General features: G+C 67.0%; 32 protein-coding genes. 10 read left to right on the plus strand and 22 right to left on the minus strand.

The genetic code is table 11. The annotated features are described in order from the left end of the window. The coding region (locus AC1RWI_RS27625; RefSeq protein ID WP_492869898.1) for a uroporphyrinogen-III synthase at positions 1-923 on the minus strand (923 nt) is incomplete at its 3' end. 9 nt (positions 924-932) lie between these two features. Then, entirely contained in the window at positions 933-1934 is a 1002-nt protein-coding gene (hemC, locus tag AC1RWI_RS27630; RefSeq protein ID WP_492869899.1) for a hydroxymethylbilane synthase, read from the minus strand. 79 nt (positions 1935-2013) lie between these two features. Between hemC and ppc the strand changes: the two genes are divergently transcribed. Further along, entirely contained in the window at positions 2014-5028 is a 3015-nt protein-coding gene (ppc, locus tag AC1RWI_RS27635) for a phosphoenolpyruvate carboxylase (RefSeq protein ID WP_492869900.1), read from the plus strand. Positions 5029-5153: 125 nt separating this feature from the next. On the opposite strand, the gene AC1RWI_RS27640 is transcribed toward ppc, so the two are convergent. Next, positions 5154-5789 carry a ferritin-like domain-containing protein gene (locus AC1RWI_RS27640; protein ID WP_043348737.1) on the minus strand — a complete coding sequence of 212 codons (636 nt, stop codon included), beginning with the start codon at positions 5787-5789 and terminating at the stop codon, positions 5154-5156. A 195-nt stretch (positions 5790-5984) separates the two neighbouring features. Here AC1RWI_RS27640 and AC1RWI_RS27645 point away from each other — a divergent pair, with 195 nt between their 5' ends. The 5 genes from AC1RWI_RS27645 (at position 5985) to AC1RWI_RS27665 (ending at position 11381) form a co-directional block, all read left to right on the plus strand. After that, entirely contained in the window at positions 5985-6590 is a 606-nt protein-coding gene (locus tag AC1RWI_RS27645; protein ID WP_492869901.1) for an RNA polymerase sigma factor, read from the plus strand. Further along, on the plus strand, positions 6587-7333 hold the full coding sequence (locus AC1RWI_RS27650; RefSeq protein WP_043348743.1) for an anti-sigma factor: 747 nt from the start codon (positions 6587-6589) through the stop codon (positions 7331-7333). Before AC1RWI_RS27645 ends, AC1RWI_RS27650 begins: the two co-directional genes overlap by 4 nt. Before the next feature lie 136 nt (positions 7334-7469). After that, a complete protein-coding gene (gene argH, locus AC1RWI_RS27655) occupies positions 7470-8879 on the plus strand; it encodes an argininosuccinate lyase (RefSeq protein WP_006160535.1) in 1410 nt (469 codons plus the stop codon). Between the two features lie 214 nt (positions 8880-9093). Beyond that, positions 9094-9636, plus strand: coding sequence for a TRAP transporter small permease subunit (locus tag AC1RWI_RS27660; protein ID WP_043348748.1), 543 nt, complete (start codon positions 9094-9096; stop codon positions 9634-9636). Then, positions 9633-11381, plus strand: a complete 1749-nt coding sequence (locus AC1RWI_RS27665; RefSeq protein ID WP_492869902.1) for a TRAP transporter large permease — start codon at positions 9633-9635, stop codon at positions 11379-11381. Before AC1RWI_RS27660 ends, AC1RWI_RS27665 begins: the two co-directional genes overlap by 4 nt. A gap of 126 nt (positions 11382-11507) precedes the next feature. Here AC1RWI_RS27665 and AC1RWI_RS27670 read toward each other — a convergent pair whose 3' ends face one another. The 16 genes from AC1RWI_RS27670 to apbC form a co-directional block, all read right to left on the minus strand. Beyond that, positions 11508-12488, minus strand: a complete 981-nt coding sequence (locus AC1RWI_RS27670) for a quinone oxidoreductase family protein (RefSeq protein ID WP_492869903.1) — start codon at positions 12486-12488, stop codon at positions 11508-11510. A gap of 142 nt (positions 12489-12630) precedes the next feature. After that, positions 12631-14895, minus strand: coding sequence for an arginine/lysine/ornithine decarboxylase (locus tag AC1RWI_RS27675; protein WP_043348756.1), 2265 nt, complete (start codon positions 14893-14895; stop codon positions 12631-12633). 143 nt (positions 14896-15038) lie between these two features. Then, positions 15039-15605, minus strand: a complete 567-nt coding sequence (dcd, locus tag AC1RWI_RS27680) for a dCTP deaminase (protein WP_017230746.1) — start codon at positions 15603-15605, stop codon at positions 15039-15041. Positions 15606-15797: 192 nt separating this feature from the next. Then, entirely contained in the window at positions 15798-16628 is an 831-nt protein-coding gene (locus AC1RWI_RS27685) for a formate dehydrogenase accessory sulfurtransferase FdhD (protein WP_492869904.1), read from the minus strand. A 69-nt stretch (positions 16629-16697) separates the two neighbouring features. After that, positions 16698-17237 (minus strand): superoxide dismutase family protein, encoded by a 540-nt coding sequence (locus tag AC1RWI_RS27690; protein WP_492869905.1) that lies wholly within the window; start codon positions 17235-17237, stop codon positions 16698-16700. Between the two features lie 13 nt (positions 17238-17250). Next, complete coding sequence (locus tag AC1RWI_RS27695; protein WP_492869906.1) at positions 17251-17652, minus strand: hypothetical protein; 402 nt, start codon at positions 17650-17652, stop codon at positions 17251-17253. 36 nt (positions 17653-17688) lie between these two features. Beyond that, positions 17689-18900: a formate dehydrogenase subunit gamma gene (locus AC1RWI_RS27700; RefSeq protein ID WP_492869907.1), complete on the minus strand. Its 1212-nt coding sequence runs from the start codon at positions 18898-18900 to the stop codon at positions 17689-17691. A gap of 52 nt (positions 18901-18952) precedes the next feature. Beyond that, positions 18953-19186, minus strand: coding sequence for a hypothetical protein (locus AC1RWI_RS27705; RefSeq protein WP_492869908.1), 234 nt, complete (start codon positions 19184-19186; stop codon positions 18953-18955). Further along, entirely contained in the window at positions 19183-19848 is a 666-nt protein-coding gene (fdh3B, locus tag AC1RWI_RS27710) for a formate dehydrogenase FDH3 subunit beta (RefSeq protein WP_492869909.1), read from the minus strand. The genes AC1RWI_RS27705 and fdh3B overlap by 4 nt, the downstream gene beginning before the upstream one ends. Before the next feature lie 103 nt (positions 19849-19951). Further along, a complete protein-coding gene (locus AC1RWI_RS27715; protein ID WP_043348780.1) occupies positions 19952-22975 on the minus strand; it encodes a molybdopterin-dependent oxidoreductase in 3024 nt (1007 codons plus the stop codon). A 55-nt stretch (positions 22976-23030) separates the two neighbouring features. Then, positions 23031-23249 carry a formate dehydrogenase gene (locus AC1RWI_RS27720; protein WP_043348783.1) on the minus strand — a complete coding sequence of 73 codons (219 nt, stop codon included), beginning with the start codon at positions 23247-23249 and terminating at the stop codon, positions 23031-23033. Between the two features lie 135 nt (positions 23250-23384). Then, on the minus strand, positions 23385-24023 hold the full coding sequence (locus AC1RWI_RS27725; RefSeq protein WP_043348785.1) for a TorD/DmsD family molecular chaperone: 639 nt from the start codon (positions 24021-24023) through the stop codon (positions 23385-23387). Between the two features lie 32 nt (positions 24024-24055). Continuing rightward, a complete protein-coding gene (locus AC1RWI_RS27730) occupies positions 24056-26230 on the minus strand; it encodes a 4Fe-4S binding protein (RefSeq protein WP_492869910.1) in 2175 nt (724 codons plus the stop codon). 100 nt (positions 26231-26330) lie between these two features. Further along, positions 26331-26954 (minus strand): DUF3306 domain-containing protein, encoded by a 624-nt coding sequence (locus AC1RWI_RS27735; RefSeq protein WP_082054915.1) that lies wholly within the window; start codon positions 26952-26954, stop codon positions 26331-26333. A 16-nt stretch (positions 26955-26970) separates the two neighbouring features. Further along, positions 26971-27543, minus strand: a complete 573-nt coding sequence (locus AC1RWI_RS27740; protein ID WP_043348792.1) for a DUF3305 domain-containing protein — start codon at positions 27541-27543, stop codon at positions 26971-26973. A 5-nt stretch (positions 27544-27548) separates the two neighbouring features. Beyond that, positions 27549-28637 (minus strand): iron-sulfur cluster carrier protein ApbC, encoded by a 1089-nt coding sequence (gene apbC, locus AC1RWI_RS27745; protein ID WP_043348796.1) that lies wholly within the window; start codon positions 28635-28637, stop codon positions 27549-27551. Positions 28638-28961: 324 nt separating this feature from the next. Here apbC and AC1RWI_RS27750 point away from each other — a divergent pair, with 324 nt between their 5' ends. From AC1RWI_RS27750 to AC1RWI_RS27760, 3 genes are all read left to right on the plus strand, one after another. Then, the gene (locus AC1RWI_RS27750; protein ID WP_492869911.1) at positions 28962-29594 is read left to right on the plus strand and encodes a YiaD family glycine zipper/OmpA-like lipoprotein; all 633 of its coding nucleotides are present in this window, start codon (positions 28962-28964) and stop codon (positions 29592-29594) included. Positions 29595-29917: 323 nt separating this feature from the next. Then, positions 29918-31987, plus strand: a complete 2070-nt coding sequence (metG, locus tag AC1RWI_RS27755) for a methionine--tRNA ligase (RefSeq protein ID WP_043348804.1) — start codon at positions 29918-29920, stop codon at positions 31985-31987. A 131-nt stretch (positions 31988-32118) separates the two neighbouring features. Next, the gene (locus tag AC1RWI_RS27760; protein WP_082054916.1) at positions 32119-33981 is read left to right on the plus strand and encodes a SulP family inorganic anion transporter; all 1863 of its coding nucleotides are present in this window, start codon (positions 32119-32121) and stop codon (positions 33979-33981) included. Here AC1RWI_RS27760 and bamE read toward each other — a convergent pair. The 3 genes from bamE to AC1RWI_RS27775 form a co-directional block, all read right to left on the minus strand. Further along, entirely contained in the window at positions 33978-34520 is a 543-nt protein-coding gene (bamE, locus tag AC1RWI_RS27765) for an outer membrane protein assembly factor BamE domain-containing protein (RefSeq protein ID WP_043352217.1), read from the minus strand. The genes AC1RWI_RS27760 and bamE overlap by 4 nt on opposite strands. 67 nt (positions 34521-34587) lie before the next feature. Further along, positions 34588-38676, minus strand: a complete 4089-nt coding sequence (locus AC1RWI_RS27770; protein WP_492869912.1) for a translocation/assembly module TamB domain-containing protein — start codon at positions 38674-38676, stop codon at positions 34588-34590. 79 nt (positions 38677-38755) lie between these two features. After that, a complete protein-coding gene (locus AC1RWI_RS27775) occupies positions 38756-40612 on the minus strand; it encodes an autotransporter assembly complex protein TamA (RefSeq protein WP_492869913.1) in 1857 nt (618 codons plus the stop codon). A 267-nt stretch (positions 40613-40879) separates the two neighbouring features. On the opposite strand from AC1RWI_RS27775, the gene AC1RWI_RS27780 reads away from it, so the two are divergent. Then, on the plus strand, positions 40880-41068 hold the full coding sequence (locus tag AC1RWI_RS27780; RefSeq protein WP_043348812.1) for a DUF3460 family protein: 189 nt from the start codon (positions 40880-40882) through the stop codon (positions 41066-41068). Positions 41069-41101: the final 33 nt, after the last annotated feature.

A 41101-nucleotide genomic window follows, 5' to 3' on the forward strand; every position in this document is an offset into this window, starting at 1 on the left:
GCCGCCGGCGCCGCGACCGGCATCGGCGCCGGCGGGCCGGCATGCGCCTGCGCCCACTGGCGGCAAGCCGCCAGCAAGCCTTCGTCTCCGGGTGCGGCGCGCAGCAGGTGCGAGAACCCGAGGGCCAAGGCCTGTTCGGCGATTCTCGCATGCGGCGCGATGCACTGCACCTGGCGCAGGCAGGCGAGCTCTTGCGGGCTCAGGGCCTGGCGCGCCATCTCATCGAGATTGCGCACGGCTTCGGAACTGGTCAGCAGCCAGGCCTGCGGTGCCGCGCCCGGCTTGAGCGCGTCGCGCACGGCTTGCCATTGCATGCTGCCGGGCGTGGGGACCGAGCGCTGATAGGCCTCGACCGGCTGCACCTCGGCGCCGGCGGCGCGCAGGCGCTCGGCCAGCCAGTCACGCCCGCCATTGCCACGGATGATCAGGACCTTACGTCCGGCAAGCGCCCCGGCGCCGAGCTGGGCTTCAAGCTGTTGCCACAGGGCCTCGGAATCGAAGCGCGCCGCGGCGCCGTCACCACCGTTGGCGGCATCGCCGTTGTCTGCCTCATGGCCGGTCGTGCAACCGGCCGGGGCAATCACGCGGTAGTCGGGCGCGGCAATCCCGCGCTCGGCCAGCGCAGCCACGCTGGCGGGGCCAACCACGGCTACCGCTACGGATGACGGCCACTGCGGCACGGGCTTGTCCTGCACCAGGGCCAGCGCATCGAGTGCGAAGGCCACGGCATTGGGACTGACGAAGACCACCAGCGTGAAGTCCGCCAGTTGCGCCAGCGCCGCGCGCAAGGGGGCATCGTCGGCCACGGGGCCGATCGCCAGCAGGGGAAAGCCAAGCACGTCCAGGCCGGCGGCCGACAAGGCCTCGGTGAGTTGCCGGGACTGCCCGGCGGGTCGTGTTACAACGACGGTCGGGCGGGGCATGGGCCGGTCTCAGGCAGGGGCTTGGGGAGACGCCGGATCCGCCAGCGCCGCGAGAATATCAGCCGCGCCCTGGCCCAACAGGTCCTGGGCAACGGCCTTGCCAAGTGCTTCGGCCTGGCCGGATGCATTGGCGCCTGCCACCACGGCCGCGGACTGGGCCCGCACGCAGCGGCTGCCGTCGGGCAACGCCACGAAGGCGTCGATGTGCAGTTTCGTGCCCTCCCAACGCGCATGCGCGGCAAGCGGCACCTGGCACGAACCGCCCAGCATGCGCGACACGGCACGCTCGGCGGTCACGGCAAGCGCGCTGGGCGCATGATTCAGCGGCGCCAGCCACGCGGCCAGCTCGGGGCGGCCGGACGGGATCTCGATGCCCAGCGCACCTTGCCCGGCTGCCGGCAGCGAGCTGACGGGATCCAGCACGGCACGGATACGGTCGGCCAGGCCGAGGCGCTTGAGGCCGGCGGCGGCCAGGATGATGGCACCGTAGTCACCACGGTCGAGCTTGGCCAGGCGGGTATCCAGGTTGCCGCGCAGCGGCTGGATCACCAGATGGGGGTAGCGGGTGCGCAACGCGGCTTCGCGGCGCAGGCTGGAGGTGCCGACCACGGTGCCAGCGGGCATCTCGTCCAGCGAGGCGAAGCGGCTTGAGACCAGCGCATCGCGCGGATCCTCGCGCTCCATGATCGCGGTCAGGGCAAACCCTTCAGGTAACTCCATCGGCACATCCTTGAGGGAGTGCACGGCGAGGTCGGCGCGGCCTTCGGCCATCGCGATCTCGAGTTCCTTGACGAACAGGCCCTTGCCGCCAACCTTGGACAAAGTACGGTCTAGAATCTGATCTCCGCGCGTCGTCATGCCGAGAATGGACACATCGCACGCGGGATAGTATTGTTGCAATGCAGCACGCACATGCTCGGCCTGCCACATAGCCAGACGGCTTTCACGGGAGGCGATGACTAGCTTGCGCGGCGCAGCGCTGGAGGAAGACGGGGAGACGGATGCTTGCATCCGCGAATGTTAGCACGCACCCCAAGCCGCCCCGGGCCAACAGACAACACGCAATAGATAAGAAACGACAGGAGATTGCATGACGCAGCAAGCTGCGCGCCCCGCAGGCCGGCGCAAGCCAACCGCCAGCCGGGCAGACGCCCCCGACACCGCATTGGCTTCCGCCTCGATTCCCGCGACCGCCCCATCTGCCCCATCCGCCAAGACCGCCCGCACCAGGCGCGCCAGCGCCGCGAAGCCTGAGGCCGCGCCCGCCGCGACCCCGGCCCGCCGCGCCAGTGACAAGGACGTGCCCCTGCGCGAAGACATCCGCTTCCTGGGCCGGCTGCTGGGCGATTGCGTGCGCGAGCAGGAAGGCGAATCGGCCTTCGAGCTGGTCGAGACCATCCGCCAGACCGCCGTGCGCTTTCGCCGCGAGAACGACCGCGCCGCCGGCGCGGAGCTGGATCGCCTGCTCAAGCGCCTGTCGCGCGACCAGACCAACTCGGTGGTGCGCGCCTTCAGCTATTTCTCGCACCTGGCCAATATCGCCGAGGACCAGCACCACAACCGCCGCCGGCGCGTGCATGCGCTGGCCGGATCGCCGCCGCAGCCGGGCAGCCTGGCGCACGCGCTGCAGGCCATCGACGCGGCTGGCGTGACCGGCAAGGCACTACGCAAGTTCTTCGACGAAGCGCTGATCGTGCCGGTGCTGACCGCGCACCCAACAGAAGTCCAGCGCAAGAGCATTCTCGACGCCGAGCGCGAGATCGCCCGCCTGCTGGCCGAGCGCGACCTGCCCATGACCGCGCGTGAGCGCGATCACAACACCGCGCTGTTGCGCGCGCGCGTCACCACGCTGTGGCAGACCCGCATGCTGCGCAATACGCGGCTGATGGTGGTGGACGAAATCGAGAATGCGCTGTCCTACTACCGCACCTGCTTCCTGCGCGGCATCCCGCAACTGATGAGCGAGCTGGAAGAAGACATCGCCGCGGTGTTTCCCGCCGCGCGCAAGAGCAAGGCTGCGCCGGCGGCCTCTACCCAGCTCGCGCCCTTCTTCCAGATGGGCTCCTGGATCGGCGGCGACCGCGACGGCAACCCCAATGTCACCGCCGACACGCTGCAACACGCCGCGAGCCAGCAATCGTCGCTGATCCTGGAGTGGTACCTGGACGAAGTCCACGCGCTGGGCGCCGAACTGTCGATGTCGAGCCTGATGGTAGAGGCCAGCCCGGAACTGCTGGCGCTGGCCGAAGCCTCGCCCGACCACTCCGAGCATCGCGCCGACGAGCCGTACCGCCGCGCACTGATCGGCATCTATGCGCGCCTGGCGGCAACCTGCCAAGCCGTCACCGGGCAGGCCGCGCCACGCCATCCGGTGGCCGACTCCGCGCCCTATGCCGACGCGCAATCCTTTGCCGCCGACGTGCAGGTCGTGATCGACTCGCTGCGCGCGCACCACGGCGAGGCGCTGGCGCGCACCCGCATCGACGCGCTGGCCAAGGCCATCGCCGTGTTCGGCTTCCACCTGGCCTCGATCGACATGCGCCAGGTGTCCGACGTGCACGAGGCGGTGATCGCGGAACTGTTCGCCGCAGCCGGGGTTGAAGCCAACTATGCCGGCCTGACGGAAGCCCGCAAGCAGGAACTGCTGCTGGCCGAGCTGCGCCAGCCGCGCCTGCTGACGCTGCCCTGGCATGCCTATTCCGAGCAGACCCGCAGCGAGCTGGCCATCCTGAACATGGCGCGCGAACTGCGCGGCCGCTACGGCGCACGCGTGGCCCGCAACTACATCATCTCGCACACCGAGACGCTGTCCGACCTGGTCGAAGTGCTGCTGCTGCAGAAGGAAACCGGCATGCTGCACGGCACGCTGGGCAGCAAGACCAACCCAGCGCGCCCGGAACTGATGGTGATCCCGCTGTTCGAGACCATCGAGGACTTGCGCAACGCCGCCGGCATCATGCAATCGCTGCTGGAGCTGCCGGGCTTTGCCTCGGTGATCGCCCACCATGGCGGCGAGCAGGAAGTGATGCTGGGCTACTCCGACTCCAACAAGGACGGCGGCTTCCTCACCTCCAACTGGGAGCTGTACAAGGCCGAGCTGGCACTGGTGCAGGTGTTCGAGGCGCGCCGCGTGAAGCTGCGTCTGTTCCACGGCCGCGGCGGCACCGTTGGCCGCGGCGGCGGCCCGACCTACCAGGCCATCCTGTCGCAGCCACCGGGCACGGTCAACGGGCAGATCCGCCTGACCGAGCAGGGCGAGATCATCAACAGCAAGTTCGCCAACGCCGAGATCGGCCGGCGCAACCTGGAAACGGTGATCGCCGCCACGCTGGAAGCCTCGCTGCTGCCGACGCAGAACGCGCCGAAGGACCTGGCGACGTTCGAGGCCGTGATGCAGCAACTCTCGGATCGCGCGTTCACGTCGTATCGCCACCTGGTGTACGACACGCCCGGCTTCAAGGACTACTTCTTCGCCACCACGCCGATCACCGAGATCGCCGACCTCAACCTGGGTTCGCGCCCGGCCTCGCGCAAGCTGATGGACAAGAAGCAGCGCCGCATCGAAGACCTGCGCGCGATTCCCTGGGGCTTTTCCTGGGGCCAGTGCCGCCTGCTGCTGCCGGGCTGGTACGGCTTTGGCAGCGCGGTCAAGGCACTGCTGGACGAAGCGCCGGACGAGCGTGCGCACAAGGCCGCCGTGGCCACGCTGCGCCGCATGGTCAAGACCTGGCCGTTCTTCACCACGCTGCTGTCCAATATGGATATGGTGCTGGCCAAGACCGACCTGGCCGTGGCCTCGCGCTACGCGCAGCTGTGCGAAGACGCCGTGCTGCGCAAGACGGTGTTCGCGCGCATCAGCGCCGAGTGGCACCTGACGTGCGAGATGCTGGCCCTGATCACCGGCCGCCAGGAGCGCCTCGCCGACAATCCGCTGCTGGCGCGTTCCATCAAGAACCGCTTCGCCTACCTGGATCCGCTCAACCACTTGCAGGTGGAATTGCTCAAGCGCTACCGCTCGGGCAAGGACGGTGACGACATCCGCGTGCGGCGCGGCATCCACCTGACCATCAACGGGGTGGCCGCGGGCCTGCGCAACAGCGGCTGAGGCGAGGCTGCGCGCACTGCGCAAAAAGACCGCCATGGTGGCTGGCACCATGGCGGGGAACCCGTCCGGCCAGCAGGCCGGACGGCGCAGAGTGTGGCTCGCCAACCGATATTGGCGGCCAGGCCTCAGCCGACGAACGCGCCCGGCACCGGGTCTTCGCCGAGCACCGAGAGCAGGATGGCCCAATGCATCGCTTCGTCACCCAGGATGCTGCCGGCGGCCTTGGTCAGCTCGCGATTGTGGAAGTTCGGCAATACGCCCAGGTAGGCCGCGGTGGCACCCTTCTCCAGGCCGGCGGCAAAGCGCAGCACATCGGCCTGGGTCTTCAGCTGGTCGGTCGGGAAACCGTATTCACCCGGCTTTTTGGTCATCACGGGGCTGCCGCCCATCTTGGACACCGTGCCCGCCAGCACCTGTGCATGTGCCTTGTGGTGCGTCTGGAACTTGACTGCGGTTTCCAGCACGGGCTTTTGCAGCAAACCGCTCTCGGCGCCAACCTGATAGGCTGCGATGGCCTGGTATTCCAGCCCGAGGGCGACATTGAGAATGGCGATATCGTCCTTGGTGCTGCCGGACTGAACTTGCGCCCAGGCTGGCATCGACTCGCCCAGGCTCATCACCGCCAGCGATCCCAGCGCGAATAGGCCGGGGACTTTCAGCAAGCCGCGCCGGCGCGCATCCGGCGCAACAAGGATGCGGCTGTCCGTGTCCTCGCCGGCCTGGCGTTCGTGCTGCGCGGTGCTCGACTGCATGCGTTCCATGGTGTTCTCCTGTCTAGGGGTGGATGGCGCCTTCATGGGGTCGCATGCGCTCGGATGCGGCTTGCATCGCGGCGGCAACGGCGGCGCCTGTTTCTTCTACGCGCGCCATTGGCAATCGGATGCAGCGATCCTTCGCATGCCGCACGCAAGCCGTGCCTATAATCCGGGAACGTCACTTGCTGATATCCGCCCCCGGTGCCCTCCTCCCCCGCCGATTCCTCATTTGCCCCCAGGCCGGCCGACGCCGACCTGCTTGCCGCATTGCTGCAAGGCGCGGCCATGGGAGACCGGCACGCCTTGCGGCAGCTCTACGACCAGACCGCGACGAAACTGTTTGGCCTCGCGCTGCGTATAACCAACAGACACGATTGGGCGGAGGATGTGGTGCAAGAGAGTTTCGTCAGCATCTGGCATCACGCCGGCGACTACCGGCCGCACCTGGCTGCACCGATGACCTGGATGACAGCCATCGTGCGCAACCGGGCGCTGGATTGCCTGCGCCGCCAGGCTGCTGCCCGCACCAGCCAGACCGTGGAGCTGGACGACAACCTTGGCGAGTGGCTGGCCGACGAAGCGGCCGGCCCGGCGGAACTTGCGCTCGCCAGCCAGCAAGCACGGGCGTTGAACCAGTGCCTGCAGCGGCTGGAACAGTCGCAGCGGCAGGCTATCTCGCTGGCCTACCTGAAGGACATGAGCCATAGCGAGTTGTCCGAACAATTGCAGGTGCCGCTTGGCACCATCAAGTCATGGATACGGCGCGGCCTGGAGCGCCTGCGCACGTGCCTGGAAAGCCTGTCATGAACCTCAGCCGTCATCCCGACCTGATCGACCGCCTTGCCGCGCAGTACGCGCTGGGTGTGTTGCGCGGGGGCGCGCGCCGCCGGCTGGAGACGCTCGCCCGCGAGGAACCCGCGATCCGCGCCGCCATCGGCCACTGGCAGTCCAGGCTGTCAGGCCTTGCCGAACTCCAGCCTGCCTCGGCACCGGTGGATAAGGTGTGGTGCGGGATCGAACAACGGCTGGGCTGGCAAGCCATGAAGGCGCCCGGCGCGGCCGGCCCAGCCGGTGCGCCACCCGTAGCCTGGTGGCAACGGCTGTGGGCCGCCCCCGGCTTCTGGCGCGGCGCCACCATGGCGACCGCCGCGCTGGCCGCCGTGGCCATCGGCCTCAACGTGCGGATGGCCCGCCAGCTGGACACTGCACCACTGGTCAACGCGGTGGCCGTGCTCAACGACGATCGGGCCCAGGCCGCTGTGCTTGTGACCTGGGATGCACGTTCGCAAGCGCTTACCCTGCGCCGCCTGGATCACCTGCCACTGAACGATGCGCAGGCCCTGCAGCTTTGGGCCCTCCCGGCAGGCGGCAAGCCGCAGTCGCTCGGCGTGATCGGGCACCAGCGCCAGCTGCGCCTGGCGCTCGCCCAGGCGCTGGGCAAGGTGCCGGCGCTGGCCATCAGCGTGGAGCCGCGCGGCGGCTCGCCCGACCCCAACGGCCCCACCGGGCCGGTGGTGTTCAAGGGCCAGGTCATCGACAACACCTTGTAGGGCGGGCCCGGAGGCCCTCCCGGACCCGCTACCGTCTGCGTGGGGCCCGGCAGCGATATAATCGTGGTTTCCCCGAATTCTCTCGTTCGCCCCGCGGCCCGCCGCCGGCTTGCGAGCTAACCCAGCCTTACCGCCCATGACCTCCCAACTTGCCAAGAAAGGCGAAGCCTGGTCCGCCCGCTTCTCCGAACCGATGTCCGACCTGGTGAAGCGCTACACCGCTTCGGTGTTCTTCGACAAGCGCCTGGCTCTGTTCGACATCCAGGGTTCGCTGGCGCACGCCGCCATGCTGGCCAAGCAGGGAATCATCGCCGAGGCCGACCGCGCCGAGATCGAGCGCGGCATGACGCAGATCCGTGGCGAGATCGAGGCCGGCGGCTTCGAGTGGAAGCTCGACCTGGAAGACGTCCACCTGAATATCGAAGCGCGCCTGACCGCGCTGGTCGGCGACGCCGGCAAGCGCCTGCACACCGGCCGCTCGCGTAACGACCAGGTCGCTACCGATATCCGCCTGTGGCTGCGCAGCGAGATCGACACCATCATCGGCCTGCTGGGCGCGCTGCGCGGCGCGCTGCTGGACCTGGCCGAAAAGAACGCCGACACCATCCTGCCGGGCTTCACCCACCTGCAGGTGGCCCAGCCGGTCACCTTCGGCCACCACCTGCTGGCCTACGTGGAAATGTTCACGCGCGACGCCGAGCGCATGGCCGACTGCCGCCGCCGCGTTAACCGCCTGCCGCTGGGCGCCGCCGCGCTGGCCGGCACCAGCTACCCGATCGACCGTGAGTTCGTCGCGCAGCAACTGGGCTTCGACGGCGTGTGCCGCAACTCGCTGGACGCCGTCTCCGATCGCGACTTCGCCATCGAATTCTGCGCCGCCGCCGCGCTGGTGATGACCCACATCTCGCGCTTCTCCGAGGAACTGGTGATCTGGATGAGCCCGCGCGTGGGCTTTATCGATATCGCCGACCGCTTCTGCACCGGTAGCTCGATCATGCCGCAGAAGAAGAACCCGGACGTGCCCGAACTGGCGCGTGGCAAGACCGGCCGCGTCAACGGCCACCTGATCGGCCTGTTGACCCTGATGAAGGGCCAGCCCCTGGCGTACAACAAGGACAACCAGGAAGACAAGGAGCCGCTGTTCGACACGGTCGACACCGTGGCCGACACGCTGCGCATCTTCGCCGACATGGTGCCGGGCATCTCGGTCAAGCCGGACGCCATGCGCGCCGCCGCGCTGCAAGGCTACGCCACCGCCACCGACCTGGCCGACTACCTGGTCAAGCACGGCCTGCCCTTCCGCGATGCCCACGAAGCCGTGGCCCACGCGGTGCGCGCCTGCGACGACCGCCGCTGCGACCTGGCCGACCTGACCGTGGCCGAGCTGCGCGAAGTCACCGGCCTGGGCGACAAGGCCGCGCTGATCGGCGATGACGTGCATGCGGTGCTGACGCTGGAAGGCTCGGTCGCGGCGCGTAACCATATCGGCGGCACCGCGCCGGCGCAGGTGCGCGCGGCCATTGCCGCGGCGCGCGCCACGCTTTAAACGCAAACTGCGGATTAAATGCAGCGCAGCGTGCCAACGTAAGTTTCACGTAAGTTTTGTTCTGAAAGAAAGCCGCCAGGGCAGGCCCCTGGCGGCTTTTTTTATTGTCTTCCGGCGCTTCTGATTTTTGCGCGATGCGGTAGGTATTAGCCCCAAGCGCCGAAGCATTTTGTTACAGATAAACTAATCGCCGCAAAAACAGGGGAGACAACCCATGTATTACTTGCTTGGTCTGTCACGACAGATCGACAGGTTGAATCAGCACACGGGCAGGCTTGCAAACATCATGATCCTGCTGTCGTGCCTGATCAGCGCAGGCAACGCCCTGCTGCGTTACGGCTTCAACCTCAGCGACAATTGGCCGCTCGAGCTGCAGTGGTACATGTTTGCCATCGCGGTGATGTTCGGCGCCTCCTACACCTTCCAGCGCAACGAACACGTGCGCGTCGACCTGATCTACGGCAACGTATCGGAACGCGCCCAACACTGGATCGACATCTTCGGGATCATCTTCTTCCTGCTGCCTTCGTGCGTGCTGTTTGCCTGGCTGTCGTGGGAATCGCTGTTCCTGCCCTCGTGGCGCATCCTCGAGCAATCCGGTAACTCCGGCGGCCTGCCGCGTTACCCGATCAAGCTGGTGGTGCCCCTCGGCTTCGCCCTGCTTGCCTTGCAGGGCGTGTCCGAGCTGATCAAGCGCATCGCCGCCCTCAAGGGCCTCGTGCGCATCGAATCGAAATACGAGAGGCCGGTGCAATGATTCCATTGGAATATATGCCGCCGCTGATGTTCGGCGGCCTGGTGGTATTCATGCTGATCGGCTTCCCGGTCGCATTTTCGCTGTCGGCGGTGGGTCTTGCCTTCGGTATCCTGGCCATTCAGTTCGGCTACTTCCCGGTCAGTTTCCTGCAAGCGGTGCCCAGTCGCGTGTTCGGCAGCGTGCTGGCCAACGAGTTGCTGCTCGCCATCCCGTTCTTCACCTTCATGGGGGCGATACTGGAGAAGTGCGGGCTGGCCGAGGACATGCTGGACTCCATGGGCCAGTTGTTCGGCCCGGTGCGCGGCGGCCTGGGCTACTCGGTCATCATCGTGGGCTTCATCCTCGGCGCCATCACCGGCACCGTGGCGGCCCAGGTGATCGCCATGGCGATGATCTCGCTACCGGTCATGATGCGCTACCGCTACAACATGAAGTACGCCACGGGCGTGCTGGCGGCGTCGGGCACCATCACGCAGCTGGTGCCGCCGTCGCTGGTGCTGGTAGTGCTGGCCGACCAGCTCAAGACGCCGATGGGCAGCGCCGACGTGGGCAGCATGTACCTGGGCGCCTGGGGCCCGTCGGTGATCCAGATCGCGCTGTTCGCGCTTTATACCTTCGTGCTGACGCGCATCAAGCCTCACTGGCTGCCGCCGGTGCCAGTGGAAGAACGCACGTTGCGCGGCTGGCCGCTGTGGCGCAAATGCCTGCGCGGCATCATTCCCTGCGCAGTGCTGATCTTCCTGGTGCTGGGCACGATCATGCTGGGCATCGCCACGCCGACCGAATCCGGCGCCATGGGCGCGGTCGGCGCGCTGGTACTGGCGGTGCTGCGCGACCCCGGCTTCGGCAAGCTCGACCGCAATATCTATCGTATCGGCCTTGCCGCCACCGGCGTGGCCATCATCGCCGGCACCGTCGCGTTCGGCTCGCATGCCTTCCGCATTCCGCTGGCAGTGGTCTACCTCGTGATCACGTGGCTACTGCTGCGCGCCGGGCAACTGACCGCGCTGCGCGGGCTGATCATCGAGGCTTACCAGTCCACGGCGCGCATCACCGCCATGGTGGTGTTCATCCTGATCGGTTCCACCTGCTTCTCGGTGGTGTTCCAGGGCGTGGATGGCGGTGCCTGGGTGGAGCATATGTTCACCTCGCTGCCGGGCGGCTGGATCGGCTTCCTGCTGGTGGTCAACCTGTTCATCTTCTTCCTGGCCTTCTTCCTGGACTTCTTCGAGATCGCCTTCATCGTGGTGCCGATGCTGGCGCCCGTTGCGGTCAAGGTGCTGGCGCCGGTGGTCGCAGATTCGATGGGCGGCAACCCGGAGGCGGCAGCCACCGCGGCGCTGGTGTGGTTCGGCGTGATGCTGTGCGTGAACATGCAGACCTCCTTCATGCACCCGCCCTTCGGCTTCGCGCTGTTCTACCTGCGCGGCATTGCGCCCAAGGAAGTGAAGAGCTCCGACATCTACTGGGGCGCGCTGCCATGGGTCGGCCTGCAGATGATCATGGTTGTGCTGGTGATGTTCTGGCCCGGCCTGGTGACGATGTTCCTGGACAAGGGATCGTTGCACCATAGCAATGCGGCAGAGGTCACGATTCCGCTGGGGGGCGAGAGCCCGGGCGGTGCGGCCTCGGTGCCGGCGCCTGTGCCGGGCGGCCGTAGCGAGCCTGGCACGCTGGAGTTGCCGGCGGCGCCGGCCGACAGCGAGCCCGCCACGCCGCAGTTCGAGTTCGACAAGAAGAAGTAGCAGTAGCAAGAGAAAGCGCCGGCGGATTCGGTCGCCGGCATGGACAAAGGCCTCGGGTTCCGTTCAAACCCGAGGCCTTTTTTGATTTCCGGGGTTGCCCCCCGCATCTTGTCCGCTTAGTTCAGGTCACGGCAGCAGCAGGATAGCGCCCGTGGTCGCGCGCGCCTCGGCCACCCGATGCGCCTCGGCCACCTGCTCAAGCGGGAAGCGCGCGCCAATCGCGGCCCGGATCGCGCCCTGCCCGATCGCCTGGAACACATCCGCCGCGTTGGCACGGAACGTCTGCGCATCGGCGTTGTGCGGGAACACCGATGGCCGTGTCAGGAACAGGCAGCCCTTCTTGCTGAGCAGTTCCGGCTCGAACGCCGGCACGGGCCCCGAGGCGGCGCCGTAGAGCGCCACCAGCCCGAATGGCGCCGCGCAGTCCAGCGAGCCCATAAAAGTATGCTTACCCACCGAGTCATAGACCACGCGCGCCTTGCGCCCGCCGGTGGCGGCAACCACCTGCTCCACCCAGTCCGCCTGCGAATAGTTGATGGCGACGTCGCACCCGGCCGCGCGGGCCACTTCGCACTTCTCGGCCGAGCCGGCGGTGCCGATCACGGTGGCGCCGAGCGCCTTGGCCCAGCTGCTGAGGATCTGCCCTACGCCGCCCGCGGCGGCATGCACCAGCACGATGTCGCCGGATTGCACGGGATGAGTCTTGCGCACGAGGTATTGCGCGGTCATGGCCTTGAAGAAGATCGCCGCCGCGGTGAAGTCGTCGATGCTGTCGGGCAGCTTGACCAACTTGTCGGCGGGCACGTTGCGCCGGCTGGCGTAGGCGCCGATGCCAGCGTGCATGTAGACCACGCGGTCGCCTTCGCGCAGGGCGGTCACGCCCTCGCCTACCGCTTCGACCACGCCGGCGGCTTCATGGCCCAGCCCGGTCGGCGACGGCAGCGGGTACTTGCCCGAGCGCTGGTAGACGTCGATGTAGTTGAAGCCGATGGCGGTCTGGCGCAACCGCACCTGGCCGGCCGCCGGCGCGGGCAACCCGGCATTCACCAGGCGCATCACTTCGGGGCCGCCGAACTCCGTCAATTCCACCACGCGTGCTGATGTCATTTCCACTCCGTCGAGGTTGCATGGATTTGTGAGCGCCACTCTATCGCAATCTCGCGCGACGCGTCGGCCGTGCGCAAGGCATGGGCGCACCAGAAAAAAGGCCTCGCACGCGCGAGGCCCTCTTCCTTGACGCCAGCCTGCGTTACTTCACGCAGTCGACGAAATACGCCTTGCCACCACCTTCGACCTCTTCCTCGACCAGGCCGTGGATGTCGGTCTCGAAGCCGGGGAACAGCTTGTTGAACTCGCGTGCGAACTTCAGGTACTGCACGATGATGCGGTTGAAGCGCTCGCCCGGGATCAGCAGCGGAATGCCCGGGGGGTAAGGCGTGAGCAGGATGGCGGTGACGCGGCCTTCCAGTTCGTCGACGGCCACGCGCTCGATCTCGCGGTGCGCCATCATGGCCCACGCGTCCGACGGCTTCATCGCCGGTTCCATGTCCGACAGGTACATCTCGGTGGTCACGCGGGCCACGTCATTGGCCTTGTAGACGCTGTGGATCGCGTCGCACAGGTCGCGCAGGCCGAGCTTTTCGTACTGAGGATGCTTGCCGACGAATTCCGGCAGCACGCGCCACAGCGGCTGGTTCTGGTCGTAGTCGTCCTTGAACTGCTGCAACTCGGTCACCAGCGAGTTCCAGCGGCCCTTGGTGATGCCGATGGTGAACATGATGAAGAACGAGTACAGCCCGGTCTTCTCGATGATGATGCCGTGCTCGGCCAGGTATTTGGTGACGATGGCCGCGGGGATGCCGCGGTCGCTGAACTCGCCGTCCACGTCCAGGCCCGGGGTGATGATGGTGGCCTTGATCGGGTCGAGCAGGTTGAATCCGTCGGCCAGGTCGCCGAAGCCGTGCCAGCGTTCGTTGGCCTTGAGCATCCACTCTTCGCGGTCGCCGATGTCGTCCTCGGCCAATGCCTCGGGACCCCACACCTTGAACCACCAGTCGCCGTTGTTGCCGGCATCGTAGTCGCCTTCGACCTTGCGCATGGCGCGGCGGAAGTCCATCGCTTCCTGGATGCTTTCTTCGACCAGCGCGGTGCCGCCCGGGGCTTCCATCATCGCCGCCGCCACGTCGCACGAGGCAATGATCGAGTACTGCGGGCTGGTGGACGTGTGCATCAGGTACGCCTCGTTGAACCGGTAGCGGTCCAGCTTGCGCGTGTCCGAATCCTGCACGAGGATCTGCGAGGCCTGCGACAGGCCGGCCAGCAGCTTGTGCGTGGACTGCGTGGCGAACACCAGCGCGTCCTTGCTGCGCGGGCGGTCGCGGCCGATCGCGTGCATGTTGTGATAGAAGTCGTGGAATGCCGCGTGCGGCAGCCAGGCTTCGTCGAAATGCAGCGTGTCGATCTCGGTGGCCAGCATTTCCTTGATCTGTTCGGCGTTGTACAGCACGCCGTCATAGGTGCCCTGGGTGATGGTCAGGATGCGCGGCTTCTGGTTCTTGGCCTGGCTGGCGAACGGGTGCGCGGCAATCTTGCGGCGGATGGTCTCGGGATCGAACTCGCTCTTCGGGATCGGGCCGATGATGCCGTAGTGATTGCGCGTGGGCATCAGGAACACGGGAATCGCGCCCGTCATCATGATCGCGTGCAGGATCGACTTGTGGCAGTTGCGGTCCACCACCACGATGTCGCCCGGCGCCACGTTGGCATGCCACACCATCTTGTTCGAGGTGGATGTGCCGTTGGTGACGAAGTACATGTGGTCGGAGTTGAAGATGCGCGCGGCATTGCGCTCCGAGGCCGCCACCGGGCCGGTGTGGTCGAGCAGCTGGCCAAGCTCATCGACGGCATTGCAGACGTCGGCGCGCAGCATGTTCTCGCCGAAGAACTGGTGGAACACCTGGCCAACCGGGCTCTTCAGGAACGCCACGCCGCCGGAGTGCCCCGGGCAGTGCCACGAGTAGGAGCTGTCCTGCGCGTAGGCGATCAGCGCCTTGAAGAACGGCGGCGCCAGCGAATCCAGGTAGACCCGGGCTTCGCGGATGATGTGGCGCGCGACGAATTCCGGCGTGTCCTCGAACATGTGGATGAAGCCGTGCAGCTCGCGCAGGATATCGTTGGGGATATGCCGCGAGGTGCGCGTCTCGCCGTACAGGAAGATGGGCAGGTCGGTGTTGCGGCGGCGCACTTCGTTGACAAAGGCGCGCAGCTTCTCGATGGCCGCGGCTTCGGGCCGGTCGTCTTCGCTGACGAACTCGTCGTCGTCGATCGACACGATGAACGAGGAGGCGCGGCTGGACTGCTGGGCGAAGGAGGTCAGGTCGCCATAGCTGGTCAGGCCCATCACCTCCATGCCTTCTTGCTCGATGGCCTGCGCCAGCGCGCGGATGCCCGAGCCGGAAATGTTCTCGGAGCGGAAGTCTTCATCGATGATGATGACGGGGAAGCGGAATTTCATTTGGCATCCTTGGACGGCAAGAAGGACTTGAGCCACATGGCCCGGGGATTCGTCCCCCTGGGTCGGCATGTGGCTCGACGTTCAGGCTTGGCGCGCGGCCCCCGGGGTCTCCCGTAACACCGCAACGCGCGCATTGTATGCGATCAGGTCTTCGGCAGTGTGACACCTTGCTGACCCTGGTACTTGCCACCGCGATCGCGGTAGGAAGTCTCGCAGATCTCGTCGCTCTCGAAGAACAGCACCTGGGCACAGCCTTCACCGGCGTAGATCTTGGCAGGCAGCGGCGTGGTGTTCGAGAACTCCAGCGTCACATAGCCTTCCCATTCCGGCTCGAACGGGGTCACGTTGACGATGATGCCGCAGCGCGCGTAGGTGCTCTTGCCCAGGCAGATGGTCAGCACGCTGCGCGGAATGCGGAAATACTCCATCGTGCGGGCCAGCGCGAAGGAGTTCGGCGGGATGATGCAGACATCGCCCTTGAAGTCGACAAAGGACTTTTCGTCGAAGTTCTTCGGATCGACGATGGTGCTGTTGATATTGGTGAAGATCTTGAATTCGTCGGCGCAGCGGATGTCGTAGCCGTAGCTCGAGGTGCCGTACGAAACGATCTTGCGGCCGTCTTCTTCCCGTACCTGGCCGGGCTCGAAGGGCTCGATCATGCCGTGCTGTTCCGCCATGCGGCGGATCCACTTATCGGATTTGATGCTCATAGGGGTATCGGGATGAACAAATGAGGGCAGGCTCGGACGCGGTCCATGCTGACCGGGAACACTGCTCGCATTTGCTCACAGGCGCGCCGGACCTGCCGGGGCCTTGCGATGGGCCGCATTGTACAACCAAAATCCGGCATCACCGCCCTAAATGCCGCCCCGGCCCCACAACGGGCCATCCGCCCCCGGGCGTCAGGCCGTGGCTTGCTCCGGCAACTGGTGCCGGAAGCGTTCGCGGCCGGTGTAGAGCAGGAAGTGGCGCCCCGTGCACCGGGCAAAGAGAGCCAGGTTGACGCGCCGGGCCATCTGGTAGCCCATCTGCGTGACGCCCGAGCGCGACAGCAGGAAGGGAATGCCCATCTGGGCGCCCTTGATCACCATCTCCGAAGTCAGCCGCCCGGTGGTGTAGAACACTTTGTCGGCGCCGCTCATGCCTTCGAGCCACATCAGCCCCGCGATGGCATCCACGGCGTTGTGCCGGCCCACATCCTCGATGAACATCAGCAGCTCGCGCCCGCGGAACAGTGCGCAGCCATGCACGGAGCCCGCCTGTTTGTAGACCGACTGCTGCAGCCGGATGGTGTCGACGATGCCGTATAGCGTTTCCTGGTCTAGGGTGGCGTCGTCCGGCAGCCGGATGTTGTCCACTTCGTCCAGCAACGAGCCAAACACGGTGCCCTGGCCACAGCCGGTGGTCACCACCCGGCGCGCCGTGCGCGCCTCGATGCGATCCACGCCCGTGCGGGTCGTGACGGCGGCGGATTCGGTCTCCCAGTCGACCTGGATCGCAGCGATATCCTCGACCGATTCGACCAGGCGCTGGTTGCGCAGGTAACCCAGCACCAGGGCCTCGGGCGCCCCGCCCAGCGTCATCAGCGTCACCAGTTCGCGCTTGTCCAGGTAGACCGTCAGCGGGCGCTCGCCGGGCAGGAAGGCCTGCCGCAAGCGCCCCTGCTCGTCGACCACCTCGACCTCTTCGATCAAGGGGACGCACGCGTGGGTCATTTTAGGGCGCAGGGGCATGGGCGTTGGGGATACGGGATGGGCGGCGCGCGCCGGGAACCGCCGGCCCGCGCTGCCCCGCCCCATCCGTCAGGACTTGGCGATCACGCCGCAAGCAATGCGGCCGCCGGAGTTGCCGGTGGGCTGGGTCTTGTAGTCGTCCGGGTCCTTGTGGACGACCACCGCGCGGCCAACCAGGCTGGCTGGGCCCGGGGCCAAGGTCACGCCGGTCAGCTCGAAGCTGGCCTGGGCGCGGCCGGTGGCGTCGGCCTTGAGGTTGTTGATGTCACCGGCATGATGGTCGGGCATCGACATCGAGCCGTGTGACTTGGCCGTCGGGTTGAAGTGGCCGCCCGCGCTCAGGGCGTCGGGGGCCGAGCAGTCGCCCTTCTCGTGCACGTGAAAGCCGTGCTCGGTATTGGGCGGCAGGCCGGTTACGTCGGCCTTGACCAGCACCATGTCACCGCGCTGGGTGAAGGTGATGCTGCCCTGCGTCGCGGTGCCGCTCTTGGACGCCAGCGCGGCGACCGCGGTATCCGAACCGCCCATCCCCATGCCCCCGCAGCCGGCCAGAGTGCCTGCCAGGGTGCCCGCTACAGCCAGACCGAAAAGTACACGTACACGCTTCATGCCGAACCTCCTCTCACGGTGATGTCCGGGGCGATTGTACCGCTCCCGTGCCCGGCGCTGCGGCCGGTTTGTGATCCGAAGGCGTGGCAGCGGGTGCAGTGGAAGGCCCTCCAGCAGTGCTTGCAGCGGCTTGCTCAGCCGGCGCTTGCGCCACGAACGGGCCCGGATCGGCGCACGGCGCGGCCGTGGCAGCCGCCGGCACCGCCTTGCCTTTGGCTTGCATGTCGCTGTAGTAGTGCGCCGCCGCCTTGTCTTGCGCTCGGCAGAGCTGATAAGCGGCCACCTTGTCGGCCCAGCCGGCGCGCGCCTTGGCCTCGTCGGCCTTGAGCTTTTGCGCCTCCGTGGGCGGCGGCAGCTTGGCCAGGGCACCTGTGCCGCCAAGGGCCAGGGCGAGCACCAGCAGAATGCGGTTCATGGATCGGGCTCCTCGTTGGGGATCGGCCGTGCGTGCTCAGACTTCGCCAGGGCTGGCCCGGCCGCCAGCGCGCTCGCCCGGCTCCGGCTCGGCCGCGCGCTGCGCGGGGATCTTGCCTGCCTTGATATCGTCGTACCAGAGCTCGTGGTGCTCCTTGGCCCAGGCCTCATCGACCCAGCCGTCACGCATGGCGCGGTAGGCCCCTTCCATGCCGATGGTACCCATGTAGATATGGCCGCAGGCCATGGCGATCATCAGCACCGCCGCGATGCCATGGATGACGTTGGCAACCTGCATGGTGGCGCGGTAGAAATCCATGCCGGGCACGATCATGTCGAGCACCCAGCCGGAGGCCGACAGGATCAGGCCGAAGACCACCAGCCCGCCCCAGAACCAGGCCTTCTCGCCAGCGTTGAAGCGCCCGCTTGGCACATGCTTGCCAGACACGAGCCCGCCGAGCTTGATGAGCCACTGCCAGTCCTCCCGGGCGGGGAAGTTGTCGCGCACGAAGATCACGAAGCCGACGATCACCGACAAGGTAAAGACCGGGCCGACGATGTTATGGACGTTCTTCAGCAGGTAGGTGAGCCAGCCGAACAAGGTGTGGCCCATCAGGGGCAGCAGGAAATGCTTGCCGAACAGCATCACGATGCCCGAGACCGCCAGCGTGACGAATGAAATCGCCATGGTCCAGTGCACCATGCGCTCCAGCGGCGTAAAGCGCTGGATCATGCGGCCGGTACGCGGCGTCGTGAGCGGAATCGTGCCGCGCCAGAAGAAAAATGCCAGGATCGCGGCGGGCACCACCACGATCAGCCAGCCGCCCCAGACGGTGATCACCCCGTTGCGCAACAGGCGCCACTTCTGCCCGGTGCGCTGGATCAGCACCCCGGCTTCCTTGGCTGGCAGGCTGCTGTAGTGCGCCTGGTCGGAATTCGCTTCCCGCCAGACCGGTGCGTTGTTGCCCGGTTGATCCTTGCTACGCGCCTGCTGGGCCTGCGCCTCGGCTGCGATATCGCGGCGTGGCACGTTGAAGATGTTCTCGGAAGCAATGCCCGCGAAGGGCTGGGCCGGATGCGTGGCGGGGTTGTTGGCCTCGGCGGGCACGCCGGCCGCCTGCGGCGCGGAGGCGCTCTGGGCCGGGGCTTGGGCTTGCGCCCGCGCGGCCCCGGGCGGCGCCAGCAAGGCCAGCGCGCAGGCCACCCCCGCCAGATAGCGGAACCAGCCAGGATTGAGCGTCGGCTTCATATGCCCTCCATCGGGTCGGCCAGGGTGCGCCCCGGGCGTCGCATCGCCGCTGTCATGGCGTGCGGTTGTATTCGTTCTGGTACTGGTTGCGCTCGCGGATCTGGTTTTGCCAACTGGTCTTGTCGCCCGGTGTCCAGCCCTTGGCCACGAAGGGATCGCCCGGTGCGCCCTCGTACGCCGGCGCGTCGGATTTCTTGTGCGCCGCCGTGGCGGTCTGCGCGCGCTCGCCGCAGGCGGCCAGCGCGGTGCAGCCGGCGGCCAGCAGGATCAGCAAAAAGCGGGTCATGATGGCTGCGCTCCTGAAGCGGGTGGCGCGGCGGGCGGCGCCGCGCCCGCGCCCGCGGTACCCTGCGTGGCGCCCTTGTTGCCGTAAGCCGTGCCCCAGCCGAACACATCGCCGCCCTTGCCGCGCTTGATCACGCGGTTGCGCAGTATGTCGGCAATGACGTCGCCGTCGCCGCCCAGCAGCGCCTTGGTCGAGCACATTTCCGCGCACAGCGGCAGCTTGCCTTCGGCCAGCCGGTTGCGTCCGTATTTCTCGAATTCTTCGTCGCTGCCGTTTTTCTCCGGCCCGCCGGCGCAGAACGTGCACTTGTCCATTTTGCCGCGCACGCCGAAGGTCCCGGCGCTGGGGAACTGGGGAGCGCCGAACGGGCAGGCGTAGGAGCAGTAGCCGCAACCGATGCAGATGTCCTTGTCGTGCAGCACCACGCCGTCTTCGGTACGGTAGAAGCAGTCGACCGGGCACACCGCCATGCAAGGCGCGTCCGAGCAGTGCATGCACGCCACCGAGATCGATTTTTCGGCGCCGACGATGCCGTCGTTGACGGTCACCACGCGGCGCCGGTTGACGCCCCACGGCACCTCGTGCTCGTTCTTGCAGGCGGTGACGCAGCTGTTGCACTCGATGCAACGCTCGGCGTCACAGATGAATTTCATGCGTGCCATGGTCGTTCCTTGCCCTTGGTCTCTGTCCCTGCCGCCATCTCTGCCGCAATCTCTGCCACTAACTCTGTCGCTATCTCGATGTCGATGTCGATCACAACCGCATTCAGGTGAACCGTGCGATCTGGCAGATCGTGGTCTTGGTTTCCTGCATCATCGTCACCGAGTCATAGCCGTAGGTGGTGGCGGTGTTGATGGCCTCGCCGCGCACGATCGGCATCGCGCCCTCCGGGTAGTAGTCCTTCAGGTCCTTGCCCTGCCACCAGCCAGAGAAGTGGAACGGGATGAAGGCGGTATCCACGCCGACGCGCTCGGTCACCAGCGCGCGCACCTTGATGTGCGCGCCGGTGGGCGTGCTGACCCAGCAGTAGTCGCCGTTGCGGATGCCGCGATCGGACGCCGCGCGCGGGTTGATCTCGACGAAGTTCTCCTGCTGCAACTCGGCCAGCCACGGATTGGACCGGGTTTCCTCACCCCCGCCCTCGTACTCGACCAGGCGGCCGGAGGTGAGAATGATCGGGAACTTCTCGTAGAGCTTGTTCTCGACGTTGCGCTGCTGCAGCGACTTGTACAGCGTGGGCAGCCGCCAGAACGCCATCTTGTCGTCGTGCGTGGGGTACTTGGCGACCATGTCGGGCCGGGTGGAATACAGCGGCTCGCGGTGCTGCGGGATCGGGTCGGGGAAGTTCCACACGACGGCCCGCGCCTTGGCGTTGCCAAAGGGATGGCAGCCATGGTTCTTCAGCACCACGCGCTGGATGCCACCGGACAGATCCGTCTTCCAGTTCTTGCCCTCGGCCTTCTGCTTCTCGGCGTCCGTCAGCTCATCCCACCATCCCAGCTTCTTCAGCAGCACGTGGTCGAACTCCGGATAGCCGGTGGTAATGTCCGCGCCTTTCGAGTACGAGCCGTCCTCGGCCAGCAGGCTGACGCCATCGCGCTCCACGCCGAAGTTGGCGCGGAAGTTGCCGCCGCCGTCCATGACGTTGCGGCTGGTGTCATACAGGTTGGGCGAGCCGGGGTGCTTGAGCTCCGGCGTGCCATAGCACGGCCACGGCAGCCCAAAGTAATCGCCGGTCAGGTCGTAGCCGGTCAACGGATCCTTGCCGCCCAGGCAACGCAGCGTGCGCACGTCGAACTTCTCCATATTGCGCATATGCGACTTGAGCCGCTCGGGAGATTGCCCGGTGTAGCCGATGGTCCAGTTGCTGGCGTTGATCTCGCGCAGGATGGATTCGACTTCGGGCTCCATCCAGGTCCGGCCCGCGCGCTTGACCTCGTTGAGCTTGAAGTTCTTCGACAACTCCTTGCCAAAGCCGAGCCGGTCGGCGAAGGCCTGCATGATGGTGTGGTCCGGCATCGACTCGAACAGCGGCTCTATCACTTTCTCGCGCCACTGCAGCGAGCGGTTGGAGGCCGTGCAGGACCCGGTGGTCTCGAACTGCGTGCAGGCCGGCAGCAGGTAGACCGCGCGGTTCGGGTTGACCTTGTCGCCCTCTGCCGGCGGCATGTTGGCCATCGCGGCAGTGGCTGACGGATAAGGGTCGATCACCACCAGCAGGTCGAGCTTGTCGAGCGCCTTCTTCATCTCCAGGCCGCGCGTCTGCGAGTTGGGCGCATGGCCCCAGAAAAACACCCCGCGGACGTTGTTGTCCTGGTCGATCAGTTCAGGCTTTTCGGTAACGATATCGATCCAGCGCGACACCGTGGTGCCGGACTTCTCCATCATCGCCTGCGAGGCGTACTGCTTCTTGATCCATTCGTAGTCGACGCCCCACACCGCGGCGAAGTGCTTCCACGCCCCGGTGGCCAGGCCGTAGTAGCCCGGCAGGGAATCCGGGTTGGGGCCCACGTCGGTCGCGCCCTGCACATTGTCGTGGCCGCGGAAGATGTTGGCGCCGCCGCCCGACACGCCGATATTGCCCAGCGCCAGCTGCACCAGGCAGGAAGCGCGCACGATGGCGTTGCCGATGGTGTGTTGGGTCTGGCCCATGCACCACACCAGCGTGCTGGGCCGGTTCTTGGCCATGATCTCGGCAACCTGGCGGACCTGCGCCTCGGGCACGCCGCAGACTTCCTCGACCTTGTCCGGCGTCCACTTGGCGAGGACTTCCGCCTTGACCTTGTCCATGCCGTAGACGCGATCGTTGATGTACTTCTGGTCTTCCCAGCCGTTCTGGAAGATGTGGTACAGCACGCCGAACAGGAAGGCGATATCGGTGCCCGAACGGACCCGTACGTAGTGATCGGACTTCGCGGCCGTGCGGGTGTAGCGCGGATCGACCACGATCACCTTGCAGCCGTTCTCCTTGGCGTGCAGCAGGTGCAGCATCGACACCGGATGCGCCTCGGCCGCGTTGGAGCCGATATACAGCGCCGCGCGGGCGTTCTGCATATCGTTGTACGAGTTGGTCATTGCACCATAGCCCCAGGTATTGGCCACGCCGGCCACCGTGGTGGAGTGGCAGATGCGTGCCTGGTGATCGGTGTTGTTGGTGCCGAAGAAAGATACCCACTTGCGCAGCAGGTAGGACCCTTCGTTGCTGTGCTTGGAAGAACCGACGAAGAACATCGAATCCGGCCCGGTCTGCTGGCGGATCTCCTTCATCCTGGCGGTGATCTCGTCAAGCGCCTGGTCCCAGCCGATGCGCTGGTACTTGCCGTTGACCAGCTTCATCGGGTACTTCAGGCGGTACTCGCCGTGGCCGTGCTCGCGCAGCGCGGCGCCCTTGGCGCAGTGCGCGCCCATGTTGATCGGCGAATCGAAGACCGGGTTCTGGCGTACCCACACGCCGTTGTGCACCACGGCATCCACCGCGCACCCCACCGAGCAGTGGCCGCACACGGTACGGCGCACCACGATGTTGCCCTTGTCCTCGCCGCCGGCCGCCGCACCTGAAGCATCCGCGGCATCGGCCCGGCGCAACAGCGTCAGCTGCGAAGCCGCCAGCCCCGCGCCCACCCCGATGCCGGAGCGCTTGAGAAAGCTGCGCCGGTCCATGGTGGGCATGGCACCCGCCAGCCCGGCAGCCAGACGCTCGGAGAGCCGGCCGCCAGCGCGCTCGCCCGAGCCGCCAGCCAGTTGCGAAGATGCGCTGCCCTGCGCCGCGCGTTTGCGGGTCAAGATCATGTATCACCCCAGGATGGAAACGAGGTAGAGCGAGGCGTGCGCCAGGCGCGGCCACTCACACCAGCGTAGTCCGGTAGTACTTGCGAATATGCTCTGTGACCCGGTAACCGTCGCCGTCGGTCGACGTGACATCGGGAATGGCCGCCGCCAGGCTGGGCACGGCGGGCATGGCCGGACCGCGCGAAGTCAGCGCGGCGGCAGCGCCGGCAGCGGCAACGACCCCGGTGCCGGCAAGGAAGGCACGGCGCGCGGCCTTCGGCTGTTTGTCTTTCATTTGGGGGGCTCCTCGGCCGCTCCAGACCGATTACCAATCCTGTTATGAACGCTACTGCCTATTTTAGAATGATATGTGTCGAAAGACCATGACTCCCCGGGATTTCCATGATGGCAATCAAGAGCTTGCGTGCAATCAATGCATTTCCAGCGCGATCGCCTCGACCGCCATGAAGGCCTTCAGCAGCGCGGCCACGCGGGCGTAGAGGCACGCTTGCGGATGTGCCGCCGCGCTGTCGCACAGGGTTTCCACCCATGACTGCAGATGGCGCGAGAAAAAGTGCTGCTGCTCGGCAAGGTTGGACACGCCGGCGTCCTCGCCCGCCACCAGAAAGCGCATCACCTCGCACAATGTGGCGATGTGATCCTCGGTTTCGCTGACATTGTCCTGGCGCACCAGGCCATAGCGCGCCAGGTCGTCGCGCAGCGCCACCAGCGGGCGCTCATTGAGGAAGCCGGTCTGGTAGTAGGAGCCGTACAGCAGGACTTCCGGCTTGCCCACGCCGACGAACAATTGCTGGTATTCGTCGCTGGCTTGCTCGGCCGTGGTGACCGATGCTGCGTCGCACAAATCGTTCCAGGCGTCGCCCAGCGGCGTGGCGGCGTCCTCGCCGTGCGCGCGGTTGGCGGCGATATGGTGCAGCAGCGCGGCATCCGGCGCGCGATACAGCAGCGTAGCCAGCAGGCCGTACAGGTCTGCCCGGGCTGTGTCTTCTGCGTCGGGCGCCGCGTGGGCGACCGGAGGGATCAGCTGGATAGGCTGGAAATCTGTCATGTCGTGATGATTCTCAAGGATGGCCTGCTTGGCTACTGCAAGGCGTTGCCGCTGGCCTCGCCGCTGTTCTTTTCCATCATGTCGACGACGCGGCAATCGCCGCACATCTTCAGGCGCTCGGCGGCCTCGCCGGCAAACGCCGGGTGGCTCCCCAGCCGGGCCAGCATGGCGTGCACCATCTGGGCTGTGCCGAACGGCTTGGCGCAGCGAATGCAATGGAAGGGCTGGGTCTCGGCCAACGTCACGGTACGGCGCGCTTGCTCACCGGTGAGCAAGCGCGGCACCAGGGTGATGGCGTCTTCCGGGCAGGTCTTCTCGCACAAGCCGCACTGCACGCAGTTGCGCTCCAGCAAGCCCAGCACCGGCCGCTCGGGATTATCGCGCAGCGCTTGCGAGGGGCAAGCGCCAACGCAGGCCATGCACAGCGTGCAGCGCCCGGTGTCCACCGCCACCGCGCCCAGCGGCGCCCCGGCAGGCAGCGCAACGCTGGCGGCCGGGCGCGGCGCATTGCGCACGAGATGATCAAGCGCAAAATCCAGCGTCTCGCGCTTGGCGGCCGCCGCGTGGAACGCGGCGGGTGGCGCGGCTGGCCGGTTGCTCCCCGGCGCGGCCAGGGCCGATAGTTGCGCGTCCAGCGTGGCGGCATCCGGGCCATCCACCAGCGACAGGCATTCGCCGTCATAGCCGAGGCCCGCCAGAATGGCCTGCCCCACTGCTACCTGCGCGGCCAGCGCCGTACGGTATTGCGGGGCTTCGTCACCGGTGAGCATCACGGCGACGCGGCCCGCGCCCCAACAGATGGCCGCCAGCCACAACTCAAGCCCGCACGCGGCCGGGTGGAACAAGCCCACCGGAATCACATTGGGCAGCACGCCGTGGGCTTGGCCGGCGCGCGCGGCGCGGCCCAGCGCCAGGATGGGCGCATTGCCGTGTTCCTCGCCATGCAGCAACAGCGCAGCGTCGCGCCCGCCCGCAGCGCGGTAGGCCGAGATCAGGGTGCGCAAGCGCTCGCCGAGGTGATCCGGCTTGGGATAGGCATAGCTGATGGCGCCGCTCGGGCACACCGTGGTGCAGGCGCCGCAGCCCATGCACAGGTTCGGCGTGACCTCAATGCGGCCGCGCCCGTCGTGCCATTGCGAGTGGATCGCTTCGGTGGAGCAGATGTCGATACAGGCCGTGCAACCCGTGGTCTGGTTGCGGCCATGCGCGCAGAGTTTCTCCTTGTACTGGAAGAACTTCGGCTTCTCGAACTCGCCCACCAGCTGGACCAGCGTCAATGCCTGCGCCTGCTGGCGCAGCGCATCCGCGCCGGCGTACAGGTAGCCCTGCGGCGGCGCGTGCATGCGAAAGGCGGGCGTGTCGGCCAGGTCGAACACCAGGTCGAAGCGTTCCGTGGCAGTGGCGGCCGGGCGGTCGAAGTCGATCGCGGCGGCGGCGCCGCAGGCCTTCACGCAAGCGCGGTGCGAGCGGCAGCGGTCCAGGTCCACCTGGTAGCTGAAATCGATGGCGTCTTCCGGGCAAGCGTCGATGCAGGCATTGCAGCGCGTGCACAGGTCCAGGTCGATCGGGTTGCTGCGTCCCGCACCGGTCTCCCAGCTGGCCTCGAAGGCGCCCAGCCAGCCGCCGAGCTTGACCAGCTTGCCGCTGTGCACGGGGAACGCCCGCGAGGCGGGCAAGCCGGCCGGGGCCATGGCCCCGGCGGCGGCGGCGCTGAGCAGGACCGCAACGTCCAGGCCGGCTTCGGCCAGCTTGCCGGCCCAGGGGATCGCACGGTCGGCGGGGCCTAGCACCAGCACGGCGCCGCCGGACCGGTAGTCCACCACGGGCACCGGATCCGGGTCCGGCAGCGCGGCGGCGGCCAGCAGGGCAGCGATCTTGGCGTTGGCGGTTTTCGGGTCGCGCCGCGCCCCCTGCGACCAGCCACCGGTCTCGCGAATGTTGACGAAGCGCACGGGCGCGGTCATGGTGCCCTCGGCCTGGCGCCGGGCAGCTACCTCGGTAAACAGCGCGCGCTCCTGCGTGCAGGCCACGATGACATCGTCGGTGCCGGCGAGCGCAGCGGTGAAATCGCCAATCTCGCGGCGGCACAGCAGACGATGGACCTTGAGCGGCGTCTTCACGCCACCCGCGGGCACGGGAACATTGCCCGACAATGCCGCCCCGTCAAGCGGCATCGTGTCGTTGCAATTGCAGATCAGCGTCGGCATGGGGAGTGCGGCTGGCCGGCCTGGCCGCCCCCTTGGTTGGGAGTCTTGCCGCCGGCGGAATATGGGGGAAGCCTATTGTAGGCCGCGCCGCGGGCAGCGACTACGCGTGTTTGCCTGGGGCGCAAAGGCCGGCCGGGGACGCGGCAGGAGGCAAGCTGTCATCGGTGGCGGTGGCGGTGGCAATGCCAGCCTCCCCGGCCTCGCCGGCTGGTTGTGGCAACGCCGCGGGCGGTTCGGGCGGCACCGGGACAGCGTCCTGCGCATCAAGCCCTTCTTGCTGTGCGCGAGCCGCCGCCAGTTCCTCGTCGGTGGGCGCGAACAGCCCCAGCGTCTCGGACTGGCGCATGCGCCGCAGCACATCCAGCGGAATCGGATCGGGCTGGCTGTAGTCGTCGATATAGGTATCGAGGCCGTCCATCACGTTGAAATGCGGATCGGCGAACAGCGTCTTGAGCGCGGCGCGCTTCACGTTTTCGTCCACGCCGCGCGCGACGAAACGAGCGATGCTGTCGCCCGGCCGCAGCAAGGCGGCATCGGCTAGCGTGGGGAGCGGTTCAGCGGGTGGGGTTGGAACGGGGTCTGGCAGTGCCTGGGCTACTGGCGCATCCCTGCCGGGAGCCACGGCCGATTCCGGGGGCAGACGGGGCGCAGCCTCAAGCGGCTTGCCGTCGCGCGCCGCAGCCTTGCGGCGGGACCAGCGCGACAGAAAGGAAGCATCGCTCATGCGCGGCCTGCCTGCATCAGTAGCGCGCCCTGTCCTGCGGCGCCTTGAATGATTCCGGGCGCCGGCGTTTCTTGGGCTCGGGGCGGTAGTACTGGGCCACGTAGGCTTGCAGCCAATCCAGCTGCTCAGGGGCCAGCGGTACGTTCTCGACGGTTTCGCCGGCGTCGAGCCAGCGTCCGGCCTCGTTGTAGGATAGCGTCACCGTCACCGGCACCGGCAGCGGCTCGCCGTCGCGCGACGTCGGTACGGCAGCCTGCCCGCCCTCCTCTGCCATTCGCCACAGCACGAACCAGCAGGGCGCGGTGGAAGTGAGGTTGAGGTAGTAGCCCTCGGCCTCGTCACGGAACAGCGTGACGGCGTAGCCCGGGTACAGCCAGCGCGCGCCGTGTTCGTCCTGCGCCAGGCAGTGGGGCACGGCGCCGAACTCGCCAAGATCCGGCAGCACGGTGTCGAGTTCCCATTTCCAAGGCTGCCAGCGGCTAGCCAGCGGCACGCGGCGCATCACCACGGCCATGGTCACGCCAGGCCGGCCGGCGGGCACGGCGCCGGAGGCCGGGTTGCCTGCAGCAGAGTCGGCTGGCGTGTCCATGGGGATCAGGTGTTCTGCACCACGATGCTGGGGAACTTGCTGGTCATGTCGCGGGCGCGGTCGGCCACCTTGACGGCCACCTTGCGCGCCATGGCGCGGTACAGCTCGGCGATCGGGCTGTCAGGATCGGACACCACCGTGGGCCGGCCGGTATCGGCCTGCTCGCGGATCGAGCGGTTAAGCGGCATGCTGCCCAGCAGGTCCACGCCGTAGTCCGCGCACATCTTCTCGCCACCGCCTTCGCCGAAGATATGCTCGACGTGGCCGCAGCTCGGGCAGCAGTAGACAGCCATGTTCTCGACGATGCCAAGGATAGGGATGCCCACCTTCTCGAACATCTTCAAGCCCTTCTTGGCGTCCAGCAGGGCGATATCCTGGGGTGTGGTGACGATGACAGCACCCGTCACCGGCACTTTCTGCGACAGCGTAAGCTGGATGTCGCCGGTGCCTGGCGGCATGTCGACGATCAGGTAATCGAGATCGTGCCAGTTGGTCTGGCGCAGCAATTGCTCCAGCGCCGAGGTCACCATCGGGCCGCGCCACACCATCGGGTTGTCCTGCTCGATCAGGAAGCCGATCGAGTTGGCCTGCAGGCCGTGGCCTTCGAGCGGCTCCATGGTCTGGCCATCGGACGACTCCGGGCGGCCATCGATGCCCAGCATCATGGGCAGGCTCGGGCCGTAGATGTCGGCGTCGAGCATGCCCACGCGGGCACCCTCGGCGGACAGCGCCAGCGCCAGGTTGACGGCGGTGGTGGACTTGCCCACGCCGCCCTTGCCCGACGCCACGGCGATCACGTTCTTGACGCCCGGCAGCAGCTTGACGCCGCGCTGCACCGCGTGGGCCACGATGTGCATGCTGACGGCCACGTTGGCATTGGCCACGCCGGGCAACTGGCGCAGCGCATCCACCACTTGTTTGCGAATCGGTTCCAGCTGGCTCTTGCCGGGATAACCCAGCTCCACTTCCAGCGACACATCGCCGCCTTCGACCCGCACATTGCGAGCCGAACGGGTGGACACCAGATCCCGGCCCGTGTTGGGGTCGATCACGGTGCGCAGGACTTCGGTAACCTGGTCGACGGTGAGGCTCAAGACAATCTCCGCTACTGAATATGGGAATATGGGGGAAGGCGCGTACTTTATCAAAGTATGAGCGAAGTGCGGCGCAAGGGTAACGTGAGGGTAATGCGTGGGCGGCAAGCCCATATTCCGCACGTGGAATTACACGCACTTACAACTGTCACAGCAACAGGCTTGTGCACCCGGCATCATCTCCTTATTGTAGTGCGCCAGGAACGCGAGCCCGGTGAATACGGTCCGGGCCCTTGTATTCAGGTGCCTTCCGCGTTATTTCTAGCAATGTTGCGCGCACCACTTCAAAATCAGCCAAAAAAGCTTCGTCCTGAAGGAGAAAACATGAAACTCAAGCTCGTCAGCCTGGCCATTGTCGCCACCCTTGCCGCCGGCTGCGCCACGGAACAAGGCACCCAGGCCGCGGTCGGCACCGGCGTGGGCGCTGCGGTCGGCGCCGGCCTGGGCAACCTGATCGGCGGCAATACCACCGGCACGCTCGTCGGCGCCGCGGTTGGCGGGGCCCTGGGTGGGGCCACGGGTTACAACTGGAACGCAATCCGCGGCAAGCTGAACAAGGACACGGCGGGCACGGGCACGCAGATCACCGAGCAGCCGGACGGCTCGCTCAAGGTGAACATCCCCAGCCAGGTGACCTTCGATACGGACAGCGCCAGCATCAAGCCGTCGTTCCGCTCGGTGCTCGACCAGGTCTCGCAGACCCTTGCCCAGCAACAGGACGTCTCCGCCACCGTGGTGGGCCATACCGACAGCACCGGCAACCCGAACTACAACATGCAGCTGTCGCAGCGCCGCGCCCAGAGCGTCGCAACCTACCTGGGTGACCGAGGCGTTGCCCGGACCCGCCTGGCAGCCGAAGGACGGGGCCAGACCCAGCCGGTCGCGGACAATGCCACCGAGGCCGGGCGCGCACAAAATCGCCGGGTCGAAATTTATTTGAAACCAATTCAGAGATGATGCGGTCATAGAAACAGGTACCGCTTGTCACCGTTGCTGGCTCGCGATGGGTGGCTGACCTCCCGGGCGGTACCTGATTTCTCCTCCTTTTCCGTTGTGGAAAGCTGCGCCGGCTCTGACCGGCGCTTTTTTTGTCCTCAGCTTAATGAGTGGCTTTTGCATCACTAAATACTACTCAAAGCCCTCTCTTCCCCCTGTGCGCCGCCGCAGTGCACGCGCTGCCCGCCCCGCTTGTTAGAATAGCCCTCTCACGGTGCCCGCCCGACTTTGGCGGCGACGCCCCCGCCTTACCGTCCAACCCCCTCCTGACCGGCAATTCTTCCATGACCGCACGTCGCATCCTCGTTACTTCCGCCCTGCCCTACGCCAACGGCCAGATCCATATCGGCCACCTGGTGGAGTACATCCAGACCGACATCTGGGTGCGCTTCCAGCGCATGATGGCGAACGAGGTCTACTACGTCGGGGCGGACGATACGCACGGCACCCCGGTGATGCTGCGGGCCGAGAAAGAAGGCATTACGCCCAAGCAGCTGATCGATCGCGTGTGGACCGAGCACAAGCGCGACTTCGACAGCTTCATGGTGTCGTTCGACAATTACTACAGCACCGACTCGGACGAGAACAAGCAGCTCTCCGAGAAGATCTACCTGGCGCTGAAGGCCGAGGACCTGATCGCCGAGCGCGAGGTCGAGCAGTTCTACGACCCGGTCAAGAACATGTTCCTGCCGGACCGCTTCATCAAGGGCGAGTGCCCGAAGTGCGGCGCCAAGGACCAGTACGGCGACTCGTGCGAAGTCTGCGGCACCACCTACGTGCCCACCGACCTGAAAAACCCGTACTCGGTGGTGTCGGGCGCCACGCCGGTGCGCAAGTCCTCCGCGCACTACTTCTTCAAGCTGTCCGACCCGCGCTGCGAAACCTTCCTGCGCGAGTGGGTGGCTGACCTGGCCCAGCCGGAAGCGGCCAACAAGATGCAGGAATGGCTGGGCGCCGAAGGCGAGGCGTCCACGCTGTCCGACTGGGACATCTCGCGCGATGCGCCCTACTTCGGCTTCGAGATTCCCGGCGCTCCCGGCAAGTATTTCTACGTGTGGCTGGATGCACCGATCGGCTACTACGCCAGCTTCAAGAACCTGGCCGAAAAGAAGGGCATCGATTTCGACGCCTGGGTAGGCCCGCACTCCACCGCCGAGCAGTACCACTTCATCGGCAAGGACATCCTGTATTTCCATACGCTGTTCTGGCCAGCCATGTTGCGCTTCTCTGGCTACCGCACGCCCACCAACGTGTTCGCGCACGGCTTCCTGACGGTGGACGGCGCCAAGATGAGCAAGTCGCGCGGCACCTTCATCACCGCGCAGAGCTATATCGACACCGGCATGAACCCGGAATGGCTGCGCTACTACTTCGCCGCCAAGCTCAACGCCAGCATGGAAGACCTCGACCTGAACCTCGATGACTTCATTGCGCGCGTGAACAGCGACCTGATCGGCAAGTACGTCAACATTGCCAGCCGCGCCGCCGGCTTCCTGGTCAAGCGCTTCGACGGCGTGGTGGACGAGGCCGCGCTGGCCCACCCGCTGCTCAAGCAATTGCGGGAAGCCGCGCCGCAAGTGGCACAGTTCTATGAAGCCCGCGAGTACAGCAAGGCGCTGCGCCTGGTGATGGAGCTCACGGATTCGGTGAACGCCTTCGTCGACACGGAGAAGCCGTGGGAGCTGGCACGCGACGACAGCAAGCGCGCGGCCCTGCACGCTGCCTGCTCGGTCTCGCTGGAAGCCTTCCGCCTGCTCACCGTCTACCTCAAGCCGGTGGTGCCGCAAATGGCCGCTGGGGTTGAGCGCTTCCTCAATATCGAGCCGCTGGACTGGCGCGGCATCGACAAGCAACTGTCGGCTTCGCGCCCGGTGCAGCCGTATTCGCACCTGATGACGCGCGTGGATGCCAAGCAGGTCGATGCGCTGCTGGCGGCCAACCGCGACTCGCTGCAGGCCACCGCGCCCGCCGGTGAAGCGGATGGCGCCGCCGCATCGATCGAGCCCATCGCCGACACCATCACGATCGACGACTTCGCCAAGATCGACCTGCGCGTGGCCAGGATCGTGGACTGCCAGAAGGTGGAAGGATCGAGCAAGCTGCTGCAGCTCACGCTGGACCTGGGCGAAGGCAAGACGCGCAACGTCTTCTCCGGCATCCAGTCGGCCTACACGCCCGAGCAGCTGGTGGGCAAGCTCACCGTGATGGTGGCCAACCTGGCTCCGCGCAAGATGAAGTTCGGGCTGTCCGAGGGCATGGTGCTGGCCGCATCGGCAGCGGATGAGAAGGCCACGCCGGGCCTGTGGATCCTGGAGCCGCACGAAGGCGCCGTGCCGGGCATGCGCATTGGCTGACCCGCGGGGGCGGTGAGGCGCGCCAGCGCCGAGCCGCCAACGCGCCATGGCGCCGGCGCCGATTGACGCCACGCCGCCGGGAAGCCCATACTGCACCCATGCCCGACAGGGTGTTGATGGGATTTCCTGGCATGCCCGACAGCGTTCCCGGCCACGCCCCTTCTGGCACGCCAGCGCCGCCGCCCGCTGGCGGCAGGCTGCGCCTGCGCCAGCCCTTCCCCCTCGCCGCCTTCCACCCGCGCCTGCTCGACAGCCTGCGCGACTACAACCGCGCCCTCTTCTTCAAGGACCTCGCCGCCGGCCTCACCGTGGGCGTGGTGGCGCTGCCGCTGGCGATGGCCTTTGCCATCGCCTCCGGGATGCCACCGCAGGCCGGTCTGTTTACCGCCATCATCGCGGGCTTCCTGATCGCCGCGCTGGGCGGCTCGCCGGTGCAGATCGGCGGTCCCGCCGGCGCCTTCATCGTCATCGTCTACGGCATCGTGGCGCGCTACGGCGTGGCCAACCTGCTGATCGCTACCATCCTGGCGGGCGGCCTGCTGTTCGCCATGGGGCTGTTCCGGCTAGGCACCCTGATCCGCTTTATCCCCGTGGCCATCGTGATCGGCTTCACCAACGGCATCGCGGTGCTGATCATGGTCTCGCAGATCGCCGATTTCCTTGGCCTGCAAACCGGCAAGCTGCCTGGCAACTTCCTTTCGCAGATGCGTGTGCTGGGGCGCGCCCTGCCCACGGTGTCCTGGCCCACGGTAGCGCTGGCGGTCAGCTCGCTGGTGGTGGTGGCGGGCTGGTCGCGCCTGGCCCTGCTGGCAGGCAAGCGCTGGCGCCCCGTATCGACGGTTGCGGCAAACCCGGCAAACCCGCCCAATGCGCACGGCCGCCTTGGCCGTGCGCTGGCCATGGTTCCCGGCACGGTGATAGCGCTGGTGCTAGCCACCGCGGCCAATGGCCTGCTGCACTTGCCGGTGGAGACCATCGGCACGCGCTTCGGCGGTATTCCGCAGGGCCTGCCGCCGTTTGCGCTGCCGCAACTGAGCTGGCAACTGGTCCAGCAGCTGGTGGCGCCCACCCTGACCATCGCCCTGCTCGGCGCCATCGAATCGCTGCTCTGCGCACGCGTGGCCGACAGCCTGATCGACGACCGCCACGATCCCAACCAGGAGCTGATGGCGCAGGGCATCGCCAATATCGTCACGCCGTTCTTCGGCGGCCTGCCGGCCACGGGCACCATCGCCCGTACCGTCACCAACGTGCGCAGCGGCGGGCGCACGCCGGTGGCTGGCATGATCCACGCCGCCACGCTGTTGCTGATCGTGCTGGTGGCGGCGCCACTGGCCAGCGCCATCCCGCTCGCCACGCTGGCCGCCATCCTGCTCTACGTGGCGTGGAACATGGGCGAGTGGCATATGTTCGGGCTGACGCACCTGAAGCGCTACAGCAACAACTACCGCATCATCCTGCTCGGCACCTTCGTGCTGACCGTGGTGTTCGACCTGACCGTGGCGGTGCAGGTAGGACTGGTGCTCGCCTGCCTGTTCTTCATCTACCGCATGGCCGCGCTCACGCAGATCGAGGCGATCGCGCCGGCCGCGCTGCCCCCGGCGGCCGACGGCAGGCCGCTGCCGGCCGGCGAGGTGGCGGCCTATCACATGACCGGCGCGCTCTTCTTCGGCGCCGTCAACAAGGTGGAAGCGCTGATCGACCCGCGCGACCGTACCCAGCCGGTGCCGGCGGTGCTGATCCTCGACGTGGGCAAGCTGGTGGCGCTGGACACCACCGGCCTGGACACACTGGACGCCTTGCGCAAGACGCTGGCGCGGCGTGGCGGCACGCTGGTGATCTGCGCCGCGCCGGCACAGGTGATGTCGCTGATGCGGCGCGCGGGCTTCCTGGAACAGATGGGCACGGCAAACTATTGCGACACGCTGGCCGCAGCCTGTGCCAGGGCCGGCGTGTTGCTCGCCGAGCGGGCCGAGCGGCCCGCTGCAGGCTAACCGCCCTGCAGCCTCTCGTCGCTGCGCGAGGTGTGCGTCACCTTGCCATCGGCGTTGAAATGCACGTTGAAGAACGCCTTCTCCTGCGCGCTTTCCCACCAGCGGTAGCCCCACACCTCTTCCTTCTTGAGCGCGAAGGCTTCCACCTTGGTAGGCTTGCCGACCAGGCGGCGGATATCGTCTCGGCTCATGCCGGCGCGCACGCGCGCGAAGTTCTCCGCGGTCAGCACCTGCTCGATGGCGCGCACCTTGCCATCGGCGCCGATCGTCACCATCCAGGTGGTGGCGCCTTCCGGGCCGCGCGGGTATTCCAGCCGGCGGCCGCCGTCCTCTTCTTCCCAGGTGATCTCCGGGCGCCCGGCCTGCTTGCGCACGTCGTCCTCGCTGGATTCGCCCACCACGATGCCCTTGAACAACTGGCTATCGGGCTTGACCGAGTTCCAGGTGGCGTGCGCGGTATCGCCCGCCTTCTTCATCGCTTCGTCGACCTTTTGCTGGTCGCACCCGAACAGGGCAAGCACGGAGGAAATCAGTCCCATGGCGGCGAGGCGTCGGTAAGACGCGGCAGTGGCGGAGGTGGGCGGCACGCGGATCATGGCGCGTGTCTCAAGGCTGCTCGGGCGCGGCTGCGTCCGTTGCATTGCTGTCGGCATCCTGGCTGGCATCGGTCTGGCTCCTCGCGGTTCCGGCGCGGCCCGACGCGCCCGTGAACAAATTGCCCCAACTGTCGAAGCGGCGGTTAAACAGCACCGAGAGCCCGTTGATCGAGCCGCCCTTGGCAATCAGCGACCAGCGCCGCGAGAATGCCCAAGTCAGCTTGACCACGTTGCTGGCGCTGGTCAGGCTCTGCTCATAGCCTACCGAGATCTTCTCGGTCACGGCCTTGCCCACGCTGACCACCTGCTGGTCGTTGAGGCCGGCCGCGCTAGGCCCGATCGAAAACTCGTCGATGCCCAGATGCTGCACGATCCCCTTGCCCGCGCGCCCGCCCAGCATGCCCAGCGCGGCACCGCCCAGGGCTCCCGCACTGAGTTGTTGCTGCTGTCCGGCCGCCGCGCTTTCCGCGCCGTAGCCGAACATCAGCCATGACAGCTTATCCTCCTCGGGCACATTTGGCTCGGACACCAGCTTGACGCGCGGCAGGCGTACCGTGCCGGTCACCTCCACCCCCGCCTCCACTTCCTGGTTGCGGCGCATGGCGCGGATATTGAGGTTGGGATTGTCCACCGGCCCGTTGAAATTGACGATGCCGCGCTCGATGTTGAGCTTGCGCCCGAACGCCTCATAGGTGCCGTCGGTCACGCGGATGGTGCCGGTGGCGCGCAGCGGCGTCAGCGGGGCGCTGCGCACGCCAAGTTGGCCGTTCAGGCGCAGGTCCGCGCCGGCCCCGCGGAAACGGAAATTGTCGCCAAGGTCGAGCGTGAGATCGATCAGCGGGCTGAAGCGGCTGGCCGGCCTGGCCTCCGGCAACGGCGTGGCGGCGGTCTTGATCTCGCGCTGGTCGCGGCGGCGCACCACCACTACGTCGTCGCCCAGCTCCGGGGCGCCGGCCTTGGGCAGGTCGAACAAGCCGCGATCCACGCGGAACTTGCCGCGGATCACGATCTGGCGGTTCTCGTTGGCGATGCTGGCATCGCCGGAAATGATCAGCGTGCGCTCGGGGCTGGCAAAGAGCTGGAGCTTGTCGGCCACGATCTTGCCCGTCAGGTTGGGATCGGTCTCGCCCAGCTTCACGTTGCCGGTGGCCACGATCTTGCCGTCGCCGCCGCGGAACTCCACCTGCTTGAGCTCGATGGTGTTCTGGTCGAGCACCACATGCACGATGCCATCGGTCAGCTGGATGCCGAGGTCGTAGAGGGTGATGGCGATGCCGGTACCGTCGATCGTGCCGGTAAGGAGGGGCTGCCCGACGCTGCCCGCCAGTTGCAGAACTGCCGCCAGCTTGCCATCGAACGCGTATTGCGGGCCGCTCAGCGCCTCCAGCGACTTGATCTTCGGCACATCCAGCGAAACCTTGCCCGCCAGCGTGGAAGCCGGCGTCACCGTCATCAGGCCCTGCTCCTGGATCAGCCCGGCGGACGCGTCTACCACCACCTTGCCGACCCGTGCGGCCTCGATGCCGCCTTTCAGGTTGACGCGGCTGCCGGCAAACTCGGCGCGCAGCGCGGTTTCGCCCAGGCCCAGCGCGGTGTAGCCCCGCCCGGCACTCACCGAGACGTCGCCGCTGCGCCGGCGCAGCTCGGCAAAGCCGGAGGCAGACTCGGCCAGCGTGATGTTCCAGCGGCCGTCCAGGACCAGGTCCGAGCGCACCGGCGGCGCTTCGCCCGTCAAGGCCTCGGCCAGGCGCAGCAGGTTGGCCACCTGCAGGCCATCGAGGTTGCCCTGGGTGCGGATGCGGCCGTGGTCGAAATCAAAGCTGTCCACAGTCACGCGGGCGCGCTCGAACTGCAGGCTGGCCGCGCCGAGATGCACGCGCTGGTCCGCCACCTGCAGCTGCGTCGGCGCGATCAGCCGCACGTTGACCGTGCCGCGCTCCTCCAGGGTGCCGATGGTGCCCTTCCACCCCGCCGCCCCCTGCCAGGCGCCCTGCCCCGACAAGGCGAGTTGCATCGGCTTGTCGTGCAACGCGCCGGCCACTTTCAGGTCGAAGGCATGACTGGCCTGGGTGCCGCTGAGCAAGGCATCGAGCGTGCGCAGCGTGGCGACCGGGCCGCGATAGTCGCGGGCGTGCAGTTTCAGCGCGAGCGTGCCGTTCAGCCCCCCGCGCAACTCGGCGCTGCCGCTGGCGCTGGCCACGTGGTGCGGGCCCACCACCAGCGACTGCGCGTCATAGCTGGCCACGATCTCCGGCCGCGCCAGCGTGCCGGTGACGTCCGCGTCGAGCTTTAACACGCCGGCCACGCCGAACTTGAGCCGATCGAGCTGCGGCGCATCCACATGCACTTTCAGGCGATCGCCGCGTGCGCCAAAGCTGCCGTTGATCTGGGCCTGGTTGCCCGCCATCTCCAGCGTGGCCTGGCTCGGCAGCAGGCGCTCGCCGGCCAGGCGCAGCTTGCCCTCGCCACGCATCGGCAGCCCCGCATAGACGCTGTCGCGCACCGCGAAGTCCAGCGCCACGCGGTGCTCCGGTGCTAGCGTGCCGCTGGCGGTGAACTCCGCATTGATGCGACCAGGCGCCACCTCGGCCACGCGGGCCGGGTCGAAATTGATCAGCTTGCCCTTGAAGCTGAAGGGCTGCGCGTCCTTCAGCGACAGCTTGCCATCGGCGTTGAGCGTGCCCGCGCCGATGCCGGCGCGCAGCGAGGTCAGCGTCACCGCCTCGCCATCCAGATGCGCATCGGCAAACAGCTTGTACTCGCCGCCGGCCAGGTCCAGCGCCACGCTCTTGCGGCCGGGCTCCATGCGCAAGCTCACCGGCCCGGACAGGCGCACGCGCTTCAGGCTGCCATAGAGAGCCTGCGGGTCGAGGTTGCGCACGTCGAGGTCGAAGCCGCCGCGGCCATCGCGCAGCGCGCCACCGCCGCGGATCTCGCCGCCGCCGGCCAGCGCCACCTGCAGGTCGCGCACCATCTGCGCTGCCTCGCTGACCTCGATATGCGCTTGTACCGATTCCACCGGCAGGCGCTCGGCGTCAAGCTTGCCGGCCTCGTGGTTGACGATGCGCACGTCGCCCGCCACGCGCAGGGGCGCGCTGTCGTGGGCGCTGCCAGGCTTGGCAGCGGGAGCGGAAGCCGGGGTGGCCTGCGCCGGCGTGGCCGCGCCATCCACCGGGCGCAACTCGGCCTGCACGGAGAGATTGGCGCGCGGCGCCGACGCGCTGAACAAGCGCGGGTTGATGTGCTCGCCATTGACCAGCACATGCGTGAACGGCACCTTGCCAAACGGCGTCAGGTCGGCCTCGGCACGGCCGCGCAGGCGATCACCGCTGGCCTCGGCTTGCGCGTGCAGCATGGCAAGCGAGCCACGCACATTGGCGCTGATGCTAAAGGATTCCTTCTGCCAGCTGCCCTCCAGCAGCGCGGCGCCGTTCAGCGCAAACGGCGCCTGGCCGGCGATCTGCGCATTAGCGGCCAGCTTGCCGTATGGCGTGACCAACCGTTCCACGCTGAGGCGGTGGCGTTGCCCGTCGGAATGCAGCGAGCCCGCCAGGTCGCTGAACACCATCTCGCTGGGCGTAGCCGGCGGCCCTTGCAGCAAGGTCAGGCGGTCCAGCGTGAGCGTATCCACGTCCACCGCCAACGGCAGGTCGAGCGATCTGGGCAAGGAGGCGGGCGCGTTGTCAGGCTGCGACGGCGCCAAGCGCAGCGTGACGGCGCCCACGCGCAGCGCGCTGACATGCAAGCGGGTCGGCGACCAGCCAAGCGCCCAATTGCCGTCGACACGGTCAATCGTCACCCGTGTCTCGCCGGTGGCAAACACCACATCGCGCAACCGCAGGCCATGCGCCACCGTGCCGCCTTCGAGCTTGCCAGACAACGCGCCTGAGGACAGGTGCGTGGCCAGCGACCACAACTGGCGCGTACCGGCCTCCGTACGCAAGGCCAGCACCACCGCCGCAACCGCCGCCAGCACCAGCAACAGCACCACCACGACGCACCACGCCAGCCAGCGCCCGAGGCGCGTGCGGCGCGGCCGCGCCGGCCCGGGCGGAACCTCGCCGGAGGCGGGAACGGGAGGCATGTCGGGAATGCTCATGTGGCAAATAGCCTGCAACTGCGTTCATGGAGGACGCCGTGCTGGCGACCTGGCCGCATCGTCATCGTCAGGTCAATCATCAGAACGCGACTCCCAGCGCGATATGCGGGCGGAACTGCTTTTGCTGGATGCCGTAGCCCACGTCGAGCTTCACCGGCCCCACCGGGCTGCGCCAGCGCGCACCGATGCCCACGCCGTTGTAGAGCTTGACGCCCGTCAGGTTGTCGGTGGCGGTGCCCACGTCCCAGAAGATCGCGGCGCCCCAGTCATGCAGGAACCAGTACTGGTACTCCAGGCTCCCGGTGGCGAGGTACTTGGCCGGCAGCACGCTGGCGCCGTTGCGGGTGCCGATCGACTGGTAGCCGTAGCCCCGGATCGAATCCGTGCCGCCCGCCCGAAAACGCAGCGAGGCGGGGATCTTGGTGACGTCGCCGTTGGTGATATCCGCGCCGAGCTCCAGCCTGGCCAACACCAGGTCGCGCTTGCCCACGGGCACGTACTGGCGGATACGCCCGTACAGGCGGAAGAAGGTTTCGTCGCTCATTATGTGCTTGGCGGCCACGCCCACCTGCGTGCTGATCACGTTGCCGCGGCGCGGGAACACCAGGTTGTCCACGTCGCGCCGCGTCCAGGCAAAGGCAGGCACCAGCGCCCGGCTGAGCTGGTTCGCCTCGCCAAAGGGCTGCAGGTTGTCGTAGTAATAGTCAAGCGAGATGGTGGTGTCGTAATTCTCGCGCGAGCGGGACCGTTTCAGGCCGGTGCGCAGGCTGGTCAGGTCGGTGCTTTCGAGGTCGATGGTGCGTTCGTAGCTGGCGTAGGCACTGTTGCGGTACGTCCTGCTGTCCGGCGGCATCGCGATCTCGCCGAACACATATTGGCGCTTTTGCTCGATGCGCGCTTGCGAGTCGAACACCCAGGCGCGGTTGAACAGGTTGTAGTAAGAGTATCGGCCTTCGACCTGGGCGCCGGTATCGGTGGTGTAGCCCACGCCGGATGACAGCCGATTGACGGGATACTCCCGCACCCGGACGTACACCGGCACGGTGACCTTGTCGGCGCTCATGTCGACCTTGGGCGCGGCGACCCGGTCCGGATTGGTGTTGGCAATCTTGCCGTCCTCCGTCGTCTCCTGCTCGCCAAGGTCGATCTGCACATTGGAGAAATACGGCTGGTTCTGGATCGCGCGCTGGAATTCCAGCAAGCGCTCCACGCGGTACGGCTCGCCCTCATACAGCGGATTGACGTTGCGGATGATCTGCTCGGGATAGCGCCGCAGCCCGCTGATCATCAGCGGCCCCATGCTGTAGGCCGGGCCGCTGGCAAAGCGCGCGCTCAGGTCCGCCGCGTGCTCGTCCGGCTCGATGCGGGCTTGCGAGCCGGTCAGGCGGGCGCCATAGTAGGTGTTGCTCTGCAGCGCCACCAGCGCGTCTTCCTTGGCCTTGTCCCAGTCCGCCTGGCGAAACGGCGCGGCTACCGGCAGGCCCCACTTGGCCCTGATTTCGGCGATCCGCTCCGGCGACTGGCTGGCGGCCGGGCCCGTCACGCCCACGTCGACGGCGCGAATCACCGTGCGCGCGCCCAGTTCCACCGTGATGTGCACGGTACGCTCGTCGCCGCTGCCATCCACTTTGGTGGTGGTCTGCGGATCGAAATAGCCTTCGGTGGAAGTGAACTGGCGGACCTGCTCGCCCACGGTCTCGACCATATAGTTGAACTGGTCGGGCGAGATATCGTCGCGGGTGCGATAGCGCGACAGGTCCAGGTGGTCCTGCAGGATTTCCTTGATCGGCTTGGGCGCGTCGACCTCGACTTCATAGGCGGCGGCGGCAGGCCCCGCGGATAGCATCAGGGCCGCCAGCAGCGGGGGCATCAGGCGGCGCAGCACGGCCGGCGCCACCGGCAGTCCGCCGGCAGGGGCGGCAAGGCCGGCGGGCATGGTGCACGGGTTCCCTGGGTCCATCCTCATCGATCGATGCACGTCACGCAAAGTCGACATTTGACCACACCCGCGCGGCCGGCCTGTCCGGCGCCGCCAAAAAGACCGCCGCGACCGTCGCCACAGCAGTCACCACAGCGCTCACCACAACCATCGCCGAAAGCGAGAGCAAGGGATGAAAACGGCAGAATCGCGCGCAATCCCGTTGCCGGGCCCGCCGATACGGTAAAATCCCCGCTGTTTGTTAATCTCACCCTGTTTCCCGCCATGGCTGCCTACGAATCGGATATCACCCAGTTCCTGAAGTCGCTCAAGGACGAGCGCCCTTCCCTGGAAGCGGAACAACGCCAGGGCCGTGCCCTGCTGTGGGACAAGAGCCCGATCAACCTCGAAGAACGTGCCCGTGCCGACGCCTCGCGCGTGGCGCAAAAGCCGTACGTCTACGCGCTGGACTAAAGTCCTTACCCGCCACATCGCCCCGCCCCCGAG

The organism is Cupriavidus sp. MPR-AND1C (genome assembly GCF_058809705.1).

Bases quoted from the DNA above. Each gene is read 5' to 3' on its own strand.
- AC1RWI_RS27740 (WP_043348792.1), bottom strand. From the start codon at position 27,543: ATGGACACGCCAGCCGACTCTGCTGCAGGCAACCCGGCCTCCGGCGCC.
- AC1RWI_RS27735 (WP_082054915.1), bottom strand. From the start codon at position 26,954: ATGAGCGATGCTTCCTTTCTGTCGCGCTGGTCCCGCCGCAAGGCTGCG.
- AC1RWI_RS27725 (WP_043348785.1), bottom strand. From the start codon at position 24,023: ATGACAGATTTCCAGCCTATCCAGCTGATCCCTCCGGTCGCCCACGCG.
- metG (WP_043348804.1), top strand. From the start codon at position 29,918: ATGACCGCACGTCGCATCCTCGTTACTTCCGCCCTGCCCTACGCCAAC.
- AC1RWI_RS27750 (WP_492869911.1), top strand. From the start codon at position 28,962: ATGAAACTCAAGCTCGTCAGCCTGGCCATTGTCGCCACCCTTGCCGCC.
- AC1RWI_RS27760 (WP_082054916.1), top strand. From the start codon at position 32,119: ATGCCCGACAGCGTTCCCGGCCACGCCCCTTCTGGCACGCCAGCGCCG.
- AC1RWI_RS27640 (WP_043348737.1), bottom strand. From the start codon at position 5,789: ATGGAACGCATGCAGTCGAGCACCGCGCAGCACGAACGCCAGGCCGGC.
- AC1RWI_RS27660 (WP_043348748.1), top strand. From the start codon at position 9,094: ATGTATTACTTGCTTGGTCTGTCACGACAGATCGACAGGTTGAATCAG.
- AC1RWI_RS27670 (WP_492869903.1), bottom strand. From the start codon at position 12,488: ATGACATCAGCACGCGTGGTGGAATTGACGGAGTTCGGCGGCCCCGAA.
- AC1RWI_RS27650 (WP_043348743.1), top strand. From the start codon at position 6,587: ATGAACCTCAGCCGTCATCCCGACCTGATCGACCGCCTTGCCGCGCAG.
- AC1RWI_RS27730 (WP_492869910.1), bottom strand. From the start codon at position 26,230: ATGCCGACGCTGATCTGCAATTGCAACGACACGATGCCGCTTGACGGG.
- fdh3B (WP_492869909.1), bottom strand. From the start codon at position 19,848: ATGGCACGCATGAAATTCATCTGTGACGCCGAGCGTTGCATCGAGTGC.
- AC1RWI_RS27690 (WP_492869905.1), bottom strand. From the start codon at position 17,237: ATGAAGCGTGTACGTGTACTTTTCGGTCTGGCTGTAGCGGGCACCCTG.
- AC1RWI_RS27675 (WP_043348756.1), bottom strand. From the start codon at position 14,895: ATGAAATTCCGCTTCCCCGTCATCATCATCGATGAAGACTTCCGCTCC.
- AC1RWI_RS27695 (WP_492869906.1), bottom strand. From the start codon at position 17,652: ATGAACCGCATTCTGCTGGTGCTCGCCCTGGCCCTTGGCGGCACAGGT.
- hemC (WP_492869899.1), bottom strand. From the start codon at position 1,934: ATGCAAGCATCCGTCTCCCCGTCTTCCTCCAGCGCTGCGCCGCGCAAG.
- AC1RWI_RS27665 (WP_492869902.1), top strand. From the start codon at position 9,633: ATGATTCCATTGGAATATATGCCGCCGCTGATGTTCGGCGGCCTGGTG.
- AC1RWI_RS27720 (WP_043348783.1), bottom strand. From the start codon at position 23,249: ATGAAAGACAAACAGCCGAAGGCCGCGCGCCGTGCCTTCCTTGCCGGC.
- argH (WP_006160535.1), top strand. From the start codon at position 7,470: ATGACCTCCCAACTTGCCAAGAAAGGCGAAGCCTGGTCCGCCCGCTTC.
- AC1RWI_RS27715 (WP_043348780.1), bottom strand. From the start codon at position 22,975: ATGATCTTGACCCGCAAACGCGCGGCGCAGGGCAGCGCATCTTCGCAA.
- AC1RWI_RS27685 (WP_492869904.1), bottom strand. From the start codon at position 16,628: ATGCCCCTGCGCCCTAAAATGACCCACGCGTGCGTCCCCTTGATCGAA.
- ppc (WP_492869900.1), top strand. From the start codon at position 2,014: ATGACGCAGCAAGCTGCGCGCCCCGCAGGCCGGCGCAAGCCAACCGCC.
- AC1RWI_RS27780 (WP_043348812.1), top strand. From the start codon at position 40,880: ATGGCTGCCTACGAATCGGATATCACCCAGTTCCTGAAGTCGCTCAAG.
- AC1RWI_RS27705 (WP_492869908.1), bottom strand. From the start codon at position 19,186: ATGACCCGCTTTTTGCTGATCCTGCTGGCCGCCGGCTGCACCGCGCTG.
- bamE (WP_043352217.1), bottom strand. From the start codon at position 34,520: ATGGGACTGATTTCCTCCGTGCTTGCCCTGTTCGGGTGCGACCAGCAA.
- dcd (WP_017230746.1), bottom strand. From the start codon at position 15,605: ATGAGCATCAAATCCGATAAGTGGATCCGCCGCATGGCGGAACAGCAC.
- AC1RWI_RS27770 (WP_492869912.1), bottom strand. From the start codon at position 38,676: ATGAGCATTCCCGACATGCCTCCCGTTCCCGCCTCCGGCGAGGTTCCG.
- AC1RWI_RS27700 (WP_492869907.1), bottom strand. From the start codon at position 18,900: ATGAAGCCGACGCTCAATCCTGGCTGGTTCCGCTATCTGGCGGGGGTG.
- AC1RWI_RS27775 (WP_492869913.1), bottom strand. From the start codon at position 40,612: ATGCCCGCCGGCCTTGCCGCCCCTGCCGGCGGACTGCCGGTGGCGCCG.